This window comes from Rhodohalobacter sp. 614A, from assembly GCF_021462415.1.
Taxonomy (GTDB): Bacteria; Bacteroidota; Rhodothermia; order Balneolales; family Balneolaceae; genus Rhodohalobacter.
Map to the genome: position 1 here is coordinate 450,957 of NZ_JAKEDS010000001.1, position 57,671 is coordinate 508,627.

The 57,671-nt window shown below is 42.8% G+C and carries 46 protein-coding genes and 1 pseudogene (2 of these 47 cut by a window edge); 14 read left to right on the forward strand and 33 right to left on the reverse strand.

All coding sequences use genetic code 11. The features are described from left to right. Window positions 1-1,511, forward strand: the 3' portion of a protein-coding gene (locus L0B18_RS01725; RefSeq protein WP_234567407.1) for a glycogen/starch/alpha-glucan phosphorylase. It extends 949 nt beyond the left edge of the window; the window shows 1,511 of its 2,460 coding nt (coding positions 950-2,460); its start codon lies off the left edge, out of view; it ends in the stop codon at window positions 1,509-1,511. Between the two features lie 60 nt (window positions 1,512-1,571). Here the strand turns inward: L0B18_RS01725 and L0B18_RS01730 are convergent, their stop codons facing one another. The 12 genes from L0B18_RS01730 to gcvT form a co-directional block, all read right to left on the reverse strand. Then, on the reverse strand, window positions 1,572-2,477 hold the full coding sequence (locus L0B18_RS01730) for a sulfotransferase family protein (protein ID WP_234567408.1): 906 nt from the start codon (window positions 2,475-2,477) through the stop codon (window positions 1,572-1,574). Window positions 2,478-2,679: 202 nt separating this feature from the next. Continuing rightward, window positions 2,680-3,510 carry an energy transducer TonB family protein gene (locus tag L0B18_RS01735; protein WP_234567409.1) on the reverse strand — a complete coding sequence of 277 codons (831 nt, stop codon included), beginning with the start codon at window positions 3,508-3,510 and terminating at the stop codon, window positions 2,680-2,682. Between the two features lie 5 nt (window positions 3,511-3,515). Further along, window positions 3,516-3,920: an ExbD/TolR family protein gene (locus L0B18_RS01740; protein ID WP_234567411.1), complete on the reverse strand. Its 405-nt coding sequence runs from the start codon at window positions 3,918-3,920 to the stop codon at window positions 3,516-3,518. A 2-nt stretch (window positions 3,921-3,922) separates the two neighbouring features. Next, complete coding sequence (locus L0B18_RS01745) at window positions 3,923-4,645, reverse strand: MotA/TolQ/ExbB proton channel family protein (RefSeq protein ID WP_234567412.1); 723 nt, start codon at window positions 4,643-4,645, stop codon at window positions 3,923-3,925. A gap of 8 nt (window positions 4,646-4,653) precedes the next feature. Then, a complete protein-coding gene (locus tag L0B18_RS01750) occupies window positions 4,654-5,823 on the reverse strand; it encodes an SPOR domain-containing protein (protein ID WP_234567413.1) in 1,170 nt (389 codons plus the stop codon). Beyond that, window positions 5,813-6,022 (reverse strand): HU family DNA-binding protein, encoded by a 210-nt coding sequence (locus L0B18_RS01755; RefSeq protein WP_234567414.1) that lies wholly within the window; start codon window positions 6,020-6,022, stop codon window positions 5,813-5,815. Before L0B18_RS01755 ends, L0B18_RS01750 begins: the two co-directional genes overlap by 11 nt. Window positions 6,023-6,028: 6 nt before the next feature. Continuing rightward, window positions 6,029-7,756, reverse strand: a complete 1,728-nt coding sequence (locus L0B18_RS01760) for a hypothetical protein (RefSeq protein ID WP_234567415.1) — start codon at window positions 7,754-7,756, stop codon at window positions 6,029-6,031. A 114-nt stretch (window positions 7,757-7,870) separates the two neighbouring features. Further along, window positions 7,871-8,869 carry a lysylphosphatidylglycerol synthase transmembrane domain-containing protein gene (locus L0B18_RS01765; RefSeq protein WP_234567416.1) on the reverse strand — a complete coding sequence of 333 codons (999 nt, stop codon included), beginning with the start codon at window positions 8,867-8,869 and terminating at the stop codon, window positions 7,871-7,873. After that, window positions 8,869-9,495, reverse strand: a complete 627-nt coding sequence (locus L0B18_RS01770; RefSeq protein ID WP_234567417.1) for a LolA family protein — start codon at window positions 9,493-9,495, stop codon at window positions 8,869-8,871. Before L0B18_RS01770 ends, L0B18_RS01765 begins: the two co-directional genes overlap by 1 nt. Further along, entirely contained in the window at window positions 9,479-11,956 is a 2,478-nt protein-coding gene (locus L0B18_RS01775) for a DNA translocase FtsK (RefSeq protein WP_234567418.1), read from the reverse strand. Before L0B18_RS01775 ends, L0B18_RS01770 begins: the two co-directional genes overlap by 17 nt. After that, window positions 11,949-12,686: a 2-phosphosulfolactate phosphatase gene (locus L0B18_RS01780; RefSeq protein WP_234567419.1), complete on the reverse strand. Its 738-nt coding sequence runs from the start codon at window positions 12,684-12,686 to the stop codon at window positions 11,949-11,951. Before L0B18_RS01780 ends, L0B18_RS01775 begins: the two co-directional genes overlap by 8 nt. A 13-nt stretch (window positions 12,687-12,699) precedes the next feature. Beyond that, the gene (gene gcvT / locus L0B18_RS01785) at window positions 12,700-13,797 is read right to left on the reverse strand and encodes a glycine cleavage system aminomethyltransferase GcvT (protein ID WP_234567420.1); all 1,098 of its coding nucleotides are present in this window, start codon (window positions 13,795-13,797) and stop codon (window positions 12,700-12,702) included. Window positions 13,798-14,074: 277 nt separating this feature from the next. On the opposite strand from gcvT, the gene L0B18_RS01790 reads away from it, so the two are divergent. Next, complete coding sequence (locus L0B18_RS01790) at window positions 14,075-15,208, forward strand: Mrp/NBP35 family ATP-binding protein (RefSeq protein ID WP_234567421.1); 1,134 nt, start codon at window positions 14,075-14,077, stop codon at window positions 15,206-15,208. Between the two features lie 94 nt (window positions 15,209-15,302). Then, a complete protein-coding gene (locus tag L0B18_RS01795; protein WP_234567422.1) occupies window positions 15,303-15,905 on the forward strand; it encodes a TlpA family protein disulfide reductase in 603 nt (200 codons plus the stop codon). 240 nt (window positions 15,906-16,145) lie between these two features. On the opposite strand, the gene L0B18_RS01800 is transcribed toward L0B18_RS01795, so the two are convergent. Then, a complete protein-coding gene (locus L0B18_RS01800; protein WP_234567423.1) occupies window positions 16,146-17,828 on the reverse strand; it encodes a choice-of-anchor D domain-containing protein in 1,683 nt (560 codons plus the stop codon). A 224-nt stretch (window positions 17,829-18,052) separates the two neighbouring features. On the opposite strand from L0B18_RS01800, the gene L0B18_RS01805 reads away from it, so the two are divergent. Then, window positions 18,053-18,550, forward strand: coding sequence for a TspO/MBR family protein (locus L0B18_RS01805; protein ID WP_234567424.1), 498 nt, complete (start codon window positions 18,053-18,055; stop codon window positions 18,548-18,550). A gap of 5 nt (window positions 18,551-18,555) precedes the next feature. Here L0B18_RS01805 and L0B18_RS01810 read toward each other — a convergent pair whose 3' ends face one another. The 7 genes from L0B18_RS01810 to L0B18_RS01840 all read right to left on the reverse strand — a co-directional run bounded on the left by L0B18_RS01810 (window position 18,556) and on the right by L0B18_RS01840 (window position 29,788). Next, window positions 18,556-20,754, reverse strand: a complete 2,199-nt coding sequence (locus L0B18_RS01810; RefSeq protein WP_234567425.1) for a T9SS type A sorting domain-containing protein — start codon at window positions 20,752-20,754, stop codon at window positions 18,556-18,558. A 121-nt stretch (window positions 20,755-20,875) separates the two neighbouring features. Next, on the reverse strand, window positions 20,876-22,006 hold the full coding sequence (gene tyrA, locus L0B18_RS01815) for a bifunctional chorismate mutase/prephenate dehydrogenase (protein WP_234567426.1): 1,131 nt from the start codon (window positions 22,004-22,006) through the stop codon (window positions 20,876-20,878). Between the two features lie 176 nt (window positions 22,007-22,182). Then, window positions 22,183-24,165, reverse strand: coding sequence for a hypothetical protein (locus tag L0B18_RS01820; protein WP_234567427.1), 1,983 nt, complete (start codon window positions 24,163-24,165; stop codon window positions 22,183-22,185). Further along, the gene (locus tag L0B18_RS01825) at window positions 24,162-24,761 is read right to left on the reverse strand and encodes a hypothetical protein (protein ID WP_234567428.1); all 600 of its coding nucleotides are present in this window, start codon (window positions 24,759-24,761) and stop codon (window positions 24,162-24,164) included. Before L0B18_RS01825 ends, L0B18_RS01820 begins: the two co-directional genes overlap by 4 nt. 216 nt (window positions 24,762-24,977) lie before the next feature. Next, complete coding sequence (locus L0B18_RS01830) at window positions 24,978-27,695, reverse strand: T9SS type A sorting domain-containing protein (protein ID WP_234567429.1); 2,718 nt, start codon at window positions 27,693-27,695, stop codon at window positions 24,978-24,980. A gap of 143 nt (window positions 27,696-27,838) precedes the next feature. Beyond that, entirely contained in the window at window positions 27,839-28,483 is a 645-nt protein-coding gene (locus L0B18_RS01835; protein WP_234567430.1) for a hypothetical protein, read from the reverse strand. 474 nt (window positions 28,484-28,957) lie between these two features. After that, window positions 28,958-29,788 (reverse strand): hypothetical protein, encoded by an 831-nt coding sequence (locus tag L0B18_RS01840; protein ID WP_234567431.1) that lies wholly within the window; start codon window positions 29,786-29,788, stop codon window positions 28,958-28,960. Between the two features lie 374 nt (window positions 29,789-30,162). Here L0B18_RS01840 and L0B18_RS01845 point away from each other — a divergent pair, with 374 nt between their 5' ends. Together L0B18_RS01845 and L0B18_RS01850 are read left to right on the forward strand one after the other, a co-directional pair. Then, a complete protein-coding gene (locus L0B18_RS01845; protein WP_234567433.1) occupies window positions 30,163-30,519 on the forward strand; it encodes a hypothetical protein in 357 nt (118 codons plus the stop codon). 255 nt (window positions 30,520-30,774) lie between these two features. After that, window positions 30,775-31,686, forward strand: coding sequence for a universal stress protein (locus L0B18_RS01850; protein ID WP_234567434.1), 912 nt, complete (start codon window positions 30,775-30,777; stop codon window positions 31,684-31,686). A gap of 29 nt (window positions 31,687-31,715) precedes the next feature. Here the strand turns inward: L0B18_RS01850 and L0B18_RS01855 are convergent, their stop codons facing one another. Further along, on the reverse strand, window positions 31,716-32,075 hold the full coding sequence (locus tag L0B18_RS01855) for a hypothetical protein (RefSeq protein ID WP_234567435.1): 360 nt from the start codon (window positions 32,073-32,075) through the stop codon (window positions 31,716-31,718). A gap of 234 nt (window positions 32,076-32,309) precedes the next feature. Here L0B18_RS01855 and sucB point away from each other — a divergent pair, with 234 nt between their 5' ends. Genes sucB through panD form a run of 4 tightly spaced genes read left to right on the forward strand, consistent with a single transcriptional unit; the run spans window position 32,310 to window position 37,637 of the window. After that, window positions 32,310-34,049 carry a 2-oxoglutarate dehydrogenase, E2 component, dihydrolipoamide succinyltransferase gene (sucB, locus tag L0B18_RS01860; protein ID WP_234567436.1) on the forward strand — a complete coding sequence of 580 codons (1,740 nt, stop codon included), beginning with the start codon at window positions 32,310-32,312 and terminating at the stop codon, window positions 34,047-34,049. 17 nt (window positions 34,050-34,066) lie between these two features. After that, the gene (locus L0B18_RS01865; protein WP_234567437.1) at window positions 34,067-36,319 is read left to right on the forward strand and encodes an outer membrane protein assembly factor BamB family protein; all 2,253 of its coding nucleotides are present in this window, start codon (window positions 34,067-34,069) and stop codon (window positions 36,317-36,319) included. A gap of 40 nt (window positions 36,320-36,359) precedes the next feature. Next, window positions 36,360-37,208, forward strand: a complete 849-nt coding sequence (panC, locus tag L0B18_RS01870; RefSeq protein WP_234567438.1) for a pantoate--beta-alanine ligase — start codon at window positions 36,360-36,362, stop codon at window positions 37,206-37,208. A gap of 12 nt (window positions 37,209-37,220) precedes the next feature. After that, window positions 37,221-37,637, forward strand: coding sequence for an aspartate 1-decarboxylase (panD, locus tag L0B18_RS01875; protein ID WP_234567439.1), 417 nt, complete (start codon window positions 37,221-37,223; stop codon window positions 37,635-37,637). 97 nt (window positions 37,638-37,734) lie between these two features. Here the strand turns inward: panD and L0B18_RS01880 are convergent, their stop codons facing one another. The 5 genes from L0B18_RS01880 to L0B18_RS01900 all read right to left on the reverse strand — a co-directional run bounded on the left by L0B18_RS01880 (window position 37,735) and on the right by L0B18_RS01900 (window position 41,786). Further along, window positions 37,735-39,108: a dipeptidase gene (locus L0B18_RS01880; RefSeq protein ID WP_234567441.1), complete on the reverse strand. Its 1,374-nt coding sequence runs from the start codon at window positions 39,106-39,108 to the stop codon at window positions 37,735-37,737. 182 nt (window positions 39,109-39,290) lie between these two features. After that, on the reverse strand, window positions 39,291-39,605 hold the full coding sequence (locus tag L0B18_RS01885) for a YbjQ family protein (protein ID WP_234567442.1): 315 nt from the start codon (window positions 39,603-39,605) through the stop codon (window positions 39,291-39,293). Continuing rightward, a complete protein-coding gene (locus tag L0B18_RS01890; RefSeq protein ID WP_234567443.1) occupies window positions 39,602-40,057 on the reverse strand; it encodes a hypothetical protein in 456 nt (151 codons plus the stop codon). The genes L0B18_RS01885 and L0B18_RS01890 overlap by 4 nt, the downstream gene beginning before the upstream one ends. After that, window positions 40,044-40,613, reverse strand: coding sequence for an RNA polymerase sigma factor (locus tag L0B18_RS01895; protein WP_234567444.1), 570 nt, complete (start codon window positions 40,611-40,613; stop codon window positions 40,044-40,046). The genes L0B18_RS01890 and L0B18_RS01895 overlap by 14 nt, the downstream gene beginning before the upstream one ends. Window positions 40,614-40,862: 249 nt before the next feature. Beyond that, window positions 40,863-41,786, reverse strand: a complete 924-nt coding sequence (locus tag L0B18_RS01900) for a DUF1684 domain-containing protein (protein ID WP_234567445.1) — start codon at window positions 41,784-41,786, stop codon at window positions 40,863-40,865. Between the two features lie 278 nt (window positions 41,787-42,064). On the opposite strand from L0B18_RS01900, the gene L0B18_RS01905 reads away from it, so the two are divergent. Next, complete coding sequence (locus L0B18_RS01905) at window positions 42,065-42,433, forward strand: (2Fe-2S) ferredoxin domain-containing protein (RefSeq protein ID WP_234567446.1); 369 nt, start codon at window positions 42,065-42,067, stop codon at window positions 42,431-42,433. Window positions 42,434-42,532: 99 nt separating this feature from the next. Then, complete coding sequence (gene pdxH, locus L0B18_RS01910; RefSeq protein ID WP_370647521.1) at window positions 42,533-43,153, forward strand: pyridoxamine 5'-phosphate oxidase; 621 nt, start codon at window positions 42,533-42,535, stop codon at window positions 43,151-43,153. 11 nt (window positions 43,154-43,164) lie between these two features. On the opposite strand, the gene L0B18_RS01915 is transcribed toward pdxH, so the two are convergent. Beyond that, the gene (locus L0B18_RS01915) at window positions 43,165-44,598 is read right to left on the reverse strand and encodes an amidohydrolase (RefSeq protein WP_234567448.1); all 1,434 of its coding nucleotides are present in this window, start codon (window positions 44,596-44,598) and stop codon (window positions 43,165-43,167) included. A 302-nt stretch (window positions 44,599-44,900) separates the two neighbouring features. Here L0B18_RS01915 and mnmE point away from each other — a divergent pair, with 302 nt between their 5' ends. Both mnmE and L0B18_RS01925 read left to right on the forward strand, forming a co-directional pair. Further along, window positions 44,901-46,280 (forward strand): tRNA uridine-5-carboxymethylaminomethyl(34) synthesis GTPase MnmE, encoded by a 1,380-nt coding sequence (gene mnmE / locus L0B18_RS01920; RefSeq protein ID WP_234567449.1) that lies wholly within the window; start codon window positions 44,901-44,903, stop codon window positions 46,278-46,280. A gap of 337 nt (window positions 46,281-46,617) precedes the next feature. Next, complete coding sequence (locus L0B18_RS01925; RefSeq protein WP_234567450.1) at window positions 46,618-49,074, forward strand: T9SS type A sorting domain-containing protein; 2,457 nt, start codon at window positions 46,618-46,620, stop codon at window positions 49,072-49,074. Window positions 49,075-49,092: 18 nt separating this feature from the next. Here L0B18_RS01925 and L0B18_RS01930 read toward each other — a convergent pair whose 3' ends face one another. The 6 genes and pseudogenes from L0B18_RS01930 to L0B18_RS01955 all read right to left on the reverse strand — a co-directional run. Continuing rightward, complete coding sequence (locus tag L0B18_RS01930) at window positions 49,093-49,725, reverse strand: response regulator transcription factor (protein ID WP_234567452.1); 633 nt, start codon at window positions 49,723-49,725, stop codon at window positions 49,093-49,095. An 84-nt stretch (window positions 49,726-49,809) separates the two neighbouring features. Next, on the reverse strand, window positions 49,810-50,436 hold the full coding sequence (locus L0B18_RS01935) for a hypothetical protein (protein ID WP_234567454.1): 627 nt from the start codon (window positions 50,434-50,436) through the stop codon (window positions 49,810-49,812). A 99-nt stretch (window positions 50,437-50,535) separates the two neighbouring features. Then, on the reverse strand, window positions 50,536-53,391 hold the full coding sequence (locus L0B18_RS01940; RefSeq protein ID WP_234567455.1) for a hypothetical protein: 2,856 nt from the start codon (window positions 53,389-53,391) through the stop codon (window positions 50,536-50,538). Between the two features lie 2 nt (window positions 53,392-53,393). Further along, complete coding sequence (locus L0B18_RS01945) at window positions 53,394-55,493, reverse strand: SH3 domain-containing protein (RefSeq protein WP_234567457.1); 2,100 nt, start codon at window positions 55,491-55,493, stop codon at window positions 53,394-53,396. Between the two features lie 266 nt (window positions 55,494-55,759). Continuing rightward, window positions 55,760-56,332, reverse strand: a pseudogene (locus tag L0B18_RS01950) (porin family protein); the annotation flags it as partial. 148 nt (window positions 56,333-56,480) lie between these two features. Further along, window positions 56,481-57,671, reverse strand: partial view of an ATP-binding protein gene (locus L0B18_RS01955; protein WP_234567460.1) — the 3' portion only. The gene runs 747 nt beyond the window's last position; the window shows 1,191 of its 1,938 coding nt (coding positions 748-1,938); the start codon falls outside the window, past its right edge; it ends in the stop codon at window positions 56,481-56,483.

A 57,671-nucleotide genomic window follows, 5' to 3' on the forward strand; every position in this document is an offset into this window, starting at 1 on the left:
TTCCTGAGAAAATTGCCATTCAGTGTAATGATACCCATCCGAACCTCGCCATTCCGGAACTTATGCGGTTTTTGGTTGATGAGGAAGATCTCTCTTGGGAAATGGCCTGGGATATCACCGTTGAAACCATGGCTTACACAAATCATACTCTTTTGCCAGAAGCGCTTGAAAAATGGCCGGTTTCATTACTCAGAAATCTGCTTCCCCGCCACCTTCAAATTATTTATGAAATAAACAGCCGGTTTCTGCAAAAAGTACAGATTGAATCGGGTGATGACAGAGGAAAAGTGAGCCGGGTTTCCATTATCGGGGAGGGCGAAGACCCTGTTGTTCACATGGCACATCTTGGAATTGTAGGATCACGAAAAATAAATGGAGTTGCTGAACTGCACAGTAACCTGCTCAAGAAAACACTCTTTCGCGATTTTAACGACATCTACCCCGAGCGGTTTACCAATAAAACAAACGGAATAACTCCGCGCCGGTGGTTGAGACAATGTAATCGTGGTCTGTCTGATTTGATCACAGAAAAAATTGGAGATGACTGGCCAACCGATCTCATGCAGCTCAAACAACTGGAAGAATTTGCGGATGATAAAGGCTTCCAGGAAAAATTTGCCGCAATCAAACAGGAAAACAAACAGCAATTGGCAGATTACATCAAACAAAAACGTGATATTGATGTGGATGTAAACTCTATGTTTGATATTCAGATTAAGCGAATTCACGAATACAAACGCCAGTTAATGCTTACGCTGTATGCGATTACGCTGTACAACCGCCTCAAAGAAAATCCGGATTTGGATATCGTTCCAAGAACCATCCTGGTGGCGGGGAAAGCTGCTCCGGGCTACACGATGGCTAAACTTTTCATCAAACTGATGAATGATGTCGGTACTAAAATCAATAATGATCCTGATGTTAATGGGAAACTTAAATTCATTTTCCTTGCGAATTACAGCGTTACACTTGCAGAGAAAATGATCCCTGCGGCCAATCTTTCTGAACAGATTTCTACAGCTGGTTTTGAAGCTTCAGGGACCGGAAATATGAAATTTGCTTTGAACGGAGCGCTCACTATCGGTACGCTCGACGGAGCAAATGTTGAAATCAAAGAAGAGGTAGGCGATGAAAACATCTTCATTTTTGGAAACACTGTTGATGATGTAGACAAACTCCGCCACCAGGGATACAATCCATGGCAGCATTATGATCAGCATGAGGAGCTGAAAAAAGCGATTGACCAGATCCGTGATGGATTTTTCAATGATGATAAAGAACTATTTCATCCAATTGTAGATTCGCTTCTGAATAAAGGAGATTATTTCCTGGTTCTCGCCGATTATGAAGCTTATATCAACAAGCAGGAAGAAGTGGATGAACTTTATAAAGACCAAGACGAATGGAACCGAAAAGCCATTCTGAATACCGCCAGGGTGGGTAAATTCTCATCAGACCGAACCATTCGTGAATATGCAGAGGAAATCTGGCGGGTTGAAGTGGATCGATAATCCTGAATACTAAACTGTTTGTTACCCGTTTCGAAGTCATTCCTTCGGAACGGGTATACATTAAGAATAATATCCCAGGCTTTTCATTAAATACCAGCCGTGTTTATTAAACAGGTGAAGGTCTTCCTCACTCATACTGATTTTTGAAGGGCTCTGATGTTTTTCTCTCCATATTTTCACTCGTTCTTCGACATTCTCATAAGGTAGTTCTGTAAATTCAAACAGGTCTTTTATCGAAGATTCATTTCCGGTATAAACATCTTCATATCGAATCTCAAAATACTCTCCTTCAAACCGGTCGCTTTTGCTAAAATTAATAACCGACTCCGTACAGATTTTCCACTGTAACGCACATACTTCAATCAACTCCATTTTTTTGTAAGCGTCCCAAATTCCCGGAAACAGGGGACCCCATACCGAATCTTGTTTCCATCCCATGTTGTTCAGGTACAACGGAACAATGTAATTCAATTCACGGATAAACCGGGGTGTCCAAATTTCTTTTAGATTCCATTTGTCCTCAATTTTCTCTCGGGTGGTTTTGGTTACGTCGCTATCCGGATGTTGAAATTTACTTTCTGAAGCAGTTTGCATCCCTCTCCATCGGTGGCGCGCCGATAGTGCAACACTTCGTCCATCCCGGATAATGTGAACAAACTTTGCATCCGGAAAGATGTTATACACGAACTCAAACCTTAACGAATTGGAAGGAGTTTTTTCAAGCAAGACCTCTTTTTTTTGACCCTTCAAATACTCTCTGAAACGTTTTTTGATCCATCTCTTTTTCTCATCCGTTAGATGGTCCGGAGTTAGCATATCGTGGCCGTGTTTGAAATTCTTATACTTCCAGATATACTTTGGCTCTGGGATATAAGCTACATTTTTGCACCCGGCCATGAGGCGGGATATCATCGATGTGCCTGATCTCGCTGCCCCCAAAACAATGATCATTTTAAAATCACTCATCACACAAACTTATGTAAATCTTTACTCGGCGAAAATACTATTTTTTGATCACTGTTGATTGTTTAAACCCTATCTCTTTTAAATTTCTGAAAATAATGAATGGCGGTGGGCGGGCTCAAAAAAACAGGAATTGAAAACTCTGTCTTCAGGTCCACAACGGATAGAATTCAGAAGAAAAACGCAGTCATATTAGATTACGTTATTATTCCAGTACGAAGCGAAATGTAATCGTTCCCCATTGGGGTTCTTGGGGAACTCCTGAAGGAAGACGTGAGAACCGCCAGCTTCGGAGGGTTCGCATCACTTCGCGTTCGAGTTCCGGATTCATTTTTTTCAGTGGAATCACTCTTCCAAGAGAGCCATCGGGGTGAACTTCAAAACGAATCGTAATAACCGCTTCTTCGTTGGTTTGATTGTTTGGAAGAGGCTGAATCATTGGGTCTCTGTTTAACTCTCCTTCCCATTGCAAATCGTACGGAGCGGATTTATCCGGAGTATTTCCGGGTCCCTGATCCACATTGGGATCACCAGAAGCGCCCTCTTCATCTCCGCTATTTTCTACCCCCTCTTCAATCACTTCATCTTCCTGAGTTTGTGGCGGAACAACTTCTTCTTCAATTTCTTCCGTTTCCTCTTCTGTTTCAGGATTGATAACATCCGTTTCTGGAGTCTGAACGGTTTCTTCTTCAGGAATATCTTCTTCCTGGTCTGGCAGATCAACCGGTTTGGACGTTTCTTCAACCGGATTTTGAGGCGTTTCAACCGGTTCTATAATTTCAGGATCTACCTCTTCGGGTTCTTCTTCGGATGGATTCGGCCGGGTAGCTACCTGCTCATTTTGCACTTCTGATTGTTGCGCAAGCATACCACTTCTGAACTCGCCCAAGGTCACTTCTATAAACGCAGCACGATTCATGTTCGACTCAATCGTATAAAGAAGGGCGATAATAAGAAGAACAACATGGATTGCTGCGGTTATAGCAATTCCAAATCGGTCTTCTTCATCAGTATGGTTTTTTATCCATTCAAACATGTGTTCTAATTTCTCTCGGTGGCCATGACAATATTCATATTCAATGCCTTCCCGATATTCATTGCACGCACGGCGTCATCAACCCGTGCATCACGGTCGGCACGTACTACTAACGAAGCATTTGGCTTATTCTGATACGCCGATCTGATGGCATTTGAAAGGGAGGCTCTGTCTACTTGTTCGCCATCTACAAAAAAGGTTCCTTCTGGTGTTACAGCTACAGAAATTTGTTGCGATTGCGAAGTTACGCTGGATTCTGCACGCGGAACGTTCACTTTAATTCCAAAATTCGTAACGAATGAGGAAGTTAACAGAAAGAAAATCAGCAGAAGAAGAATAATATCCGTTAGCGAGGATTGAGAAAACATCGTCAACGGTTCAAGGCTATCCTTGTCGTCACGGAAATTCATTTCTATACCTCTTGATGACGTTTTTTAGCGGAAGGAGCCTGCAGCAGATCAACAAAATCGGCGGAGGCATTCTCCAGTTCAAAAATCATTCGGTTGATTTTGCCGAGCAGATAGTTGTAAAAACCATAGGCAATAATTCCCACAATCAAACCGGTTGCCGTGGTTATTAACGCTTCCCAAATACCACCGGCAAGAACACTGGGATTCACATTTCCCTGTAGAGATTGAATATCCATAAATGCCCGAATCATACCGGTAACGGTTCCGGTAAATCCTATGAGAGGAGCCACACCGGCAATGGTTGCCAGCCAATTCATACGCTTCTCAAGCAAATAAATTTCCTTTTTCCCGGCATTATGAATGGCTTCTTCGATGTCGCGAATCGGTCGACCCAAACGGCGAATTCCTGACTTCAGGATTCTGGCGAGGGGTTTATCGAACTGTTCGCAATATTGAATAGCCCGTGCCTGGCTGCCGGATTTTAGCAGGGTTTCAATACTATTAAGAGTCTGATTGATATCCATTTTAGAATTTTCCAGCGTTCTCCATCGCTCGGCAATCACATAAATAGCCGCAATAGAGAGCAGGAAAAGGGGGATCATCAAAAGACCTCCCTGAGATAAAATATCGAAGAAAGACATGGTCGTATCTTCCTGGAGCATTTCAGCAAGCGTATCTTGAGCTGTGGGCTGTACCTGTAATAGATAAAAAGAGATGATATTCATGTAGGTTTTTAGTTAGTCCGTATTCTTTGGATAAAATTTTGAGTGTTATATGGGCTTGGGAGCCGGGTTGTAGCTTGTTGAGCATTTTCGAGTGTTTCGAATTGTCCCACACTAACGCGCCAAACTGTGTTTTCATACACGGTTCTTGAAGAGACAATTACTCGATAACCGTCCTCACGAAGCATATCGGCAGCCGTCATTGCTCTATCTTCGGTTGTAAACGAATGCAAAACAATAGAATAACCATTATTAGCTTCTTCTACCACAGAGCCTGTTAATCCGTACAAGGATTGATTGGTTTCTGCGACAGCAACCTCAGGTTCAGTAGTTATTTCTTCTTCTGATACTTGGTCGGAACCTGTCTGTTCCGCAGCATCCTCATTTTCGCCCACTACTTGTTGATCCGGGGTTGCATCCTCGCCATTTTCATCTCCGGTTTCTTGGGGTAAAGGATCATCTTGTACGGATTCTGATTGCTCCATACCTGAATCCATCTGAGTCGTGGATTCCGCCTGTTCATCTAATTCTTGTGTCTGGGGAGCTGCGTAATAAAAATAGGCGCCAATAAGAACGGCCGCCAAGATGATACCGAGCAGTATAAATATGCCTGTATTATCTCTTCTTTTTTTCACCGGGTGCCTTGCGGCAAGCGGTTTTATATCTTCAATTTTTGTTTTTGGCTCTTCTTCTACAGGTTCTTCCAGAGATTCCTCAGCCTCAGAAGCGAACGGATCGTAAATGCTGTCATCTATGGGGTCTTCTGATTCATCCTCTTCTGATGTTGCTGAAATGGCTTCTTCTGTCTCATCTTCTTCATCCAGCCAACTACCGAATGGATCGTCTTCTTCTTGTTCTTCTTGCTCCCCGGCTTCGGGTTCTTCGCTAAATTCTTCGGGCTTATAAATCGACGTATCCCGTTCCGGTTTAAGTTCAACCGGTTTCATTCCGGCATACTTAAAACTGATTTCCGTACTCAATTCCTCTGCTGGATCAAAACTCAATTCCCCTTCCTCATCAAAATAAAAAAGACCAAATTCCTTGATCTCTAATGCTTTACCCCGTTTTGCCGCACCCAAAATTCTTTCAATAAGTTGATCAAGCTGATCTTTGATTTCATCCCGGCCCATATCCGTTTTTTCAACCAACAGATCGATAAGCTTGTTCTTGTCAATTTTCATAAGAGATCCTGATATTGGATTTAAATTCAAGGACATCTTCCGGAGGCATCATCACAACTTTCCCGTTATCAAACTTTTTTTGATACTGTTCGTGATGGACAACTTCAAATTGGCCAAGCCCTTCAATCTCAACCCTGTTTTTGTTGATAAACTGCTCTCTCATCACATCCTTAAACGCTATTAAAAAATCTCTATTCATATTTTATTAAAATAGAAATGTAAACCCGACAAAGCCCTGAAAACCTCGTTCCTCGTAGCCTTGCCAAAGCTCGTAATTTTCATTTAACAAGTTAAGCAGTTTGCCATACACTCCAATATTCTCGGTCAACGAAAGTTCAAACCGTCCTCCGATTAATACAAAGGATGATAAACTGTCCCCATGGTGATCTTCTCTGCCGCCTGCAAATTCGCCCCATCCCTCAAGCAGCAAATAATTCCTGGGCCGAAAAGACAATGCCGCCTGTAACGACAAGGACTCTGCATAGGGAATCTGACTACCATCCGCAAATTCCGGCAACTGCCAGTAGCCGTCTGCACTAAACCATAATACTTCCGGTTTCAAATCCTGTGTAAATCCACCGTAGACTTTAAAAATCGTGGCGTCCTCAAATGCTGCCGTATAATAACCTTCGCTAATATCACTGAGGCCCATAGGTGATTGTGTTCTTGTATAATAGAGATAATTTTTTATATCCTGAAAAGAAGCTCCGCCAATAATTTTGGTTCCGTAAAAAGGCTCCATTTTAAGTTCGCCTAACGCACGCATTTCGTATTGATGCTCGATGAGAGAATTTACATTAAAAAACCTATTTTCGCTCTGAATCTCAGAATAAGTTTGATAATAAGGCCGGGCCATTGCCTCACCTCTTATTTCCAGTCCGCGAAATATTGTATGGCTGATTTCTGCCTTTGGCGAGAAGTAAACTGCAAAATCGTTTTCGGCATCCGTAACGGCACTGGCTCCAACACTCAAGTGAACATCTGTATTGTAGTTAAACAATCGCTCGTAATTTGCTGAAAGCGTACTGACCGACCATCCATAACTCTCTTCCAAAAGAGGAGTGGTTGAACCGATTTTGGACTGAAGTTTGAGGGAATGAATCTCATACAAGTTTTTCCCGAGTCGCGAATAAGCGACTAAAACATCTGCCCCGCCTTCTGATGCCACTTCGTCAAAAGTACTGAGACCGGATTCAGAGGTGTATTCATCATAAAAACCTTCTGCTGATACGTTAACCCCCGTTAATGTTGTTCTTGCCACTTTTACATCTGCTGATCCACGAAAACCCAGCCGCGATATTTTTGTATTCGTATCCAGAAGATCTTCTGTAGCCGCATCTAACTGCAACTGGTGATTAAAATTGGAAATTGCACCCGCGTTCAAAACCAGGGTGGCTCTATCTGAAAGTCGGTTATAGGATTTCAGACCTACATCAGCAAACCGATACGAAGTATTGACGGCCTCATCATGGCCATCCGATGATGTAAAATGAATATCTGTAGAGAGCCAATTACTATCACTCAATTTCGCTGTGGCAAAGGCGTCTAACTCAGGTGAGACATAGCTCCCGATTCCCGCCCTGATAAATGCATTCTTCGGCATAGCGTAACCAAGCATTTCATATTCTGGCGGCTCAGGCCGACTTAGTTCACCGATTGGAAGCTGGGCAACGACGGTTTCGGCATCTTCAACAAATGGCATCCTGTTGGGATCTACCTGGAATACTCGAGGGCGGGGATTAAAACCAAGGATAGGCTGCCTGCGAAGACCCGGGAAACGCGCCTGGAACTGACTTCGAATTTCAATATCCTGGGGATCAATTTCCGGCAGTAATGATTCTTCCGAACCTTGTTGGCTGTCCTGTGCCAATACCTGTCCGCCGTACAATAAAAAACCGGCCAAAAAACTTATAACGAAAAGAAATTTCCTCATAGTGAAAACAAAATAATAGGCATTGAAAATTTATCTCTTACAATAACGTGCTGAAAAACCGGTCTGGTGCTGCAAGATACGATTTGTTCAGTGAAAATTTAACAGCAAAGAAGCTTATGAATATCTAAGTGTGTAGTACTTGTCCCACCACAGGGCTATTGGACCAATAACAAACACGGATATTACTGTAACGGCATGTGTTACAGTAGCATAAGTTAATGCTTGTACTAATGAAACATCATATAAAAGATGTAAACATTGCTGGATAAACAGATGGTATGAACCAACCGCAGCCGGAGTGGGAATACTCACCCCGATAGACGATACCACGGTTACCACAATCCCATCAGCAAATGTCAGGCCATAGACGGTTTGCATATCCATCATATAAAATGGCAAATAGGTCATTACAATATAGCCTGTCCAAATGCCTGCGGTATAGAGAAGAAATCTGGGCCAGCTTTTTACACGGCGCAAAGAAATCATGCCTTCACCGAATGATTTGGCCGCAGAAATCAATCTTAATATGACCGGGTTTGTGGTAATCTGTTTTCGATCCAGAACAATCATCAACTTATAAAATGCAACCATTGCTATTAGAAGTATTACAAATGTTACCGGAATCCATATAAACTGTTTCCATGTCCAGCCTTGAACTCCAAAAACTTCTTGCAGAAGCTCAACATCACTGACCAGGAGGAATGTCGTAACCAAAATGAGAAAGAACATGGTAAGCAGATCAAAAAATCTCTCGGCTACAATGGTTCCTATCAAATTGCCACTGCTTATTTCTTCTTTCCTGGCCACATATACCGGCCGGGAGATCTCACCCAGTCTCGGCACAAGGCTGTTCACAACATAACCGAGCATGACACCGGCAAAGAGAGTTGTTCGTCCAATAAATTGTCCGTCATCGGCCAGCAGCAAACGCCAGCGCTCCGCGCGTAAATAGTGGCTGAAAACAAGAGCAACAACAAAAAAGGGAAGCCAATAGAATGAAACGGTTGAAATTTGATCCCATAATTCGGAAAACTCAACGTTCCTGAAAGCCAGCCAGAGGAAAAATCCTCCAATAAGAAGAGAAGCCGTGATTTTTAATAGTTTTGACTTCATCAGGAGTCGTGACGCAGATCAATGACTTCGGCGTCTTCAGGGTATTCAAATTGAAAAATTTCGGGTGCTCTCTGAATGAATTCTCCATTGCTAAAATGGGTGATCAACTCATTCTCAACCTGGTCTATGGCAACAATCCGTGTAGGCGTGCCTGATGCATTCAGAAAAATAGAAACGTTCAAAAATATGGAAAAGGGGTCATCGGATGTCAGTTCAATCACGGTTCCTCCCTCTTCGTCTTGATATTCTTCCACATTGTAGGAATCATCCACACCCTGAAGCATTCGGGACGGAGCAAAATCATCTTCCTCTTCAACATAATCGCTGATGATAACCCGGTTCTTATTATTATCAAATACCCTGGATATTTCACTATCAACGAGCATAATACTCTCGCCGCTTCTCATTTTATACTGTTCCTTGCCTACCCAAATAACGCCGGTTGTAACCTGTTGATCTCCCGTAAACGTATCATTGTACTCGTGGGTAAAATCGGATTTGAATACAAAATCATTCTCAAATCTTTGCTTGAGCTGATCAAACTGAGGAGTGTTCTGACCCGCCAGTACTGCAGGTAACAGAACCATCAATATTAACAGAGCAATATTTTTAAATACCAAGTTCATCAAATATCTCTTCAAGTTCTTCCTCTTCGGAAATTCTTACATCACGTGCCGTACTTCCTTGAAACGGCCCAACGATCTCGGCATTGTATAACTGGTCAATAATTCGTCCTGCCCGGTTATACCCGATTTTTAATTTTCGCTGAAGGAGGGATACTGACCCTTGTTGATGAAGCACAACAATTTTAGCTGCATCTTTGAACAATTCGTCTATATCATCAAGCGGATCCGGAATACCTGAGGTTTCATCTTCAATAACCGGCAGATGAAATGGCTTTTTGTATCCCCGCTGACTACCAATAAAGGAGGTGATTTTTTCCACTTCTCTTGTTGATACATAGGCATTCTGAATACGCGTCATGCCCGCACCGTTAGAAAACAACATATCTCCGCTTCCCACAAGCTGATCGGCACCACCCGTATCAAGAATGGTTCTGGAGTCTACTTTTGAAGCTACCTGGTAAGCCATTCTGGCCGGGAAGTTAGCTTTGATGGTACCGGTAATTACGTTCACTGAGGGACGCTGGGTTGCCACCACCAGATGAATACCAACGGCCCGCGCAAGTTGTGCAATCCGCGCGATGGGTTCTTCAATCTGTTTACCGGCGGTCATCATCAAATCAGCCAGCTCATCAATTACTACAACAATATAGGGCAAATGGCGATGATCAAGATCTTCATCCAGTTCTCCGTTATCAAACTTTTTGTTGTATGCTTTTATATCACGAACCATTGCCATTTTTAGCAAATCGTACCGCTCGTCCATCTCTTTGGTGATGCTTTGCAGCGTTTCGAGTGCGGCATCTGTGTCAGTAACAATAGGTTCTTCCGAACCCGGCAATACGGCAAGAAAATGATTCTGAATATTCCGATAGAGAGAAAGCTCGATTTTTTTGGGATCGATGAGTACAAATTTCAGATCATCCGGATGACATTTGTAAAGCAGACACGTAATAATCGTGTTGATACCAACTGTTTTACCAGACCCGGTTGCCCCCGCAATCAAAAGGTGGGGCATCTTGTTCAGATCCACCATGTATACTTCATTCTCAATCGTTTTTCCTAATGCGATTGGAAGTGCATAATCGGTTTCAACAAATTTCTTGGTATTAAGAACCGTCTTAATAAAAACCGTTTCGCGGGTTTTATTCGGCACTTCAATTCCAACAGCAGAGCGGCCGGGAATGGGAGCCATAATTCGGAGTCCGTGTGCAGCCGTTGCCATTTTCAGGTCATTGGCATAGCTCTGAATCTTGCTGATTTTCACATCCGGAGCGGGTTCAATTTCATAAAGAGTAACTGTAGGTCCCACAATAGCGTTGATACTGAGAATCTCAATTTTATGCCGCTTGAGTTTTTCCAGGATGATTTTCTTGTTGATTTTAATCTCCTCGAGATCCACTTCATTTCCTTCGTTCGGCGGTGTATCAAGAATATCAATTCCCGGAAATTTGTATTTGATGACCGGTGTGGCATCTTTGGCTTTTTCTTTGTTTTTGCGATCAAGTTCTTTGTCGCTGGCTTCTTCATCTCCTTCACCTACAATCACAGAAATTTCCACATCATCTTCTTCTGAACCGGTTTTGGCTTCAGAAGATGAAGCACGTTCCAGAATTGCTCGGGGCGGACGATTTTCGAGATTGGCGCTCTCTTTTTGGCGCTCTTTCTCACGTATTCGGTCCACTTCTTCGGATTGCTCTACAATCTCATCAATGGTTTTTGTACGGCGTCTTTCTTCACGCCGCTCTGAGGCCTCGCTTTTATAAGTCTGTTCCACTTTTTGTTGCTGCCGGACATTGACAGACGAAGAGGGTTCGGGCTGAATTTCTTTTTTTGATTTATCTCTCTTAAACTTCTCGAAGGAAAAATTGGGAGACCAATCCTTTACCCGGTCAATAGTCTTCTGGAGATCTCGGTCAATCAGAATCAAAAGAGATACAAAAAGAAGAACGAACAGGATGATGATAGAACCGACGCCCGTAAAATTCTGCAACAGGCTGGAAAAATAGATGCCGGAATTTCCACTCCACGCCATAGAGTAAGCTTCGTAGCGCGTATAAAACCAGCCGACGGTCGTGGAAATCAAAAAAACCATCCATAAGCCGTATGCTACTGCCCATCCCAGCTCGCTTATGTTTTCCTGTCGAAAAACCACCCAACCAATTGCAAGAACAATAATGGGAATCAAAATGCTAACATAGCCAAAAAGGGTATTCACAAAGAAGTAGGAGATATATGCTCCAAAAACTCCCAGCCAGTTATTGACGCGAAGAGCCGCGCCCCCATCAACTTCAAGAAGAGTATCGTACGACAATGACTTTACAATAGCATAGTCATCCGGATGGTAAGAAGCTATGCTGAGCAATAAAAGCACAGAAATAGCCATGATCAGGATTCCGATGACTTCCATTTTGCGGGAGTCATCGAAACCTTTAAACAATTTATTTGAGCTTTTCTTAGCCATCTGTAAGGGTAATCATCCCTTCTTTAAGTCGCGGTAGTATATTCGTTATATCAACCTGACAGCAGTAATCTATATCGCCAGAATCGATGATATCTTTCAAACGCATCGCGTGGTTTGATTGGTGTATAACCGTAGATATATCATCACCATATTTATCGTATAAACCAAATGCAACTTTTGCGCCGTCACGGGCATCGTTTGGCAGATTTCCTTCACTTAATAAGTGGATGATATTACCGGCCAACAACATATCTTCGAATGCCAGCCTGCCTTTCCAACCCGCGCATACCAATACAATATCATTAGTCTGAGCCTTCAGTTCCTCTACAATTGCATTCACATTCAGAAATGCCGAAATATATGTTTTTGAGGATCCAAGTGATTTTTTAATGGCTTTTGTACCATTGGTGGTATTAAAAATAAGGGTTTTTCCTTCTACTATTTCTTTGGTGTATTCAAGCGGGGAGTTGCCCAAATCGTACCCTTCAATTTTTTCGCCATCTTTTTCGCCACAAAGCAGATAATTATCAGAGTCTACATTCTGTGCAATTTTACTGGCTTCTCCCATATCACCCACGGGAATAATAGCTTTTGCACCGTTCATAAATGCAGTAACTATGGTAGATGATGCCCTGAGCACATCTATAATAACAACTGTTTTATCCCTTAACTCATCTTCCTGGAATGAGTGCAATGAGTAGAATACATCGATTTTTTTAAGATTTACCATCTGTTTACTTTAATTATTTGTTTATAAAAGGTGGCTTTATGACCATCGCCGGCACCTGATCTTTCCTGATTTTTATAAATATTTTTTCGCCTTCTGCAGCTTTGCTGGTTTCCATATATCCCAACCCTATTCCTTTATTCAGAGAAATAGAGTGAGTTCCGCTTGTTACAAATCCAATTTTGGAGCCGTAACTATCACGGATTTCATATCCAGAGCGGGGAATTTTACGCTCTTCCTGAACTTCAAAACCCATTAATTTTCTTGGAATTCCATTGCTCTTTTGTTCCAGAAGGGATTCCTTCCCAACAAAATCTTCTTTCTGTAATTTCGTAAGCCAGCCCATGCGTGCTTCCAATGGATTGGTTTCCCTGGTAATATCATTCCCGTACAATGGATATCCCATTTCCAGCCGCAGAGTATCTCTTGCGCCAAGCCCTGCGGGTTCAAGGTTGAATTCTTTTCCGGCCTGCAATATCTCAACCCATATCTTTTTTATATCCACCTGGTCTGTATTCATATATAATTCAAAACCCTTTTCGCCGGTATAGCCTGTTGCCGAAATAATAATATCATCTTCGCCGGCTACGCTTCCTTTTTCAAATCTGTAAAAGGGTATGGATGCAACTTTTGTTGAAGTCAGCTTCTGAAGAATTTCTACAGACTTCGGTCCTTGCAATGCCAGCAAGCCAATGCTGTCAGATCGATTTTGAACATCTGCTTTCATGCTGTTTTTACTTTGAATCCAGTCGAGATCTTTCTCAATATTCGATGCATTCACCACCAACATGTACTGTTCTTCATCAAGCATATAAACCAAAAGGTCATCAATAATCCCGCCGTTTTCGTAACACATGGCAGAATATTGTGCCCTTCCCGGTGTTAAAACGGAGGCATCGTTAATCGTTACCTTCTGAATAAGTGCCAACGCTTCGGGCCCGGAGATAAAAAACTCACCCATGTGTGATACATCAAATAGGCCTGCATGTTTCCTCACCGCAAGATGTTCTTGCTTAATACCTGCATATTGAACGGGCATTTCAAATCCCCCAAAATCAATAAGGCGTGCCCCCAATTCTTTATGTTCAGTATATAGTGGAGTTTTTTTTAACATCTTTTCGACTTGCTTTTGCAGTTAACTCTTTTAGTTGATTTTAACAGAGCTCATACCAATAGCTCTCATTTAAAAAAATGGCAGAATGATTACCTGATTTTCAGGCTTGAATGTTAAGAGGGTAAACGCCTCGCAAATGATATTTTTCTGATTGAAGTTAATCAATCTTAAAATCTTATAACAGCTTATTGAAACGCACCGGCTTAATATACCGTTTAGTTTGCCTCACAATCTACTTATCTTTAGAAGGTAAAAACTTTAAGACTTAAATAAAGATATGTCTATCCACAAAGAAGAGGTAAAAAGTGCCCTCTCACAGGTCATCCATCCAACCTACCAGAAAGACTTGATAACTCTGGATTTAATCCAGGATCTGGTAACACAGGATAAGTATATAGCCTTTACACTTGAACTGCCTGAGAAAAATGACAAACTGGCAAATAAATTAAAAGACGAGTGTCAACAAGCTGTTAAAAAGTTTATTGACCCCGAAGCTGTTTTGGATATTACTATTGGTATAAATATTTCCAAACAACGTGAACTTGAAGGAGATCAGGGACAACAGAAAAATCAGCAGCAACAGACACAGCAACCGGTTCTTCCCGGCGTAAAAAATGTAATTGCTGTGGCGTCGGGCAAGGGTGGCGTGGGGAAATCCACAGTAGCGGCAAACCTTGCCGTGGCAATTGCACAAACGGGGGCGAAAGTCGGCTTGCTGGATACCGATATCTACGGCCCCAGCATTCCTACCATGTTTGGCGTGAAGGAACGGCCCAATATCACCACTCAAAAAAAACTCGTTCCCATCGAAAAGCATGGCGTTCACCTTGTGTCTATGGGCTTTTTGGTTGATACCGATCAAGCTATGATCTGGCGCGGACCGATGGTTACAAGCGCCATCAAACAATTTATGCAGGAGGTAGAATGGGGAGAGCTGGATTATATGATATTGGATCTCCCTCCCGGAACTGGCGACATCCAGCTAACCCTGGTACAGACAGTTCCCCTTACAGGCGCTGTGGTAGTTTCTACACCGCAAACCGTTGCTCTGGATGATGCCCGAAAAGGAGTTGCCATGTTTGGCAAAGTGAATGTTCCGGTTTTGGGGATTATTGAAAATATGGCGTACTTCGTGCCCGAAGATATGCCCGAGAAGAAGTATTACATTTTCGGGAAACATGGAGCCAGAAACCTTGCTAAAAAACTTGAAGTGCCATTTCTGGGCGAAATTCCATTGAGGGAAAATCTTCGCAAAACCAGCGATTCGGGAACGCCGATTGTGGCAAAAGATCCTGCTTCTGATTCGGGCATTTGCCTTAAAGAAATTGCGAACCGAACCCTGCAGTCGCTTGCCATTCGTAACCAGCAACAGCAATCTACAGATAAAGTTGACATCAAAATTCGTCCATAGAATTTCAAGATCATCCAATGAGATAACTGTTGATTTCCATAATCTAAGTTTAAACTCTCATTGGATGATTTACTTGTCCTGACGCACGTAAAATATGGCCGAGAATTCTACCTCAACTAAAAAGGATTATCGCTCGCTGATAGAGTGGGGAGTGATTATTGCCGTTATCCTTGTGCTTTACCTGACCGGCTGGCACACACAGGTGATCGGTACCCTTCAGCGTGGAGTTCTGGCAACAGGGCTAATAAAACCGTCCATCCCGGAAAACACTACCGGCTTTGAAAACGCCAGCCTCGACTTCTACTTTACGGATGAAAATGGTTCTGAAAAATCGCTTGGTGATTTCGAAGGAGACGTTATTTTTATGAATATCTGGGCTACATGGTGCCCGCCCTGCATTGCAGAAATGCCGTCCATCCATTCCCTTTATACTCATTTCAAAGACGATGAAAATATTTCATTTGTCTTGGTCTCAATGGATGAGGATTTTGAAAAGGCCCGGCAATTTATGGAAACGCGAGAGTATGATCTACCGATCTATCACTACCGCACAAAAGTGCGTGGAACGTATGAGAGCACCGTAATACCTACCACATATGTCATTTCACCCGATTCCAAAATTGTTCTTGAAAAGCGAGGATTTGCCAAATATGATACAGAAGAATTCAGGAATTTCCTGGAAGGATTGGCAGAGTAAACAACAAGATAGGCAGAAATAAAAAAAGAACCGGAGCACATTTGTATATCCTTCCGGTTTGGATGTGATACACAAGCAAAGTCGCGGCAATTTTTCGACTTCAACACCGATCCCACCGTAGTGTTTTCGGCGTCAGTGCTCAATTGTAATTAGCACAATTCCGCAACGTTTGTCAATACTTGTCGGCAATTATTTTTCCACAACTTTTTCACCAAGTTATCCACAAAAAATGTGAATAACTTATCTCACATACATTAGCTTGCCTGTGTTTACTTCTCCTCCCACAACAATGCGATAGATATAGATTCCGGTTGTGTACCCTCGCAAATCTACATATTCCTGATAAATTCCTGGCTGTATGTGGCTATCAACAAGTGATAAAACATGCTGTCCGGCAACCGTATATACATCCAGCAATACATCGGCAGCTTCAGAAATTGAAAACTCGATGATAGGGCTGGACAAATTTTCAGTATTATCCTGAACAAATGGATTGGGATAACTCTGGTATAATTGAACGACTTGTCCCTCTTTTAATGCTTCTGCCAGAATTGGAATTGAAAGAGGAGTCGCCTCATTATTGCCGGTATGCTGAATCATCAGGTTACTTCTCTGCCGCACATCATTTGTTGGTGTATAGGTAACAGTAAATTCCTGTGAAGCTCCCGGTTGAATGGTGAAACTGCTATTTCCCGCAATAGCGAACTGACCACCTTCTACCTCCATCGAACCTGTAAGAGGCAATTCAGCATCTTCTCTATTGGAAAGAGTTATTGTTCTCTGGGCTGTTTCACCCAAATTAATCACTCCAAAATTTAATTCATCTGTACTGGCAGTGATGATGGAAGAATCTATCAGGTCCAGGCAACCTTCTCCAAGTGGCCAACCCATATCACTGAAAATGCCACACATGAGTGGCCCCGGGCTATGTACGGCAAAAGCCGAGGCAATATTGGGTACCATCAGAGCATTCACTGTTCTATTGAATGTATTCAGATCCACATGCGAATAACTTGACCCCTGCCTGTACGGATTAGGTGTAAACAGCTTTGCTCGATGAAATACGCCGAAGCCATTCAATGAATTGTTTGCATTTTCTCCATCGAAGAAAACACCGCCTTCTTCTCCCACGAGTGCTTCATAAAGCTCTTGCGAAGGGTTTGGATAGGTACTTGTCTCAATCAAATGAGTATTGTTTCCATCTACTGTGAACCGATCATAAATAATGGGTGTATCAAATGCCCATTCTGCTGTTTCCGTCTCTTCCTCGGCTGAAAGCCCTCCAAGAAAACCAAGGCCGTGGCCTATTTCATGTAAAATCACCGTTACAAAATCGTATCGACCAGACGGCACGTTGGCATCTGTGCCAAAATACCAATCGTCACGAGTACACTGCACGTCCATATCAATATCATAATCAACTTCGTCGAGCTGATCTCTATAAGGCTGTTTGGCAATTGCACTGATTTGTGAAATTGCATACCATGTGTCTGGTAATCCGTAATTGGAATCAGGTAATTTTAAAACCCGGCCAGGAGTGGCACTGGCAAGTGTGTTGTCATCCAATTCCGTCCAGTTTGCCCTCACCTTAATGGGAATATCAGAATTAACGTGATCTGCCCAAATGGCCATGGCAAATTCAAAAGCACCTTTCGCTTGTTGCGGCCATTGCTCTCCACTGCAAGAACTGGAAAAATCAACATCTAAAAGGGTTTGTGTTTTAGCTTTTATCCTGTCCCTCACTTCAGGATTGGACTGAACAAAAAAGTGAGCATCGACGTCGGTTGCAGGAAGGTTACAAACATGCCTGCTGTGGGCTTCATCAATAAAATTTAAGGGATGATTTCCGGCATCCTGGGCAGACATATTATGAATGGACAGAAGCCCTATCAGAAGGGTTAGAAAAAATAATTTCCTGAACATAAAAAGTAGAATCAAAAATGTGCAGTTAAGTAGAAAACGTCTTGATGCTTCTGAAAATTAAAGACCTTGTGATGTTACAAGATTTTCACTCGAAAGTCAGAATTTTTTGAAAAAAATAACTTTTCCAAACGAAACAAAAGGCCTTTAAGTTTTTTAAATGGCGATGATTAAGAACTCATCACCAACTGTGTGATCACTGAATGAAAACACCTTTTTGAGTTGATATGAATTCTCAGGTAAGCCGAACCACAACTTCATCAATCGTTGGATTAATCCTGTGGATTGGACTATGCTTTTTAGTTGCGTGGACCGGCGCCAGGGTATCTCCGGGAATTGCACCTTCGGAATGGTACAACGCTTTAAACAAACCGGGCTGGAATCCTCCCAACTGGGTTTTTGGGCCGGTATGGACGCTGCTTTATACGTTAATGGGAATCGCAGCCTGGAGAATCTGGAATAAATTTGGATTCCGTGAGGCGAGACCAGCCCTCGTCCTTTTCCTGCTTCAGTTGGGACTGAATGGATTATGGTCTCAACTTTTTTTTAGACTGCAATCTCCCGGATGGGCATTTATAGAGATTTTCTTTCTTTTGGCAGCTATTATCATCACAAGCTACCTCTTTTCAAAAAAAGACAAATGGGCGTTTGGGTTGATGGTGCCATATATTCTTTGGGTCAGTTTTGCGGCCTGCCTGAACGGCACCATCTGGTGGATAAATTAAACGGACTATTTGATAATTGCCATCTTTTGCACCTCCATAAAATCGCCGGCAACAATTCGGAGGAAGTACGTTCCAGAGGCTAAGCTTGCAGCCTGCAATTGTTCGAAATACACACCCGCAGCCCGCTCCTCATCAATTAAAACAGAAACTCTTCTGCCTACCGAATCAAAAACATCCAGAGTAACATCAACATTTTGTGATAACTGGAAACGAACGGTTGTCGAAGAATTGAACGGGTTTGGATAATTCTGGGCAATGGCCGTTTCCCTTACAACTGTTGTAAATTGGTTTACTTCGCTCCAATCACTCTCCCCGCCAATATTGGTCGCTTTAACTCGCCAATAATAAATTGTTGCGGGATCAATCGGATCACTGAGTGTGAACATTGGATCTGAACTGGTTCGTTGAATCACTCCGTCTGAAAAAAAGATTTCATCCTGGGATATCTGGATGATGTACTCGGAAGCGCGTTCACTTTCAGACCAGCTAAAAGTAGCCGTGGTTGAAACCTGATTTTCATTCTCTGATGGCGAAATGAGTAACACCGGATCGGGTTTTTCTATAATTGTTGTAAACGTTCGAACCTCGCTCCAACCGCCGGAACCAGATGAATTTAAGCCTCTGACACGCCAATAATACACTGTTGAAAAATCTAAAAAGCCTGTATTCAAAAATCGTGGTGGAGAAATGGTTTCATCAATAACAGGATTAGAGAAACCAGGATTTTCAGCTACCTGAATCTGGTATTCATCGGCCCTGCCAGACGGCTGCCATGTAAAAGAAAACCCGGGGCGCAGATTCGTTGCATTATCATCAGGAAGTGAAAGAGAAATTGCATCCGGCGGACTGTTAGTTGTTGTGAATCTGTATTTGGTGCTAAATTTGCTGGATCCCCCCGCGCTTAAAGCCTGTATCCGCCAAAAATAAAGAGTGTTATAATCCAGGTCTTGTTGAATATCGTAAGAAGTGCCCGTGACGACCTGGTCGATAAATGTATCCTCAAAATTGAAATCCGTAGCTACTTGTATCCGATAGTCAGCGGCACCTGCCACAGATTGCCACAATAATGTAGGATTCAGGATGGACTCGAATGAGCCATTCGCAGGAAAAACCGGAAAAGGCCGGCTCAAAAATCCCTCATCCGGCAACAAATCAAGACAAGCTTCTCCTAATGGCCAACCGAAATCATCTAATAAGCCGCAAAAAATTGGCCCCGGACTATGAACAGCAAACTGAGCATCAAGAAATGGACGCATCAATGCATTTTGGGTGTTTCCGTATAATTGCTGATTTAAATGGGCATAACTTTGCCCTTGCGCAAACAGTGTCGGCGAATGAAGCTGAACCCTATTATCATCATACGCAAATTCCGCCTGGGGACCATTAAAAAAAATGCCGCCAAACCTCCCTGTCAATGCATCATAAAGTAGTTCTGAAAAACGTGGATAAATATCCGAATTTATTAACCGGTTGAATTCTCCGTCCAGAGTAAAGCGATCATACACCATTGGAAATTCTGACTGGCCAAAACCCCAATCCGCGATTTGCGAAGTTGTATTACCAATCATACTGCCGGTAAACCCGATACCATGACCGATTTCGTGCAAGAAAACCGTAACAAAATCATACATGCCGGCCGGCGGATTTGCATCTGTTCCCATGTACCAGTCATCGAACTCGCAGTTTATGCTCATTGTCATGTCATAGTCAGTGTCGAGTTCAGTTACCAAATCACTTCCGATGATTGCACTGGCATTTGCGATAGTGTATAGTGTATTTGGGAAAAGATCACCCGATGCACTTGATGTTGTCTCAACAATAATTGGCGAAGTGCCTCCAAGAACGCCCTCTTCAAGTGGTGCCCAGGTTGCTTCAATACGAATGGGAACAGGGGTATTCAGATAAGCCTCCCAAATATCAGCGGCATATTCAAATGCTGCTTTTGCATCTTCTGGCCAGGAACCGCCACCGCAATTATTAAGATAAGTAACTTCAATTTGAGCCGTTGCAGCATTCGAAGCACGCTTCTGTCTTAAAACATCCGGTGCAAATTTATAATGAGCATTCACATCTGTTGGATGAAGAATACAAACGTCGGGCGAGTCTTCTATCACTTTAAAGGTTCTCTCTTGTCCAAAAACTGAAGCATGTATCAAAAACAAGATGAATAAAAGGGAAGCATATCTAAAAAAGGATAACTTCATAGATTTTCATTGTGTTTAAAACTGAGATGAAGGCAGAATAAAATACACAATTCAATCTTAAGTTCTGCCGTGTGTACCTAAAACATAATCCCCAGCCGTGATACCCTTGGATATTTTCGGTTTATGAAAACCGATCCGCCAACCTGTTTATCAAATACCCGCTTTCTTTGAGGGCCTGGGATGCAAAGCTTCCAAAGAAATCAGTCACCGCCTCAAACTCTTTCACAAAACCTCTTTTATCATCTTCTTCAACCATTTTCATCAAGTTCTTCTGATGATTAAAAAAGCGGAGGAGCAACTCACGGCGTTCTTTATTGGAAAAAACGATATCTGCATAAAGTTCTGCATCCTGGGCAAAAATCCGTCCGGTCATCATGAGTTCGGCCCGATAAATAGGGCTTGAGTACTCCAGAATTTCAGCCGGATTCAAATCATATTCCTTCATGAAAGAACCGTGCAAAAGTGCCACAAAATGGCGCAATCCTTGTACCAGGTGCATCACATGGTCGTGCTTTGCAGGGTCCGCATCAATAATTCGCAATCCCCAAAGCTTGCACTGCTCTTTGAACCATTCTGCTTTTTCGGAATCCCGTCCGGCACAAAATACCATTAACTGTTTCGAAAGATTGGGGACATCCGGTCCGTGCATGGGGTGAAGAGAAATAACCGGCCCGCTGTGAGCATCCAACATGGCCTGCAACGGTTCGGATTTATTACTGGTAAAATCCGCCAGGATCGTTTCCGGTTTTAGTTTGGGTGCAATTCTCTCGATTACATCTACAGTTACATGAATGGGCACTGTAATTATCACCAAATCAAGTTTTGGAGCCATCTCTTCAAGCTGGTACCAATTCCCTTTGTCGATACTGTAGGCTACATGGCCGCTATGTTCGGTAAATTTTCTGTAGAGGCTGCCCATTCCTCCTTCACCGCCAACGTACAAAATGTGTTTCGGTTCGGTGGTTGAGCGGGGAAATGTATCTGCCGATTGTGCCGCACGTGAGGCCGCCATGATCATCCGCAAAAAATCTTCTGCCCAATCAGGATCAAGATCTCTCGCTTTTGCTTTTTCACGAAAAACGTCGGTCTTTTCATGTTCGCGCCGTGCAACAAAAACCGGGAGCTGCTTTTCCACTTTTCGTTTCAAAACATCCTGCACAACCTCTTTTCGTTGTTGTAACAGATCCAGAATCTGATCATCGATTTTATCGATTTTCTGTCTTTGTTCTTTTAGCTCTTTTTGATCAGGCATTTCAAATATATAAAGTATCTATTCGCAGTTGTAAAAATGAACCATGAAAGTTAAAACTATCTGCGGGATATTAGTAGCAGATTCTTTTGGAAAGTGAATGGCACGGTGTAAAAAACATCCCTGTAACCATCTTTGGCGTGATGGAGTTGTTCTTTAGAATGCGTGTTGACTCAAGATCAAATCCGCAATTCCAGCCGAAGCATATATCCAAATCCTTCTTCTGAACCGATTGGATGAGTTCTGTACTTTTGGTTGAAAAGATTGCTGAGCATAAATACAGTGCGAATTCTCTGCTGCCAAAACCATTTTGATAAAACGAGATCTATATTTATACCTGCCGGAACTTCATTGCTAAAGGTAAATAAGCGATAGGGAAACTGCGGATGAAACGTTCGGTTTAGTTTCCCGTCCAGGCGGCGAAATTCATCCCAAACCGTTTTGGTTTGATACTGGATATTGAGCCGAATCTCCAAATCCGGTGATGGATTTAGAATTGTAGAATGGCGGAGCAAGTACTCCGGAATGGTTTTCCAATAACTTTTATAGGCTACATCGCCATCCAGCGTATGGGAATAGTGAATGCCAAATGTTTGACGGAATGAATCGGACCAGTTCAGTTCCGTATCCATAGAAAGTTTTAGCCGCTGACCTGATTGGTTATCAAACAAAAAATATGCCGTCGGCAACGTACTTAACTGAATGTAATACCGGGCATCCTGGAATGGAACATGAACGTTCAGATGATTGAGATATTCGGCTTTTAGATGAACACCAACCAGGTTTGAAAACTGAAGTTCATGACGGTTTGATAGCGAATATAACCGGGTATTGGAGATATCATCCGTTACAAAGACATAAGAATCGAGACGGCTCATTATATCATATCCGCCACTAATCCACTCACTTATCGGGTTTGATACCTCCGGTAAAAGCTCGGAATAAGATCCTTCAAAAGAAGTTGTCCATCCTTTTATCAGATCAAACTCCAAGAAACCTCTTGCGCGAATCGGTTTTTGATCATCATGAAATGTGATTGCAGAATACGAGCCAAATCGCAGCCGGGAAGTTACATTTGTCAGTTGATCCACAAACAGATCCACAAACTGCTGATCTTCTTCTGTTAAGCCGCTTGCTTTCGTTTCAACTTTTTGATACTCAGAACCGATGTCGAACCGAAATATTTTCCTATTCAAGAAGACAGAAATCCGGCCTGTTGTGGTTGTCTGCTTCCAGTCAAAGTCCTGATTAAATTGATTCCTCCGATATTCCGTAGCTTTATCTTTGTACTGGGCCATTGATCGAATTCCGAATGAATTATTCAAAAAGAAAGATCCTGAAGCCGAATATTGCTCTGTGGTGAAATCTGTAGGAACCTCTCTTGCAAGCGGCTGAAAATAAAGAAACTCTTCACTTTCCGAACGGATTCCATGGATTTTCAAATCCACACGATTACTTTGAATTCCGGTTTCAACAAGTCCCAGATGGGTGGTTGCCTCGGCATCCGGCCATCTTCCTTCAAGCGGAAAACCGATTAGATTTTTAATCCTGGTTTGTACATGTGGATTGATATTAAGATTCCTGTGTGTTCGCAGAACTCCTTTTGCGTACCAGTTGCCAAATTTTAGAGAAGCCCCGGCATCCACCCACGGGCCAAAACGCTCCACATTTGGAGTCACCTGTTGTTCATCAAAAACCCACGGACCGGGTTCATCTGAATTATGCCCATATTGACCAGAAACAAATACCGATAACCCATTCTGAACCGGAACAGATTTCAGGTTTATCAATCCAGAAGAGTAATTAATTCCGGAGTACATCCCGATTCCGTCACTCATATCTACCTTTTGGATTTGGCCGAACGAAACCGGCAATAATTGTGAGAAGTTCATCCCAAAAAAAGTAGGATCAAATGGAATGCCGTCAAGAATGTAGGTCGGCTGCGGACCATAGTATCCATAATAGCCGGAATTTACTTTGTACGACATCCGGTCGATGGAAAAGAAACTCCAATCAGACTTCCATATCAGGTCTTCTGATCTCAAAACTATTTCCGTTTTAATAGAATCCTGACCCGTTTCTTCAACGACTGGTTTTGTAAGGCTTACTTCTGATTCACTCTGAAGAAACAGCCCCATTAAAAAGAGAAGCGTTATCATCATTTAAAAAAATCTTTCAGTCCGTCTGTCGTGTTGAAGATCACAGAAAACCCGGCAGCACCAACCCATTCTGCGAACGAAATATGGTAGAGAGTTCTGTTGTAAGCGATTGATGTATAGAAGCCGAAGCGATCGTTAATCCGCCGTTGAATCCTGAATTGTAATTCGTAGGAAAACTCGCTTTCAGTTTTATTGAATCGGTATCCGTCCCCGTAAATTTTATCCTGATCATGAAAAGTAAATCGGTTTCCGATGCGAACACCCGGCACTATGGACAAGTCTTTATCTTCCGATACAAAATACGTATAGTGCCAGCCTACGAAAAGAAATCCCGAATGGAAACCAGAGTTCTCATAATCCATAGCGTTATATCGCATGTAGCGAATCCCCGTCTCAAGATTTCCAAAGTAGTAAGGGGTACTGATCTCCAGGCCGAATCCCGCTGTGGGCGACCAGTGTTTAAGAATGGTATTGCCGCCGAATATTCCGTTGCCGGTTGCTGTAAAGTTTAACTCGCTAAAACTCTCCTGTGAATATGCAGAGGTGATGGAACAGATAAAGAGCCATAAAAAAATTAAAGTGGAAACTTTTCGGATCATTCGTGAGGGTTTCTTCCGGATCAAACTGATTGGTTAATATCGACAACCGAACGATTTGTTTCACGGATTAATTTCGACTCAAAAACAAAAAAGGCGTAAGTGGAGACTTACGCCTTTTTATAAAAAATTACACCTATCAAATTTGATCCGAAATCTCCGCTATAATACAACCGGAAAATGCCGGGCAAGCCTGTCTTTCGGCAGATAATCCACAAACTATTTGATAACAGTCAATTTACGTGAAAGAACCATATTACCAGCATTCAACCGATAAATATAAACACCGCTTGAAAGGTTGGATGCATCGAAGTTTACTAAATGCGAACCGGCTTCCATTGTTTGATTGACAAGCGTTGCTACTTGCCGCCCTACAAGGTCATACACTTCAAGTCTTACATCTGCGGTTTGTGGCAGATCGTAAGAGATTTGAGTAGTCGGGTTAAACGGATTTGGATAGTTCTGATTCAATGCGACAGTTGCCGGAATTTCTACAAAATCCCTTGGCTGTGTGGCTATCATAAAACGGTCTGCAGTAGCAAACGTTTTTGCTTTTTGGGGACTATTCACAGAACACCTGTTAAATTGATCTCCACCAGGAACTTTAGCAACAGCCTCTGTCGAAAACTGGTAACTAAAGTTTTCGTCAATTCGGATACTTTCTTTCTTAACCAGGTCGATGAAGTAAAGATCTGCACCAAATGAAAGATCCAGGTCGGTTGCCGTAATTGTGAAATAACCAGAACGAGTTGTTTCCAGGCTGACAGGAATTTCGAAGGCATCATCGGGAATGGGATAGTGGCCGATATCATAAATGGTGCCGTCTGCTTTTTTCGTTCCCAGCATAGCGTACTCAGGTGACATGGGCTGAAGTTCGAGAGCATCTGTAATAGATTTTTCTAATGAACCTTCATTAGAAAATTGAAGCCACATTGAATTATAAAGCCCCTCACCATTTAACTCAAACCGGGCAAAATTACTAAGACTTTTTTCTTTTCCATAAAAAGTACCATCAGTAGCTTTACTGGCATCTCTAAAATCAACCTGTGGATTCGAACCGTTATTTTGAACAAAAAATCCCTGAAATGCGGCTATCGTCCCATCATCATTAAAAATATCACCACCACCCGCTGAGGTACCGGTAATCCAGCTACCAGGGAGGCCACCTGTGGAGTTATCTCCCCCATCTCCGGATTCAGTATTACGATTCCATATATATACCGTCTCAACTACATCTTGAGTAGTTCCTTCAAAAATACCATCGTTAGTTGTGGCAATATGCAATGGAGACTTAAATGGATTTCCAAGGAGTGTCCAGCCACTATCATCATCATTCATGGCTGTAAATGTGAGTGGCGCATTTTCAGAACCGGTGACTGACAATGTTTTATCAAATCCTGTATCAGCGGGAGAATTCGTATAGTCATCATCGGAATAAACAGAAACCAAAAATCCCGAACCAGGTGCGATAATATTGCCTAAATCCGGAACCCCTTCCCAATCTCCATCACTTGCACCTGGTTCATCCGGCCAGAGCCACACGTTAGGGTCTCCACTGGTATAGTCTGCCCCAGGCATTCCCTGGGTCCAAATTGGATCTAATAAAGTTGCATACGTAGTTCCTTCTACTGGTGCAGAAAGCATTCTGTAACATTCAGCTACAGTTAATAATGTTTCATCGGCTTCAAGCTCAGTACTTACACTAATCATAAAAGCATCTTCCGCAAAGTAGTATTGAAGCAATGGGTCATCTCCATCGGCATTGGAGGCGAGTAGTAACTGAAGTTCTCCTCCACTCACATCCGGGGTTCCTTCAGTAACACTGTAGTGAACTGCTTCGGCGGGATCTCCTCCTTCTCCATCGGGGTCAAATGTCCAGTTTGCATCATTGCCAGCCCATCCAAACCCTTCATCGGCGGTTGTTCCGGATCGAACAAAAACTCTGAATGTTAAGCTGGTTATATTTTCTCCGGTGACCAATACTGAACCGTGTGCAGCGCCATCGGCATCATCCGAACCACCGCCGGCAGACGGTCCATCGTAGTCAAAGCGATCACTTGGATCGTCTGATGTATTGATAATTTTGTCGTCATCTTCAATCCCCAAAAGAACACTTTCACTCAGTACACTCAATGTTACATCACTTGCATCTCCGTCTACAAAATCTATTTCGGCATCAATCAAATCCAACTCAACACTCGCACTATTCCGGTAATTTTGTACAATTGAGGCCCCATTATTTATTGTAGCATCCCAATCCGCCCCCAAACCCATGAAATGGATAACCGGGTTCGTGAGAGGTTCAGAAAATTCAATAGTCAGATCGGCTAAATCATAATCAATTGGTACGCCACCACTTAGCATTGGCTGATTTTGCAAACCACTAAGTGAAGCCACAAGAAATGCACCGTAGTTTGCACTGAGGTCAATCCCCTCTCCAGTATTTCCAGCATCTGTAGCCGTATAATAACCGTCTGTAGGGTCACTGATATAATTTAAACCTGTGAAAAGAGAATCTTCAATTCCATTTACAAGGTATGTATCGTCCACATAGTTTGATCCGCCTGAGTTTGCAAAGTTTACATACCAGCCAAAAGACAGTGGATTTGTGTTGTTCGCCTGCAATGAGTTGTAAGCGGTATTGAAATTATCAATGGTAATTGTAACCGTAGTTTGCGGCAAGTAAGTACTAAATGTATTCCCTCCCGGATTATTTGCATTCCTTAACAGGTCAAAAGAAACAGTAGTCGCAGGCCCTGAAGCCGATGCATCACCCACACTTCCAACAGCTGCTTCCAAAGTTTGGGGTTGTGCATATGCGTTCTGAATAGTAATGGTTCCCAAAAAGAGAATGCTTACTGCGGCAGAAAAGAGAAATTTAATCCAAAAAACAAGATATGATGAATTGTGTGAGCTTGATAATCTATTATGTCCCATGGTTAGCTGTTATTAAGATTGTATGCCCGGGTTAGTGAATCTCCTTCATTGACCCACATATTATATGTATAAAATTAGAAAAGGGGCATGATAATATTTTAACATACCCCTCTCTAAACAAAGAATTGATAATGGTTTTTTTATTAGCGGTTACCGCCTCCGGTACCACCAATTCCACCGCCTCCGGGGTTACACTCATCAAATTCATTAACATGAATGTACCACCACCACCTTTTGCTTTCGCCTTCTTCATCGCCAGCATAAGCGGTTTCAGTTTTCTTAACACTTCCTCCTTTAATTTCGCCAACCACGGCATGGGCTACAATGTAAAGATCTTCAAGATCTGCGCTGTCAGATAATCCCAACGAAGCCAGTGAGATTGTATAAGTAATTGAAGTTTGTGCTACACCGAATGTATCTCCATATGGGAAATGACCGTTTTTAGGGGCATTATTACCGGCCGTTGGCAGATCATTTAAATCTGTTCCAACCCAAAGATGTGTTTCTGTAATTCCCCAGCCATTATTTGCATAATAAGTTACATACACATTTTCATCATCAATTGAATATGTAACTGTACCGGCTTCAATTGAATTTCGCCCGGCTTTTAAGATAACCGATGTTTCTGAAACACATGTTTCCGCTAATGCCGCATTCTCATAATTGTCGGCATTCAGGCGTGAATCTGCGTTATTTGGGCCCATAACATCACTACAGCCCTGGGCAAAAACTACTACAAGGACCAATGCACTAATAAAGCTACCAATCCTTTTGTTACTACTTTCCATATTTTTAACCATTTCTTAGACTTGACTTAAATTTGACTGCTAAAACAATCATTTTTCTACTCTCAATTATACCCTGATTTAAAACCTTTTCTAATTAGACTTCTCTAACAAAATCAACAACTTATGTATTAGTTTTTTTTAATTTTTTTTCAAAATCAATCTTTTTTTTAAAATATTTTTTTATCAAAATAGATGATTAAATATATTTTTAAATTCATTCATATAGAGGTGAGACATTCAAAAAAGTTATACACTTAATGCTACTTAAGAAGAGAGCCTAAAAACCGATAAACCCTTTTATTCTTTTGGGCAAGAGAAGCTTAATAAAGATAGAGGAACCTTAAAATATCAGCCTTTAGTTATGAAAGCCCCCAACGCTTGCTGATTCTACTCGTAGATAAAGAAAAAGCCTGCAAGTAAACTTGCAGGCTCCAACATTTATTTAAATTTAGCAGAACTCCGATAGATAAAGTTTTATCTATTTCCTCCACCAGTACCACCAATTCCACCACTGCCGGGCTCACACTCATCAAAATTCTCTACGTGAATTTTAGCTTTTGCAGTCGCTTTCTCAGTTTTGTTGCAATAATATTTTTTCTTACCGCCTTTGTGGTCGTCATCATCCTTGTCATATTTGCCTTTCTTGCCCCACTTGTGATCGTCATCATCATCTTTTCCATACTTGCCTTTTTTGCCCCACTTGTGGTCGTCGTCATCATCTTTGCCGTACTTACCATATTTGCCTTTCTTGCCTCGGTCGTCGTTATCATATTTACCGTACTTGCCTTTTTTACTTTTACTGCTTTTACCCCACCAGGAGCCTCCTCCGCCCCAGTAACTTCCACCACTAATTTCACCTACTTCTGCGTATACAGCAATAAAAAGTTGGGAAAGGTCATCGCCAGAAGAAAGACCAACTTCACTTAATGGAATTGCAAATTCTAAAGGATCAACTTGTGCGGAATCGTAATCTTCATTTTCAACAAGATTATCTGTGTAAGAACTCTGAGATACATACAAATCAATTTCAGTAATTCCCCATCCTTCTATGGGTGTGACAATTACATATATATTATCGGCATCAACAGAATAGGAAATATCGCCTATTGTTTTACCCTTCTTTTTTGTTTTCAGCGTTAGGGTTTCTCCATCTGTACAGGTTTCTGCCTTAAAGGCATCGTCAAAACCTGCGGAGAGAACATCCTCGCTATATGGACTTGAAACATCACTGCAACCATGAATGATAAAGGTTGCGAGCAATAACATCCCCAAAAAGGCAGTTAACTTTTTAATACTTTTTTTCATGACTTTAAACTTTTACTTAGACTTGACTTTAGTGAGTGCTACTTGAAAAAACTTTACTTTTCCGGCAAGAATGATAAACCTATTTCAAGTACTTCGTAGTTAGAATTATTTAACAAAATCAATATTTTATACATTAGTTTTTTTTAATTAATACATTTTAATATTGATATTTATTATCATTTTTTAATTGAAATTTTCTATATAAATCTTCGGAAAAGACTGCACAATGTATTACTGATTCAATATCAGACAGTACAAAAAACACGTGCACAAGACGACCTGTCTAAACAGCAAGTTTTTGATTTTTCAAACTTTGCTTCACAAACCTTATTTTTAGAACAGAAATTAAAACTGTTCAATTGAATTATTTTCACATGAAGTTAGTAGACCCATCAGGCAAAGAAGTAACCAGTAAAGAAAACAAACGAGCGAAAGAGTTGGAGAAACAGCTCGATTCGAAAATTGAAAAACTACTGGAACCGGTTATTAATAAAATTAAACTGTCGGGAGCTCAATTACCTCAACAGCAATTTATGCAGCTAACATCTGCCGGGCATCAAATGTTATTTAACAGGATTGTCTTTAATCTTTTGATTAAATCAGGCGTGGAAGATATTTCCGAAGTTCTTACGGAAGATGACATTGAAGAACTCTCCACAAGTCTGAAAAACCAGTTACAGATTGTAGACCCTTCGGAACAGGGAGGAAATGCTCCTGACAATCAGCCTTGATTTTTCCAACTTTTTTAAACCTTTAATCTTAAATCCGCGAAGCTTAGAGAGCCTCGCGGATTTTTTTTATCCAAAAAACTTCCTCAAACAGTTATTTCTATTCGTCTGTTTTATGAGAGAACAACTTTAGAAAAAAGATGTAAAACCAATCGCAATGCCAGGACAAAGGCAATCATTCTATCGAAAGAGTGAAACAATCATAACTTTCTTTCACTACATTACTTAAACGGAGTTAAATCAAATAGGAGAAAATCGATGGAAACCAATTTCAAACATGCCGTTGTTGCACTGGACCAATCCGAAGCGAGTGATATTATCATTGACTCCCTTTCTTATCTGAAAAAACTGGGATTGCAAAAAGTAACGCTTGTTACGGTGATTTCTGTATCGTATAGCGGAGAGGGCGATGAAATAGACACGTCTCTGCAAGAAGAACAGCTCAACAATTATAAAAAACTTCTTGAGCATAAAGACCTGAAGGTTGAAACGGTTATCCAGGCTGGATCTTACGCGTTTGCCCCCACAGAAATTATCAAAACGGCTGATGCAAAAGATGCAGATTTCATCATTATTGGAAACCGGGGACAAAGCATGGTGGAACAAATGCTCTTGGGAAGTACAGCTTCTGAAGTTCTCCAGCGATCTCATTTGCCGGTTTTCCTTATCAATATGGAGATGGAATGGATTGATGAAGATAAAAATGAGCGGCGGCTGTATGTCACTCAATCATGTGAGAAAGCACTTGATCACGTTCTGCATGCCACTGACTTTTCCGATACGGCGGATCGCGCTTTTGAGGTTGTCCGGGATTTGGACAAACAAGGAAAAATTGGAAAGATCTCCTTGATTCATGTTCAAGGCCATCATGCTATTGCCCTGAAAGATCCGGTCAGTCATGATGAATTGATGCAGAAAAATGAGGAGAACCTGGAAGAAATGCGGAATACTTTGTCAGATCATACTCGTGAAAATTCTGAAATCATTATCACCTTTGGAACGGCCGGTAAAGAAATTATCCAGGTGATTGAAGAGCGGGGTGTTACCCTTGTTGTAATGGGCAGCCAGGGCAAAGGCTTCGTTCACGATTTCTTTTTGGGAGGCGTAAGTAGTCAGGTAACACGCTTTAGCAAAATTCCGGTACTGTTGATTCCGGCGGAAAGAGAATAATCTCCGTCAAAACCATCATCAACAAGAAACTATGCTGCAGAAACTTCTCTTTCCGGTTTTAAGACCGCTTTCAGGAAATATCCAACAAGAGTAGCTGTACCGCCAACCACGGCGGCAATTAAAAAAGTAGCAAGCAAAATAATCCAGGACGAGCCGACACCCATCATTTCTGCAATGCGGGATGAAAGGATTGATTCGTTCATAATGTCGATGTAGAGAGCCTGTAAAAACCAGGCAAAGCCTGTTGCAAGAAAACCGATAAAAAATGCTTTTAGTCCGCTTTTCAAAAACATCGCTCCAAAAATAATGGCAGGAATAATAATTCCCCACCAGGGGAAAAAGAGTGTGATCAACCAAGAGCAAAAAAGAATGGCTATAAAAGCACGCATCAGAATTATTTTTTGTTAACAGATCCAGTAAAAGTATATCGTTTTGCGACTAAATCTCAAACCGAAGAAATTGATGTAGTTTGGAAACAGGTTTCACAAATTTTAACGCTTCCGAAATTGAAGGTTAGCAAAGCAGCTATATTTTGAACTGAGTATGATTATTCTGATCTTTACAGGTACTTATTTTAAAGGTCTAAAACAGCTTAAAATATCTAATTACAAGGTGGTCTGAACATGGCAAAGGTTGAAGTTGAAATGCCCCAAATGGGCGAGTCCGTAATGGAGGGAACCGTCATCGAATGGAAGAAAAAAGTCGGTGACAAGGTTGAAGTGGATGAAACCCTTCTGGAAATCGCCACTGACAAAGTGGACACGGAAGTGCCATCACCTGAAGCCGGAGTTTTGGTAGAAATTCTTGTTGAGGAAGATGAAACCGTAGAAGTGGGCCAGACCATTGCTATTATCGACACGGAAGCAGATCCTTCTGAAGCAGATGCGGAACCTTCGGGAGAGGCTGAATCAAAAGAAGAATCCTCCGAGAAAGAGGAAAAAACTGAGACAGAGGCTGATGAGCCGGAAAAGACTGAAGATGAATCTGCTGATGAAGACGAGGGCGAGCGAATAGAAGTAGAAATGCCACAGATGGGTGAATCCGTAATGGAGGGAACCGTCATTGAATGGGCGAAGAAAGTTGGCGATAAAGTTGAAGTGGATGAAACCCTTTTGGAAATTGCTACCGACAAAGTGGACACCGAAGTACCGTCTCCCGAAGCCGGAACGCTTGTAGAAATTTTAGTGGAAGAAGGCGAGACTGTTGAGGTTGGCCAAACGATTGCCATTATCGCCACAGGTAAAGCCGCAGAAAGTGCAAAAAGCGGAGAGAAGAAAAAGGATGAGAAAAAATCTTCTGCCGAAAAACCAGCGTCCAAAAACGGAACATCTGAAGAATCTGAGAAAGAAGCGAAGGAAAGTACATCCAAGCCTCAGCGAAAAGGATCTGACGGACGATTCTATTCTCCACTTGTACGATCCATTGCAAGCGAAGAAGGTATCACACAGGAAGAGCTCGAATCCATTGAAGGAAGCGGTAAGGAAGGACGCGTTTCCAAAGAAGACATTCTTTCTTATGTAGAAGACAAAAAAGCCGGCAAGGTGAAAGCGCCATCCGGAACGAAAGGAAAAGAAGACATCGCTCAGGCTGCCCGGGAAAAAGGCAAGATTTCAGCGGGTGAGCTGGATGTTCATCGTCCGCACGAAAATGTTGAAATTGTGAAGATGGACCGAATGCGCAAGATGATTGCCGAGCATATGGTTCGTTCCAAGCAGACATCAGCCCACGTTACAACTTTCAGCGATGTAGACGTTACCAGCATTGTGAAATGGCGTGAAGCCAACAAAAAGAAATTTTACGATCAGACCGGTGTGAAGCTTACTTATACACCCATCTTTATCGAAGCTTTTATCCAGGCTATTGGCGAATTTCCACTCATCAACAGTTCGGTTGACGGAGACGAAATTCACCTCAAAAAAGACATTAACTTTGGATTGGCTGTTGCACTTGGCGAAGGTGGAAAAGGCGGCTTGATCGTACCGGTCATCAAACAAGCTCAAAACAAAAATTTAGCCGGGCTTGCCAAATCGGTTCACGATCTGGCGGACAAAGCGCGAACCAAAGATTTAAGTCCCGATGATCTTGTTGGCGGAACTATCACTCTTACAAATTATGGCAGTGTTGGAAACCTGATGGGTACTCCGATCATCAATCAGCCACAGGTTGCTATTTTAGGAACCGGAGTGATTGAAAAACGTCCTGTAGTTCTGGAAACGGAGCAAGGAGATGTGATTGCCATTCGACACAAAATGTATCTTTCCATGAGTTACGACCACAGAATTATTGATGGCGCTCATGGCGGTGCATTTATGAGCCGGGTAAAACAACTGCTTGAGAATTTCGATGCAGACAGAGCGATATAAATAATTCGACTCTTTTGATGACATCTGTCAATCATAAATCCTGGCGCAGGGGCGCAACTCGCGCCGGGAAACATGATGTAGATCGGGCAAGGTTGCTTACACTATCCCAAAAGAGTTTGTTAATTTTTGCTCTCATATCCTTTCTAACCTCATGCAGTTCCAACTATGACGAAATTGGATCATCTGCAGACTGGAAGGTTTCCCTGGGCGATAAATACAGCAGTCAGTATTCTCACCTCAATCAAATAAACCGCAATAACGTAGAGCAGTTAGAAGTTGCATGGACGTACCGAAGCGGAGAGGCCGATACCCTGGCAAATTCGCAAATCCAGGCCAATCCGCTAATTATTGACGGAACTCTGTACTCAACGACTCCAAGATTAAATGTTATTGCACTTGATGCCGCCACGGGTGAACCCAAATGGCGATACAATCCTTTTCCGGATACCGCAGAAGTAGTTACATGGCTGAATGTGAATCGCGGCGTAACTTATTGGGAAGATGGTAATGATAAGCGAATTCTGTTTACCGCCGGACCCGATTTATATGCTTTGGATACTTCAACGGGCAAACCAATTGAGTCTTTTGGTATAAATGGAAAGGCAAGCCTAAAGGCCGGTTTCGAAGAGCGAACCGAAGAGCTTTACGTGGTTACTACTTCGCCCGGCATTATTTACAAAGATCTGATTATCATAGGCTCGCGCGTTTCCGAGGGTGAGGATGCCGCACCGGGTGATATTCGGGCTTTTAATGTTCGAACCGGAAAATTGCAGTGGACATTTCACACCATCCCTCAGCCCGGAGAATTTGGATATGATACATGGGAAGACCCCGATGCCTGGCAAAATATCGGCGGAGCAAACAGTTGGGCGGGAATGGCTCTGGATGAAAAGCGTGGCATTGTGTACATCCCAACCGGTACGGCATCGCCTGATTTTTATGGAGGAAACCGAAAGGGCTCAAATCTTTTTGGCAATTCTCTCCTGGCTTTGGATGCAAAAACCGGTGAACGAATTTGGCACTATCAAACCGTCCATCACGACTTATGGGACCGGGATTTACCCTCAGCTCCGAACCTTGTAACCGTCACACATGATGGTCGTGAAATTGATGCCGTCTCCCAAACCACAAAAACTGGATTCGTTTTTCTGTTTGACCGTGAGACCGGCGAACCACTCTTCCCCATTGAAGAAGTTCCTGTTCCAACGGAGACAAATCTTGAAGGTGAGGAGATCTGGCCAACTCAACCAATACCAACGCTGCCTAAGCCATTTACGCGTCAGCATCTGCCCGACTCATCTCTCAATCCCTTTGTTTCGGAAGAGGTTCAGGCGGATTTGAGAAACCAGCTAAGCACATTAAAAAGAACGCACATGTATGAACCTCCTTCACTTGAAGGAACTCTTATCTATCCCGGCTATGATGGCGGAGCCGAATGGGGAGGAAGCGCGTTCGACCCTGAAACCGGCATTCTTTATGTAAATAGCAATGAAGTTCCGTGGACACTGACCATGGTTCCGTCTGAAGGCCGGGAAAATGGAACCGCAAATAATTCTATCACTTTTGGTGAGAATACATACATGAATTACTGTATCGCCTGCCACGGACCGGATCGTGAAGGTACCGGCAATAATCCTTCGCTTATAGGTGTTGATGAACTCTACACGCCTCAGGAAATGCTCGATCTGATCAACACCGGACGCCGAATGATGCCTGGTTTCCAATATCTCTCAGAAAACCGGAAAAAGTCGGTTATCAATTTTCTTATGGATGAAAATCACTTCGAGGTTGATTTGGCCTCATCCGACAAGCAGGAACTGACAAGTGAGCCTCAAACCAGTCCGTATGTAATGACCGGCTATCGCAAATTTCAAACTCCGGATGGGTATCCTGCAAGCAGTCCACCGTGGGGAAGGCTGAATGCCATCAATTTAAACACAGGTGAAATTGAATGGCAGGTTCCGCTTGGTGAATATCCAAAACTGGCTGATCAAGGCATTCCAACCACAGGCACAGAGAACTATGGCGGACCGGTTGTAACCGCAGGCGGACTCATTTTCATCGCAGCTACTCTAGACGAAAAAATACGCGCTTTCGATAAAGACTCCGGCGAACTGTTATGGGAATACAAATTACCGGTTGCCGGATATGCCACACCAAGTGTCTATTCTATTGATGGAAAACAGTATGTAGTTATTGCTTGCGGCGGAGGAAAACTGGGTACAAAATCGGGTGATTACTACATCGCATTTTCGCTCCCGAATTCATAGTTTTTAAGAATCGAATTCTGAAAATTTGAAAGGAAACCTCATGGACGTTTTTTCTGACATAACAGGTATACGGTCATTCGTCAAAAATCAAAAAAGAAAAGGGAAAACAATTGGGTTTGTTCCCACTATGGGATCTCTGCACGACGGACATCTTTCTTTAATGAAACTTGCCGGGGAAAAAGCCGATGAAGTGGTTGTCTCGATTTATGTAAATCCTGAACAGTTTGGCCCCAGTGAAGATTTTGAGGAGTATCCGCGTGAGCTGGAATTGGACTTGGAGAAATGCCAAAAAATGGGCGTTTCAGCAGTGTTTACTCCATCTGACGAAATGATGTACGGCCCCGAAAAATTTCTGAAAATTGAGGTTAATGATCTGAATAGATACATGGATGGCGGATCACGTCCCGGTTTTTTTGAAGGGATTTTGCTTGTTGTGAATAAGCTTTTCAACATTGTGGCGCCGGATGTTGCCGTATTTGGCCAAAAAGATATTCAGCAGTTTATCATTCTTCAGCAGATGGTAACCGAGTTCAACCACGATATAGAAATGGTGATGAACCCCATCATTCGCGCCAATGACGGACTGGCTTTAAGCAGCAGAAATGCCTACCTGAGTGAGGAAGAAAGACAAAAAGCGCCGGGGCTTTATCGAAGTTTACAATACATCGAAAAACAGATTTCTGATGGTGTTGATTCTCCCAAACTTTTATTAGATCATCAAAAAAGTGAACTTGAAGCAAAAGGTCTAAAAATTGATTATCTTAATGTCTTTGTCAGGAAAACGTTGACCCCTGCAGAAACGTTAATCAAGAAGGAACAATATATTATAGCCGGCGCCGTATGGTTAGGAGAAACCCGGCTGATCGACAATATTTTGATAGAATTTTAAAGAATTTCCGATATGAAACTTTCGATGTTTAAATCCAAACTACACCAGATGAGGGTGACGGAAGCCAATCTCATGTACGAGGGCAGCATCACGATTGATGAAGACCTTTTGGATATGGCCAATATTCTCCCTTATGAAAAAGTCTCTGTGGTAAATATTACTAATGGCTCGAGATTGGAAACATATACCATTCCCGGAGAAAGAGGAAGCCGTGTTTGTTGCATGAATGGCGCAGCAGCCCGCCTGACTCAGGTGAATGACCGTATCATTGTGATCTCTTTCGCAGAAATGGAACCGGAAGAAGCCAAACAACACAAACCAACCGTGGTTGTAGTAGACGAAAATAACAATCCTCAAAAAATTCTTGAACAATCTGTTCAGGGCCGGTCTTTTGATCTTGAAAGCGGCCTGATGGAACCTTCGAACTAGTTATTGTTTAGATCGAAAAAAAAGCCCGATTCGAAAATTCGAATCGGGCTTTTTTATTGGAAATGGTTTAAAACCGGACCATCGGATGAATGAATCTCTACTCCACAAAATCGGGAAGCACTTCAAAAAATCTGGCTGAAGTTTTAATTCCCCGGTGAAAATCCTTCAAAGAGAAACTTTCGTTGGGGGAGTGAAGGGCGTCTTTCGTCAATCCAAAACCCATCAAAATAGAATTCACGCCAAGCACTTTTTTGAAGTCGGCTACAATGGGAATGGATCCGCCTTCCCTGGAAAAAAGCACTTCTTTTTCATAGACATCCTCAAATGCTTTTGCTGCTGCTTTCAACCCGTAAAAATCCAAATCGATAACAACCGGATGTCCGCCGTGATGTTCCATCACATCAACCACAACCGTGTCCGGCACGATAGATTCAACGTATTCCTTAAACAGCTTCGCGATCTTCTTGGGATCCTGATTTGGCACAAGCCGCATGCTTACTTTTGCGTGAGCTTCTCCCGGCAGAACCGTCTTGGCGCCTTCTCCCTGGTAACCGCCCCACAATCCATTTACATCTAACGATGGACGAGCCGTCGTCCTCTCGTGGGTATTGTATCCCTTTTCTCCGTGAACTTCTTTCAGCTCCAGATTTTTTTTGAATGCTTCTTCATCAAAGGGCAATTCATGAATGGCGGTTCGTTGCTCTTCGGTCAGCGGTTCAACATCATCATAAAATCCGGGAATTTGAATTCGGCCATCTTCATCTTTTAGTTTCGCAATAATTTCACACAAGAGATTTGCCGGGTTTTCCACTCCTCCACCATAAACACCTGAATGCAGATCACGATTTGGCCCCGTCACTTTTATTTCCATATAAGCCAGTCCGCGCAAACCATACGTGATGGATGGCTGATCTTCTCCAAACATGGCCGTATCCGAAATCAAAACCATATCGCAGGAAAGCAGATCTTTGTGATCGTTTATAAAAGGTATCAGGTGTGGCGAACCGATTTCTTCTTCTCCCTCCAGGATAAATTTCACATTTACCGGTAATTCCGTACCGGTTTTCATGTAAGCTTCTACAGATTTTATGTGAGTGAAAGATTGGCCCTTGTCATCACTGGAACCCCGGGCATACACTCGGCCGTCTTTTATAGTCGGCTCGAAAGGCGGGGTTTTCCAAAGTTCATCGGGATCGGAAGGTTGAACATCATAATGGCCATAAACCAAAACCGTGGGGCGATCGTCATGCGGACATTTCTCCGCAGTTACTATGGGATGGCCTTCCGTTTCATGCAGAGTTACTTTATCCAAACCGATTTCTTCAAACTGGTTGACCAAAAATTCAGCGGCCTTTTTTACATCTCCTTTATTTTTTGATGACGTGCTTACGCTGGGAATGCGCAACAGCTCGAAAAGTTCTTCTTTATATTTTTCCTCGTTAGCGTCTATATATTCCTGTATACTCTTCATTTCCAAAGTCTGGATTCAATTCTTTTTTCATTTTTACAGATGATTGAAAGCCTGATTTTTTTATTCAGACTCAACCTTAAAATGTAAGGAATTGATGGCACTATTGCCTAACCGGGAGTTTGGTTTGACCAGCTTGAAATATATAGTCATAAGCAAAAAAACCGACTCCGCTTTGGAACGAATCACTCTACTACAACAGCCGTACCATAAACCAGTATTTCGGCCGCGCTGGTCATGATATAGCTCGTTGTAAAACGAACATCCACAACAGCATTTGCGCCGAGTGACCTGGCTTCATCAATCATCCGGTCGATGGCCTGCTCGCGGGCTTCCGCCATCATTTTGGTATAAGATTGAATTTCCCCGCCAATAATGCCTTTAAGAACGGCTAAGATATCGCGGCCAATGTGCCGAACCCGAATGGTATTGCCTCTCACCAGCCCAATCGTTTTTACAATTTTCTTACCCTGAATTTCGGAAGAAGTTTGAATCATCATCGTATTACATCTTTATATCGTTCATGTTTATCGAGATAGAGTTTTTCGCGCAGAAGAGATACGAGCAGGATAATCACCCCGGCCGCAACGGATACAATTGCGGCTTTCAGCCACCAGGCCAGCCCGGGATCCGTCAATACAGATGAAAGCATCATCCAGGCGGCGTAAAAAAGCAGAACAAGAGCGCCAACCGTAAAGAGAATCCAACCGATACCTCTTTCCACACGCGTAAAAACTGTGCGTTTATAATTGTCCCACAATTCTGGTTGTGGTTCTTTCAGTTTTGTTTGCGAAGTCATTTCCTTCATGGTTTTAAGTTGATGGTATTCTTCCGCCCACTCCGGCTGTTCGAGCAATATCTTTTTCAATTCGCTCTCTTCCTGCGGGGAACTTTCTCCGTCGATGGAAGCCATCATCAGGTTTCGGATATGATCGGATTCAGGAGTATTCATAACCAGCCTCCTCCATGTGAGTTTTAAATCGTTGTCTTGCAGTGTATAAACGAGACATCACGGTACCGACAGGAATTCCGAGCATTTCTGCAATTTCCTTATAAGAATATCCTTCAAGATCTTTCATCACGATAATTTCACGGTCGTTCACATCCAGTTTGGAAAGGGTTTGCTGAATCAGCCGATTTTCTTCTTCCCGCAAAACATCTCTCGATGGATTATTCTCACCTTTGGGTTCCGTCCAATATTCCAGCCGACTCACCGCCGTTTCTTTTCTTCTGGATTCATCCCTGTTTCGATTCAGGCAAAGGTTCTTCAGAATCGTGTAAAACCAAGGATATAACGGCCGGGAGGTATTAATACTTTTTCGTGCTTTCCAGACCTTAATAAAGGTTTCCTGCGAAATTTCAACCGCATCTTCATGATTCCTGAGAATAGCCAGAGCGTGGAAATATGCCGGTTTCATTAATTGATCGACAAGCTGCTGGAATGCGCCGGCATCCCCTCGTTTCACCCGCTCTACCAAATCCGTTTCAATATGAATGCGATTATTCACCGTGCAATGTTTGTTTACCAATCTTACACCAGGCCCGGGATTTTATTCATTTTTTTCTCTGAGATTTTTTTAAAGAGCTTAAAATCCCTCTTTTCAAAAAGTACTCTTTTTATGAATGATGTGCAGATTGTCCACAATCATCCATTCAAACAGGTAAGCAATCTATGTTCCCAAACCATTTTCTTCCCGGTCAGCAAACAGATTCACTGATCACGCCCTTCTAAAAAAGGAAAATTAAATCAAGTTTGACTAATGAAGGCCCTGCCAATTCTTCGCACGTTTTTCGCCAGCGGTAATTTCTACTTCCAATTGATTTTGAGGCGGCGGAAGCTCGCAGGTTGTAAACGTATTGTAGGCGCAAGGCGGATTATAAATCTTGTTGAAATCAATATTAGTGTAATGACTGCCTTCCGGAGGGAACTCCACATAAATATACCGGCCGGCCTGGTACGTTTCGGTTTTATTGGTCAGATCACCCACAATCATAAACATGTTGTCGCCACTTTCGATGGCATCCAGCGTAAAAATTTCCCCGTCAATACTAAACTCCAGGGTTCCTGGTGAAGCAATATCTACCTGCTGCCCCAACACATTTACGATCTGCATGGTACTGCCTTCCGGCTTAGGAATGAAGCGTGCTCTCCGATTCCAATTTTCATCAATAGGATAGGACTCAAAGCCCGTAAAATTATCCACTTTTTCATTTTCTTTATTGAAGAGGCGAATTCCAACCAGATTTTGCCGGACGATAATAAACCACTCCAGATCTTCATGTTCAACATGGGGCGTGTCTTGATTTTCTCCATCATACAATACCATTTCTGAAACCGGCTCTCCCTCATGGCTAATAGTTACCCCTTCCGCCACGTTTAAAGTCACTTTTCCATCTTCATATATCAGCGTTCCGGCATCATCGGGGATTGTCCCGTCGGGAAATTGAATATCCTGTTCGCCTCCGCTTCCAAAGCTGTTTTCTCCTTCATCCAGCCAAAACATTCCGGCAAGACGCAACCATCCGGTGGGTGACTTCAGGCTTTCGACACGATCCTGTTTCCAGGCCTCAACTTCCTGCACATAATTTTCAGAAACCCTCGCCGGACCCAAATCTATTTTTTTGCACCCGTTTAAAAATATTAGAATTGTAATTGCAAATACTGCAATGAATCGAATCATGAGAACACGTTGTGTTTAAAACTTAAAAGATAAAGGATAAGGCGGACTTAAAACATCATATTTTGAAAAACCTCAACACTGGAAGATAAAGAGTTTGAAAGGCTCCATTGTGATTAATTCTTTATTGAATGAAATCAATGATTACGGAAAAAGAACGTTGATTATTTTGTATGCCTTAACGCTTCAAATTGTATTTGGGTATAGAATCATTCATTTCTCGATTTGACCAAAATTCACATTATCTTTCATCTTCATTTTTCTAATTATAACCTTCATCCATGAACAAAAAAGTTCGAAAAAAGGCCAAAGAGCTTCACATTCCCACCATCAAACGCCACATTTTTTTGTGTGCGGATCAAACCAAACCAAAATGCTGCAAAAAAGAAATTGGCTTGAAATCGTGGGATTTTTTAAAAAAACGGCTGAAAGAATTAAACCTCGATCAACAGGGCGGCGTTTTTCGAACCAAAGCTAATTGTCTGCGTGTATGTAAAAAAGGGCCCATCGCGGTTGTTTATCCCGAGGGTGTGTGGTACCACTCCTGTACACCGGACGTTTTGGAGCGAATCATCCAGGAGCATTTGATTGGAGGGGAACCAGTTGAGGATTATCTCTTTGCGGAAAATCCGTTACTTTCAGAGGAGTGATCAAATTTAAGTAATCAAAGCATGGCAAAAATTCCGAGATTTATTAAACGGTGGCTTCCTGCAAAGGACGAGATTCCGGATCCTAAAAAAGCTATCTCTATGATCCGCCGGGAATACGAAGGAGCCCTGCTCGACAAGAAAAATGTAAATCCCAATCCGTTTGAACAATTTTCAAAATGGTTTGATGAAGCCTTGGAACACGTCTCTTTCGATGCCAATGCCATGACTCTTACAACAGTTGGCGAAGATGGACAACCGTCATCCCGAACCGTATTACTCAAAGGTGTTGATGAAAACGGCTTCGTTTTCTACACAAATTACCACAGCCGGAAAGGCCGGCATCTCCAGAACAATCCGAAAGTTTCAATCACTTTTTACTGGGCCGATTTGATGAGACAGGTTCATATAGAAGGAACTGCTCAAAAAACTTCTGAAGCACAATCAGATGAATATTTTAAATCCCGGCCGATTCGCAGCCAGCTAAGTGCGTGGGCTTCCAACCAGAGCGAGGAAGTGGAATCCCGTGCAGCCCTTGAAAAGAAAATGAAAGAGCTCGAGAAGAAATTTGGAGATGACATTCCCCGTCCACCACATTGGGGCGGTTTTTTAATTGTCCCCCACCGAATTGAATTCTGGCAGGGACGGCTGAACCGGTTACACGACCGGATTTGTTATTCGCTTGAGGATAATGAGTGGAAAATTATGCGGCTCGGTCCATAATTATCAATTGTCTACTGCTCAAAATCCAATGGCGGTGGACCGGGCGGAATCATTCCTTCATACACATAATCTCCTTTTCGCTCATCAAATTCGGCTTTCACGTCGCTTATCAACTCGGGATTTTCAAACAGATCCACCATTGTCATTGCCAAAGCTTTGGAAGCGTAAACCATTCCCTTGTGCCCGATAGACATCCCGCCGGTCGCCACTACCGCCCATGAATGCCACGGTGTACCTTTTGGAGCGGTTGTAACACCAAGGCGAATAGTGGGAGCCACAAAACTCACATCGCCCACATCGGTTGAACCTCCCATCGGGTGTTCGGCCGTCTCTTTCAACGGATTGATTTGCATGTCGATTCCAACCGTATCGCTGTTCGTTGCCTGCTGAATCTGTTTTGCAAAATCTTCCTCCTCCTTCGAATAATTAATTGTACCGAGAGCTTCCAAATTCTTTTGAAGTGCAGCGCCGCCCGTTCGGTTTGGCAGAACTTCATGAATGCCCGAAATCAAGGTGATTTTGTAATCTACGTTCGCCATCATCGCCGCACCTTCGGCAATTTTCTCTACCTGATTCCACACTTCCTGCATGCCTTCGCGCCGGGTATCCCGAACCCGGGTCCATATTTTTGAATAATCCGGAACCACGTTGACAACTTTTCCCGCATCCTGAATGTGATAATGAATCCGAACCGTCGGCTTGATATGCTCGCGGTACATATTGATTCCGTCCGTATAAAGCTCAAGCGCATCAGAGGCACTTCGCCCATTCCACGGATCCCCGGATGCGTGGGCCGCCTGGCCATAATATTCAACAAGAAAATCAACTAAAGCCAAACTGCTTTGCACATCGGCCTCCGTTTCATCACCGGGATGCCAATCCATCACCACATCCACATCATCAAACAGACCCGCGCGGATCATCCATAATTTCCCAAAAAACTTCTCCTCGGCGGGTGTACCGTAAAACCGGATTGTGCCTTCAAACTCGCCGCTTTCAATCAGTTCTTTAATGCTGGCAGCCGCTCCCAATGATGCAACTCCAAACAAGTTATGTCCGCATCCATGGCCCGGCTCGCCTTCAATCATCGGCTCTTTGTGCGGAACAGTTTTTTGCGATAATCCGGGAAGGGCATCAAATTCGCCCAAAATTCCGATCACCGGTTTTCCGCTTCCATATTCTGCTGTAAAAGCGGTAGGAATTTCACCGACACCGCGAGTCACACGAAAACCCTGTTCTTCAGCATAAGCAGCCAACGCTTCAGAAGACTGGCTTTCCTTGAATGCAATTTCGGCGTATTCCCATATGCGATCACTCAGGTTAGTCAATGCATCGGATTGATCTTCTATCGATTGAATAACAGCCTGTTTATTTTCATTGTTGATGGTTTGGCCGAATACAGGTTGAACGACCAACGCCAATATCAAAAGGAGCAGAGTTCTCATAGATGTTTTGGTTTGGATGAGATGAAATGAAATGATGTTTGTATATACCAAATCTCGCCCAAAGAAGGTAGGTTGTTTGCAAATGTTTGAAATCAACACGTAGATATTATTCATCCTCTGTTTTTCCCTTTATATTTATGAAACTTTACAAAAGCGGGTTGTTTTCGATTTCAATCGTCGTTCCTCTTTATTGCCCCAAAGGAATCCCTTTGGGGCGCTCAAACTGACGTCATATGGAGCGGAGCGAACTCGAAATATATTCGCTTTCCTAAAGTTATATTTAAGTGAATTTTTTGAAAAACATGTCCGATGTAATCATACCAAATCCTGCAATCGCTGCCATCGCCACTCCGGTTGGAGAGGGTGGAATTGCTGTCATTCGGGTCTCCGGGAAAAATGCGATTGAGAAAGTAACTCAGTGTTTTAAAGGCAAGAACCTTGCAGAAGTTGATTCCCACACGGTCCATTTCGGAAAAATCATCAACAAAAAGGGACATGTCGTGGATGAAGTTCTGGCGACCGTTTTCCGCAGCCCAAAATCATACACAGGAGAAGATACTGTAGAAATATCCTGCCATGGCGGAGTTTTGATTACACAAGCCGTTTTGGAAACCATTCTCGCACAGGGTGTTCGGTCCGCAGAACCTGGCGAATTTACTCAGCGCGCTTTTTTAAACGGGAAGCTGGAACTCAGTCAGGCTGAGGCCGTGGCCGATTTAATCCATGCCAAAAGCATCAAAGCTGTGGATGCGGCTCACCAACAACTAGATGGTCAGCTTGGAAAGCATATCAAAAAATTTCGCCAGCAAATTATTGACGCCACAGCAATGGTGGAACTGGAACTCGACTTTATTGAAGAAGATGTCGAATTTGCCAACAAAGAACAGCTTCGTGAATTGTTGGCGGAGTTGGATGCTGAGATTGGCAATCTGCTGGACACGTACGAAACCGGGCGGCTTGTGAAAGATGGCGTAAAAACTGTGTTTATCGGTCGGCCAAATGCCGGAAAATCCACGCTTCTGAATACTCTCGTTGGAACCGAGCGGGCGATTGTGACGGATATCGCGGGAACCACGCGTGATACGATTGATGCCGACTGGAGTTATGACGGACTTCTCTTCAAACTGATTGATACCGCAGGACTTCGCGAGACCGAAGATGTCATTGAGGCGGAGGGAGTCAAACGATCCCAAAAAGCATTTGAGCAAGCCGATCTTGTGGTGTACCTGAAAGATCTTTCAAAACCAATGAATCCGGATGAGAGGGAAGAAATTGCGGCGTTTCAAAAACGGGCATCTAAAACGCCGTTTCTTTTGGTTGGAAACAAGATGGATGTAGAACGAAAAAGCCAGGAAGAACGTATCCACTACGACTTGAAAATTTCTGCATTAGACGGCGAAAACATCGAATTGCTTAAAAAAGAGATGAAACAGCGGGCACTCGAGAATAAAGATTATGACACGTCGAGCCTGTTGGTCACATCTTCCCGTCACCGCGACAGCCTTCAAAAAGCACGGGAAAATGTTCAGCGAGCCATCCGGGCTCTCGAAAGCGGCATGACCGGTGATTTGTTGGCCATTGATCTGCGGGCTGCTCTAAAAGAGCTTGGTACCATTACCGGGGAAATTACTACCGAGGATTTGTTGGATTCGATCTTTTCGCGGTTTTGTATTGGTAAGTAATCTGAAATAAGTACTGCACGATTCAGATCAAAAAATGACTTCTTTTTTGAAAAATTCTACAAAAATATGAGAGTAAACCAAGAAAATTCATACCTTTGTACCTACTATAGATTGTTTCGCATTCGTCAGGAATCGATTATCTTCACACTATAATTTCTATATTACTTTCATACTTAGCTTTGGATTAATTTTTTATTAAAAAGTTAAACTGTTTTAATAAAAAATAACTATTATAGGTTTCTTTTTTGCTAATTGATGTAGACTTGGGGGAATGAAAAGGAGTCGATATATCAAATTTTTCGGGTTTCTATCCTGTTGTTCGATTGTCTTTATTCTTTTGACAGTTTTGCCTGTTCAGGCACAACAGGCTTCGTCCATTCTCTTCGAGAGTGATGGAAGACTTACATATATTTCCGATCAGGAAGGAAACCGAATACCGGATTTTAGCCATTCCGGTTATTGGGGAGGTGGTGTTCCGATCCCATATCCACCTGTACGAATTACTCTTCCCCCACAGACAGGTGATGACACCGCACGTATTCAGAAAGCTCTGCGTGATGTTGGCCAAATGCCAAAAGATGCTAATGGACATCGGGGTGCGGTGTTACTCAAACCGGGGGTTTACGAAATTAACGACAATATTAACCTTGGATGGGATGGCGTCGTGTTGCGGGGTTCCGGTTCGGGATCTGATCCTTCTGAAAATACCATCCTAAAAGTATCGAAACAGGTACGGGGTACGGTTCTCACGATTGGCAATACAGAAGCAAGCTGGTACCGAGACGAGATGGGGACCAACTCAGAAATAATCTCGGAGTTTGTACCTGTCGGTTCGCGCAATTTCGAAGTAATGGATCCCGATTTCTATGAAGTGGGTGATAATATCATTCTTCGTCACCACAGTTCTCAAGAATGGCTGGATGCCATTAATGGCGGCGGCACGGCTTCGGCACCGCCGTGGGAACCGGGCTATATTGAAATTTACTACAACCGGGTTGTTACCGGTAAATTGGGTAATACGATATCTATAGACGTCCCGATATATAACCATTTTGACCGAAGTTTGGCGACCACACGCGTCTATAAAGTGTTGCGCGATCAAATTGTGACCGAAGTTGGAGTTGAATACCTGCGAATAGAAATTAGTACTTCCGGTCCCGACTCTGAAGAACATGCTGATAATGCCGTAATGTTTGAAGGTGTAGAAAACGGATGGGCCCGCCACGTTACAACCATGCACTTTAGCGTATCAGGGTTTGGAACAAGAAACTCAAAAAATATAACCGTCCGGGATTCAAAAGCTCTTGAACCTCACTCTACTCTGACCGGTGAGCGCCGCTACAATTTTCAGGCATCACTTTTTTCTAATAGTATTCTTTTCGAAAATGTAACCTCAAGTAATGCACGTCGTTCTTTTGTATCAAACGGAACAAGCGTTGCTTCGGGAATTGTTTTTTTGAACAGCCGATCAATAGGAGCGCTAAATGCCTCCGAAGGCCACCAACGCTGGAGCCAGGGGCTTCTTTACGACAATATCACATTTGAAAATCCCCAAACGTACCTTGTTCTTGGTTTGTATAATCGGGGCGATATCGGTACCTCTCATGGATGGGGAGCCGTTCATTCCGTAGCATGGAATGTAGATTCCGGCGGTCAATACATCTACATTCAAAAACCACCAACCGCACAAAATTATGGAATAGGCAATAAAGGGACCGTAAACGGCGATGGCCTTTTTCATCATCCTACAGGATTCATAGAAAGAACCAATTCGGATGCTTTTCCTCAATCACTTTACGAAGCCCAGCTCGAAGAACGTTTGCAGTACGGCGTTCCACCAGACGCCCCCGCAAGACTTACGGTTTCAAATGAAGAGGTAAATCAGTTGAGCCTGAGCTGGTTGCATTCTTCTGTGAAGGATACGCGCTTTATCGTTGAACGATCAAACGACGGTGGAGTAACATTTGACCAAATTGATATAAGTGAAGACAACGATTCCTCATACACGGATAAAACGGTTGTAGAATACGTGTATCATTATCGGGTTCGGGCTGAGGATTCGAACGGAAAATCAGCTTACTCGAATGTGGCTTCCGCAGAACCCTTTTTTAACAACGGGTATATTGGTGATTTCCTTGTAACCACTCCCGAGGATTCGTCTCAATTTTCAATCGAAACCGATCCGGATGAATTGCTGACCTTTAGTTGGGATCAACCTGAGACTTTGCTTGAGATCGAATATACATGGATGCTGGACAGGTCCAGCGGTGATTTTTCAAATCCAATTGCTTCTATTTCGGCAGGCAATCTGAATGAAATCTCAACATCTTATCGGGAAATCATCAACATTTTGGGGGATGCCTCCATAACCTTCGATTCTGATCTTCCAATGATGTGGACGGTTAAAGCCAATTCAAAAACGATAGAAAAACAAGCCTCAAATGTCTATCACCTTACCTTCATCAAAAGAAAAGGATCGGATATATTAGACGAACCTGAACCGGGATCTGATCCGGAACCGATTTTCCCCGAACAAACAGAACTGCGCCAAAATTACCCCAACCCATTTAATCCGGTTACAACCATTCGATTTTACCTCTCGGAAGAGAGCAATGTAACCCTCGAAATTTTTGATATGTCCGGAACCCGTGTGGCGATTATTGACAGGGGCATGAGAGAAAGGGGATACCATGTGGTAAGATTTAATGCCAGTAATCTTGCCAGCGGTGTGTATATCTATCGCCTGAAGACCAAGAACCTGGAAACCACCCGGAAAATGACTCTCGTAAAATAAACTCTTGATTTAAAAAGTTCAGGAGTCCTGGAGATTCTCCATCATGTATTTTACAAGTCCCGTATTCGTTTTTATATCCAGTTTTTTGTGGATGTTTTTTCGGTGAGTATCAACCGTATACTTACTAATTTTTAGCCTTTTTGCGATCTGTTGCGAGGTTTTGCCATTTGCAATGAGTCTCAGAATTTCCCGCTCTCTTTTTGTCAGAGGTGATTGGTTCTCTACCATATCAGGATTTTCGAGCCATTTATTCACTTTTCCAGAAATGGAAGGGCTATAGTAATTACCTCGATTTACGAGTTTATTGATGGCCGTTACCAACTCCTCTTTTCCTGCTTTTTTGATAATGTAACCAGATGCACCCGCTTTTAGCATCTCGATAATTTCCTCTTCCTGGTCGAACATACTGAGTGCCAGTACGGGTATCTGTGGGCAGTTTTCTCCGAGATATTTTGTAGCAGCAATTCCATCCATCACAGGCATGCGGATATCTGTTAAAACGATATCCGGCAAAACTTTTTCTACAGCTTTGATCAAGTCCAGACCGTTTTTAGCCTCCGCTACAACAGAAATATCACGGACGTTTTCCAGAATGGATTGGATCCCATCAATAAACATCTGATGATCATCTGCTATTATAGCTTTTATCATGTTTTAATGATTGCTTTTACAACTCTTCATACTATATAAAAAAACAAAAGGTAAATTTACGAAAAACAAATATGCCTCATACACTCACCAACTTTTAAATAAGACACGAGCTTCTGTATGATATGGATTTGGAGCACTCACTTCCACAGCCCTCTTGCTTGACCAATACGAGTTTCGGGCAAATGTAAAAACTCTGGATCCCCTTCCAATTTCCTCGTCTTTTTCAACGTTCATAACAATAACTTCTACAGTCTCTCCTTCGACAATATCTACATCGAACACAAATCTGCGGGTATAAAAGCCAGTGGTTTCATTCTCAAGTAAATCATCACTAACAAAATGAAACGTATCACTGGAAAATTGAAAAATGATATCAAAATCAAAATCCAGATATTCCGTATTCAGATCTATTGCAATTGCAGCTGTTTTAAGATTTGTACTGGGCACGCTACAACTTGGAACCTGCAAAAATCCTGTTGAACAAGTTTCAGCCATAAGCCCCACGGCGGAATCAAAATGGTCGCACTCTTCCCGAATTCCATCCCAGGCTTTTTGCATGGTAGTGGGATTGCAAAATTGGCTTTCAATTTTCTCTGCCATGTGATCTATTGCTTCTTCACATTTGGTGCACTGGTCGTCACATTCTGCTCCGCCCACAAATAACATGAGAGGAATACTTAGTAGAAGGATTGTTTTTCTTTTTGTAATCATTTATGTCCCCGCTTTCCATTTGATAGTTTGAACTTGTACTTACTATGGATGAACGCCATTCATTTTCACATCAACAATACCTACCGGTAGGTATCTTTTTTAATTTCCTCCTTCTCCCTGATCAATCTGCCGCATAAAATTCATCATCCTTGGCAGGATGGATTCTGTTTCGGCAGAAGCTTCTGTATTTCCCCCAATTGTAAATGGAACATCTATCACAGAACCTTGTTCAGGCCCTCCGGTTCTACCCCCGACCTGTTGGTCGCCTTCCAGAATTCGAATAGTATACGTTCCGGTATCATCGGGGGCACTGATGACGGTTACGGTAGCTATGTACGATCCCGGAGAAAGCCGTAAAGGGTACGTTCTGGAGCCGCCTTCAGGTGTAGTTCCCAGATTTCCCTGCCCGGAGACGGAGAGTCCAAAAATATCATCCGCGGCACTTCCTGAATCATATAAAACAATAATAACGTTGAAATTGCCGGCACTTTCGCATCCTTCATCAATCAGTCCGTCACCATCGTTATCAATTCCATCACCGCATGTTTCGGTAGCGCCGGTTCCGCCCGCCTGTGTAATTTCGGGGTCGTCTCGTTCAGCAATCGTATCACCCTGATCGGCAACTTCCTGTTCGTCACAGCCAAATGTTTGAAGTTGATTCTCCATCATAACCAGGCCATCTCTGATGTCGTTAAGGGGCGGACCAAGCTGAGATATTTTTTGAAGGATGCTATTGATATCCAGCGAAATTTCTTCCAATGGGCAAATTCCAGCTTCAAGAATCAGGTCGGTACCTAAACCTGTGGCTTCATCAACAAGAAGTTCGTACTGGGCCAGAGATTCCTTAGCCCCGGCATAAGCCGCCGCGATGATATTATTTTCACATGGATTTGAATTTTGGTCATTGACCTCTTTCATGAACTTATTGAGGTTAGCCCGAAAACCGGCTGCCATCTGATTGCCGGTTGCCACGAGTTCATCGAGCCGTGCAAGGCTGGCTGCAAGTGCTTCCTCATCACAGAGCTCATCACCCGTTTCTGTAAGCTCGTCAATTGCCTCATCGATATTTACACATTTCCCCGAATCGCTAAGCTCGTATCCTTCTTCGGTATTACAGGCACAACTTCCGGTTTCTTTGTCCAGAATTTCACTGGGTTCGTTACATACCGTTTCTTCTTCTTCAACAGTAATGGAAGCGCTGGCTTCGAAACCCATATAGGTAACGCTGACCTGAAATTCACCGGCTTCTGTTGCTGTGAAGGAACTGGCAGGAGTCCAGTTAATACCATCCATTCCGGTAACATTTGCCGATGATTCATCTTCAAAAATTGCTATTGCTGAAAAATCTCTCATCTCTCCTATTTCCAGGGTAACTTCACTCGGGGAAATAGTAAGGCTGACGGGATTAAACAGATCTTCGATTTCAACTTTATTCAGTATCAAGGAAAGATTATCAAATCCCGGTTGATAAAACCGACTCTCATCATGGGCTGCTTCCTCTCCACTGCCAGCCTGAATTGTAAAACGTGAGTTTAACTGTCCCCGGGTTAGTACAAAATAATTTCCTTCCTCATCGGTTGTGGCATAACCTGTTCCTCCCTCTTCAACTTCAAGAACTACCGGCTCATTTGGTGCCGCTTCTCTGCCTGAATCCGTATCGCGAAAAACGGTGCCATTTACATAAACGTAGTTCGTTATTGCGTCAAGGACTCGCTGTATTTCATTACGTTTTTCCGATGAAAAAAGCCACAAACCAACAAAGGCATTCTCACTGTACGATAGAAGTGAATCCAACAAGTCCATAAGCTCCATTTCTTCAAGTATCTCTTGATACTGATGGTTTCCTTCGGACTCCCTTAGTTTCCCGTAGTCTTGTTTGGCTTGCTCAATAAATGTGTTGGGATTAGACTTCGCCTGTGATACCAAAAGTTCTGCCCGGTAGCCGGCGGAAATTTCGCCTCTGAATTGAGAAGGAAGAGCCTCAAAATAATCATAAACTGTTTGAAAAACGGGGGGTGCGATCCAACCCCTGTTTCTGCCAAGAGTTTGATCATAGACGAAAAAGTCCATTGCAGTACCGACAAAATTTTGAAAAACCTGAACATTGGATCCAAGAAGAGAAAACTGGCTGGTAACATCAAAATAGTCGATATTAGAGCGACCATCCTGTCCTTCAAAATTGTTTTCGAAAAAAATATTAGCGTTCGCGTAAGAACTAAAACCTCCGCCAAGATTCCCCTGGCGGGCTGTCTCAATTTTTCCTTGGAGCTCAACTAATTTCCCGGAGATTACTTCCACCGATTTGGCATATTCTTCAAAAATTGTGTTCATAGGAAATGGAAGTTTTCCAGCGGCTTCACCAATGGCCTCGCCAATCATGCGTAAGCCTCGTGTGGGGTCGCCCCTTGCACCTTCCGGATTGTATTTTTGAAACTGATCAGCAAAGTCAATCACATTTTTAGCATTTCCTACAATAGTAGCTGCTGTGCCAAAGCCCTTTTTTGCATTTCCAAGCATCTGAAATGCCCCACTCGATTCAAACTCATAAAGCATTTCTTCCATGGTCATTTTTGCGTCCATAACGGCTTCATGGGCTTCAATTCCCACAGACGCATACAACAGGTCGATATATTGCTGACATTCACGCCCTGTATCGCCCTGGCCGGTTACACATTCCCTAAATTGATTGTAACGCTGTTCCGTTTGTTCAATTCGGTTATTCACTTCACCCAGACTGCCCCCAAAATCATTTAGGATCTGTTTAGCTTCCTCCATTGCTTCTGCCGGGGTTTGTGCATATGAATGGTTTTGAAGAATAAAACCCTCTAATGAAATCTGGATCAGAATAAATATGATGAACAGAACAAGCTTCTGTGTCCGAAATCTATATTTAAAGAATATCGTCTGGCCACACACCTCTGATTCCCTGGAGTGATCCTTTCTGTATTTCATCATTATTATCTTTTAAACTGTTGCCGATTAAACCTGTAACTCACACCCGCAAGTAACCGTAGCCCTTTTCGGCTCTGAATCGGGTTGATGCTGATATCTTCCGAAATGTCCAGGTCTACATTGTAGTAGCTGGCATCAATCTTCAGATCCAATGCGTCAATCAACGGAACCTGCACACCGGCGCTAAACTGGATGGTGGTTGGCATTCGTGTTTCCAGATCACCTTCTGTCACCAATCCGGTGCTTGTATCGATATCGATCTGGCTGTTGTACACCAGCGATTTTTGATATCGGAAATGACCGTAAATTGTCGCTTTCTCAATGGCTGTATTGACCCGCCCGTCAATCCCCGCCCGAAAACTGTTTCCGTTTCTTTCTATTTGAAGATCATCGGGGTTCAGCAAAAGCTGGGCGCCAATCGCCGGACCGACCTGGAATTGTGAAAATTTGAACCCAAACCGGCTGAACAAATCCACAGTATGCTCTCTGCCGGTTTCTTCCCAATAGCGGCCAAAAAGATTCAAATTGAAATACGCCTTTTTACCACTGCTGCTTCTGTCTAACCGGAGGTCAACATAGTTTGTGAGTTGTGTTTCTTCCTGTGGATGATAGACATACTGAACAGAAAAGGCCGTCCGAGCCAATCCTGCGCCGGATGATTTATTCCACTGATTTCGCAGGCGAATTCTATAATTGTCAAAAGCCTCGTTATTCGGGAATTGTTTGGCGATTAAAATGAGTGATGTTGTACGGACATTTCCAGCCCATTCCAGGTCCAGCCGCCCTCGATTGAAATTATTGCCTTCGGCTTCCGCAGCGTAAGTAAGTTGCTCGGCTTCAGCCCTGATTCCAAAGCTGCCGTTGCCGGTCAACCACGTTGCCCCTGCACTGGGAATAATGCGCATATAATCCAGGAAACTGATTTCACTATCCTGAATTCTTCCCCTGACCCCAATATTTGCCCGCGTTTTCGAGCCGTTGAAATTCAGCCCTGTATTAAACCTGGCTCCTTTAAATTCATTTCCCCCGGAAACATCATATGTTTTCGAATCTGCCTGAACATCTCCGAAAAATCTTGTTTGTGGATTGAGAGGATGATCAACCCTAGCGCCAAATCCCATATTCTGAAAATTGTTTCGCTCGAAATTTGCATCACTGAAAGAATTGTAAAGGACTGATCCCTGCAACCGTGTACCCCCGTTTGTTTGATGTTGCACGTTCAGGTTTACATCATTTGAAGTGTATGGCGTTTGAATCACATCGTTATTGTGATTCAGATTTACATTCAGCCGGGTTTGTGGGCTGAATATCACACTGCCGTTCATATTCAGGTTTCTTGAAGTGGTTGATTCCTCCTCCATCGACTCATAAGAAGAAGTGCCTAATCGTAACGAAGCCGTACCTTCATAACCAATTTGATTGCCCCCAGATTGTGCCAAAACAGGTGATCGCATCGGTGATAATTTCCTGTGGTAATGAGCGGCATACTCATAATAGGTTTCGATTTTTTCTTTTTCATTCAGGTATGCAGAATGAACAGTTGAAGCCTCTGTCTGTTCACTGGAAGAAAGGCCACCAAAGACTTCATCAAATTCTGTAAACAGCTCGCGGGCCTGATGGTATTGATTTTGAATACGTTCATACAAATGATCGGTCATCTGCCTGATGCGTGGATCTACAGATAATGCATTTCCTGAGACCGGCTCATTTACTTCTCTCTCAATGATTTCGCCGTTTTCGCGATGAATCCATCCCTCGCGGCCATTTTTGAGACTAATTCTATACCACTCATTTCTTTGCTCAACAAGGGGAAATTCATCACCTTCCAGAACTTCCATAAGAAGGGGAGAGGTCACTAAATCCGTCTCCCGAACTTCTGCTGTGACATCTGTAATTTGAACAAACTGTTCGGTATTGGATGCAGCTACATCACCAGCATTCATCTGCTTTGCAATAAGCAGAAACGAAGCTGCATTTTTTTGAACATCAGCCCGAACGGCTTCAATATCAGATAAAATATCTTCGAGCTCTGCCTGGTTTGCAGCTACAAGAAGAGTTGGAGTCAGCCAACAGTATAAAAAAATGGCAATGACTGTTTTTCTCATCGAAAGCAGATTTAAAGTTTGTACCCAACCTTTTTAATTCTGCTTTAATGAACAGACCCGCCGCTAAAGAATAAATACCTAACTGTAGGTATTTATTTCTATCAGAAAGCGTAACCGATTGTTAAGAGGAGTCCGCTTGTTGTGAGTTCAATGCTGTCCAGCAGATCCTCCAGATCTCCAAACTCTTCATTATCACCCAATTCATCTTCGAGTTCTTCAAACAGTTCAGCTTCACTGTCAAAAATATTTCCCAATCCAATGTCATATCTCAAATCAACCGAAACGGCTCCGAAGTTAGCCCCCAATCCCATGATAAAACCATAGTTAATGTCATTTAAAAGATCCTTGATCTCAATCCCATCAAAAGAACCTTCATCTGTGCCGACCGTGGCATCAAGCAAATATCCGGCAAAACCACCCGCGTAGACAAACGGACTTACACTTTCTGACTTGATGGGTATATTTAATTTTAACATGGCAGGAATATCGAGATATGATAGCGTTAATTTTCCTTCCCCATCCTCAACATCCACATCAAAATCTGTACCTGAAAAATGATCCTTCCCTCCCTTTTGGATGTATAGAGCTTCAAACTGCGCTGAAAGCAGGTCTGAAAATGGTTTCTCCACAAAAATTCCTGCAGCGAATCCGAATTTTGAGTCCGAGGTTTCTTCAACTGAAAGCCCAAAAAAGGATACACTGGCTATGGAAGAGTACAAGTCCGTCCCACCTTTTAATCCGATACGGGATTCTCCCTGAGCATGCAAATCCAGAATTCCGGACATCAGAAAGCAAACTGTAGCGAATAAAGTAATGAGACTCTTTTTCATGGTATTCATATTATTTTGAATGGAAATTCTGATCAGATTTAATTCTCTTTATGATTCATTAATCTGTAAATCGGGGTTTTCTTCTCAGGCAGGTCTTGAACTGTTAACGACATAATATTACTAAAAAGATTTGAGATCCCTTGAGAAAATTTTGTTTCTAATCGACCGGGATATTTAAAATTACAGTGGTTCCATTTCCGGGGGAAGAATCGATGGTTAAGTCTCCCCCGAAATCATCCACACGGTTTTGAATGGTGGTATATCCCAGCCCCCACTGGACTTTTCCCGGATCGAATCCAACTCCATTGTCCTCAACCATGATATTCAGCATCTCGTCATGCTGGGTCATCTGAACCACCATCTCCGAAGCCCTGGAATACTTTACAGCGTTTGAAAGCAACTCCTGTATACTTCTGAAAATGGAAATTTCCACACTATTTTCGAGCCTGTCTTCCAGCCCGGTTCCAATCACCTGAATATCAATTTTCCGGGCTTCGGAAATTCTGGATGCCATCGATTCCACAGCCGGAACCAAACCTTTCCTGATTAAAACACCGGCACTTTTACTGTGTGCTATTTTTCTCACTTCATCATATGTCTCTTCTAAAAGATGGCTTGTTTTTTGATGAAGCTGATGATAATCCTCTTTTTTCCGTCCATCATCCAGACTTTCAATATATAGCTTGAGCGTTGCGAGCGAACTACCTATGGTGTCGTGCAATTCCTCGGCTATTTTCTCCCGCTCTTTTTCCTGGCCTTCCAGCATCGCATTAATGCCAATCAGTTCTTGTTCTTTCAGCAACTTCTCCACATGCTGTTTCTCAAGCTTTTCATTTTGCTGGGCGATAATTCGTTTCTTACGAGTGTTTTTTAAAGCCAGAAACCCGATGATCAGTGTAGCGACAAACAGTCCGGATAAGCCCGTCAGCAACATCCGGTTTTGCTGCTGACTCGACTCTAACTGTGCAATTTCCAGCTCCTGCCGTTCAGATTCATACTGGGTGCGGAGTTCATCAATAACCCGCTGGCGGTCAGTCGTAAAAATACTGTCGCGGTGGCTAAGTGTAACATCAAAATAGTGAACCGCTGAGTCAGGCTGACCGGCTACAGAATAGGCTTTCGCAAGATTGCTGGTTACATGCCACCGTTCATCGCCATTGGACAACGGCAATCCTTTTTCCAGGTATTGAATTGCTTCTTGTGGCCGGTCTAATTCTGTTAATGTTTGCCCCAGATTATTATAGATCGGAACCATATTCGAATAATTTCCGATGGCTTCTTTTGCCGCCAGAGATTTTTTATAGTAATCCAATGACGTCTCAAACTCACCTTGTTCAAAATAAATCTG

Excerpts from the sequence above, each read along its gene's own strand:
- L0B18_RS01810 (WP_234567425.1), bottom strand. The coding sequence starts at position 20,754 with ATGAAGTTATCCTTTTTTAGATATGCTTCCCTTTTATTCATCTTGTTT.
- L0B18_RS01855 (WP_234567435.1), bottom strand. The coding sequence starts at position 32,075 with ATGCGTGCTTTTATAGCCATTCTTTTTTGCTCTTGGTTGATCACACTC.
- L0B18_RS01790 (WP_234567421.1), top strand. The coding sequence starts at position 14,075 with ATGTCTATCCACAAAGAAGAGGTAAAAAGTGCCCTCTCACAGGTCATC.
- L0B18_RS01730 (WP_234567408.1), bottom strand. The coding sequence starts at position 2,477 with ATGAGTGATTTTAAAATGATCATTGTTTTGGGGGCAGCGAGATCAGGC.
- panD (WP_234567439.1), top strand. The coding sequence starts at position 37,221 with ATGAAACTTTCGATGTTTAAATCCAAACTACACCAGATGAGGGTGACG.
- L0B18_RS01865 (WP_234567437.1), top strand. The coding sequence starts at position 34,067 with ATGACATCTGTCAATCATAAATCCTGGCGCAGGGGCGCAACTCGCGCC.
- gcvT (WP_234567420.1), bottom strand. The coding sequence starts at position 13,797 with ATGTTAAAAAAAACTCCACTATATACTGAACATAAAGAATTGGGGGCA.
- L0B18_RS01760 (WP_234567415.1), bottom strand. The coding sequence starts at position 7,756 with ATGAGGAAATTTCTTTTCGTTATAAGTTTTTTGGCCGGTTTTTTATTG.
- L0B18_RS01825 (WP_234567428.1), bottom strand. The coding sequence starts at position 24,761 with ATGATCCGAAAAGTTTCCACTTTAATTTTTTTATGGCTCTTTATCTGT.
- L0B18_RS01750 (WP_234567413.1), bottom strand. The coding sequence starts at position 5,823 with ATGAAAATTGACAAGAACAAGCTTATCGATCTGTTGGTTGAAAAAACG.
- L0B18_RS01850 (WP_234567434.1), top strand. The coding sequence starts at position 30,775 with ATGGAAACCAATTTCAAACATGCCGTTGTTGCACTGGACCAATCCGAA.
- L0B18_RS01805 (WP_234567424.1), top strand. The coding sequence starts at position 18,053 with ATGAATTCTCAGGTAAGCCGAACCACAACTTCATCAATCGTTGGATTA.
- L0B18_RS01915 (WP_234567448.1), bottom strand. The coding sequence starts at position 44,598 with ATGAGAACTCTGCTCCTTTTGATATTGGCGTTGGTCGTTCAACCTGTA.
- L0B18_RS01745 (WP_234567412.1), bottom strand. The coding sequence starts at position 4,645 with ATGAATATCATCTCTTTTTATCTATTACAGGTACAGCCCACAGCTCAA.
- L0B18_RS01845 (WP_234567433.1), top strand. The coding sequence starts at position 30,163 with ATGAAGTTAGTAGACCCATCAGGCAAAGAAGTAACCAGTAAAGAAAAC.
- L0B18_RS01880 (WP_234567441.1), bottom strand. The coding sequence starts at position 39,108 with ATGAAGAGTATACAGGAATATATAGACGCTAACGAGGAAAAATATAAA.
- L0B18_RS01905 (WP_234567446.1), top strand. The coding sequence starts at position 42,065 with ATGAACAAAAAAGTTCGAAAAAAGGCCAAAGAGCTTCACATTCCCACC.
- L0B18_RS01885 (WP_234567442.1), bottom strand. The coding sequence starts at position 39,605 with ATGATGATTCAAACTTCTTCCGAAATTCAGGGTAAGAAAATTGTAAAA.
- L0B18_RS01755 (WP_234567414.1), bottom strand. The coding sequence starts at position 6,022 with ATGAATAGAGATTTTTTAATAGCGTTTAAGGATGTGATGAGAGAGCAG.
- L0B18_RS01930 (WP_234567452.1), bottom strand. The coding sequence starts at position 49,725 with ATGATAAAAGCTATAATAGCAGATGATCATCAGATGTTTATTGATGGG.
- L0B18_RS01780 (WP_234567419.1), bottom strand. The coding sequence starts at position 12,686 with ATGGTAAATCTTAAAAAAATCGATGTATTCTACTCATTGCACTCATTC.
- L0B18_RS01735 (WP_234567409.1), bottom strand. The coding sequence starts at position 3,510 with ATGTTTGAATGGATAAAAAACCATACTGATGAAGAAGACCGATTTGGA.
- L0B18_RS01740 (WP_234567411.1), bottom strand. The coding sequence starts at position 3,920 with ATGAATTTCCGTGACGACAAGGATAGCCTTGAACCGTTGACGATGTTT.
- tyrA (WP_234567426.1), bottom strand. The coding sequence starts at position 22,006 with ATGCCTGATCAAAAAGAGCTAAAAGAACAAAGACAGAAAATCGATAAA.
- L0B18_RS01770 (WP_234567417.1), bottom strand. The coding sequence starts at position 9,495 with ATGAACTTGGTATTTAAAAATATTGCTCTGTTAATATTGATGGTTCTG.
- L0B18_RS01800 (WP_234567423.1), bottom strand. The coding sequence starts at position 17,828 with ATGTTCAGGAAATTATTTTTTCTAACCCTTCTGATAGGGCTTCTGTCC.
- L0B18_RS01835 (WP_234567430.1), bottom strand. The coding sequence starts at position 28,483 with ATGGAAAGTAGTAACAAAAGGATTGGTAGCTTTATTAGTGCATTGGTC.
- L0B18_RS01890 (WP_234567443.1), bottom strand. The coding sequence starts at position 40,057 with ATGAATACTCCTGAATCCGATCATATCCGAAACCTGATGATGGCTTCC.
- mnmE (WP_234567449.1), top strand. The coding sequence starts at position 44,901 with ATGTCCGATGTAATCATACCAAATCCTGCAATCGCTGCCATCGCCACT.
- L0B18_RS01795 (WP_234567422.1), top strand. The coding sequence starts at position 15,303 with ATGGCCGAGAATTCTACCTCAACTAAAAAGGATTATCGCTCGCTGATA.
- L0B18_RS01840 (WP_234567431.1), bottom strand. The coding sequence starts at position 29,788 with ATGAAAAAAAGTATTAAAAAGTTAACTGCCTTTTTGGGGATGTTATTG.
- L0B18_RS01900 (WP_234567445.1), bottom strand. The coding sequence starts at position 41,786 with ATGATTCGATTCATTGCAGTATTTGCAATTACAATTCTAATATTTTTA.
- L0B18_RS01765 (WP_234567416.1), bottom strand. The coding sequence starts at position 8,869 with ATGAAGTCAAAACTATTAAAAATCACGGCTTCTCTTCTTATTGGAGGA.
- L0B18_RS01940 (WP_234567455.1), bottom strand. The coding sequence starts at position 53,391 with ATGATGAAATACAGAAAGGATCACTCCAGGGAATCAGAGGTGTGTGGC.
- pdxH (WP_370647521.1), top strand. The coding sequence starts at position 42,533 with ATGATCCGCCGGGAATACGAAGGAGCCCTGCTCGACAAGAAAAATGTA.
- L0B18_RS01820 (WP_234567427.1), bottom strand. The coding sequence starts at position 24,165 with ATGATGATAACGCTTCTCTTTTTAATGGGGCTGTTTCTTCAGAGTGAA.
- panC (WP_234567438.1), top strand. The coding sequence starts at position 36,360 with ATGGACGTTTTTTCTGACATAACAGGTATACGGTCATTCGTCAAAAAT.
- L0B18_RS01935 (WP_234567454.1), bottom strand. The coding sequence starts at position 50,436 with ATGATTACAAAAAGAAAAACAATCCTTCTACTAAGTATTCCTCTCATG.
- L0B18_RS01945 (WP_234567457.1), bottom strand. The coding sequence starts at position 55,493 with ATGAGAAAAACAGTCATTGCCATTTTTTTATACTGTTGGCTGACTCCA.
- sucB (WP_234567436.1), top strand. The coding sequence starts at position 32,310 with ATGGCAAAGGTTGAAGTTGAAATGCCCCAAATGGGCGAGTCCGTAATG.
- L0B18_RS01775 (WP_234567418.1), bottom strand. The coding sequence starts at position 11,956 with ATGGCTAAGAAAAGCTCAAATAAATTGTTTAAAGGTTTCGATGACTCC.
- L0B18_RS01830 (WP_234567429.1), bottom strand. The coding sequence starts at position 27,695 with ATGGGACATAATAGATTATCAAGCTCACACAATTCATCATATCTTGTT.